Genomic DNA, 48,784 nt, shown 5'->3' on the forward strand with positions numbered 1-48,784 from the left:
CTTCCTTCCCGACTTTCTAAGAACTTTCGCTCCCTTTAGAAGCGGCTGCAAAGATGAACATCTTTTCTGAAATCTCAAAATGTTTTTTTAACATTTTTTTAACCCCTTTTTAACCCCCTCTCTGCACCTTCAATGAACATCCCGCTATCTCGTTTGCGGGCTGCAAAGGTACGCAAGCATTTCATTTTTGCAAGTGATTGCCTGCTTTTTTAACATCAATTGTTTATAACCACCTGCTTATCAAGCGAAAAATTTTCAAAAGCCGATGCGTTCTTAACACAATTACCCTCCTTGTCCACATTTAACCCGTTAAAAATCTGTTTTCGAACCTAAACCCTCTCTTTAACATTATATAATATATAGGCTCATAAAATACAATCAACTCCCTTGCGTTATTCGGGAGTACTACTATAATAAGTAGTGCGCATACATATAGTATATATATATATACATGTCTTCGGAAACGCACATTATGACCAATAGTTAAAAGATGTTAAATACGCTATGTTTATCAATTGCCATAAAATAGCATACCTATATTAGTACCCAAATAAATAATTGACTCATTTACAATAATCAACTATCTTTGCAGGATGTTTAAACAACAACGCTCACTTATATCAGGCTTATTTATATGCAGTTTACTTGCATTGGGCAGTTGCAAAAGCAAATTTGAGAAACTTAAGGCCAGTAACGATAACGCCAAGAAGTATCAGGAGGCCATGAAGTATTACAATAAAAAGGAATACTCTAAAGCGCTCGACCTGTTTGACGGCTTAACGCAACGCTACCGTGGACAGACGGAAGCAGAGGACCTTTTTTACTACAACGCTTATACCAACTACAAATTAAAGGACTATACATCGGCCAGGTACCATTTTAAAACATTTGCCGATACCTACCCAAACAGCGCACGTGCAGAAGAATGTAGGTTTATGTCTGCTTATTGCTATTACCTGGATTCGCCGATATTTTCGCTGGATCAGGAGAATACCTTAAAAGCTATTGAGACCCTGCAGCTGTTTATTAACCTTTATCCAAAAAGCGAGCGTGTGGCAGAGGCCAGCAAGCTAATCCAGAATCTGCGCGATAAACTGGAGCAAAAGGCTTACACCAATGCCAAACTTTATTTAACCATTGGCGATTATCAATCGGCAGTGATTGCGTTTGGTAACGTGTTGCGCGATTATCCGGATACTAAGTATGCCGAAGAAATGGAATTTTTGAGCATCAGGGCACAGTACAAGTACTCTAAAAACAGTACAGACTTCCGTCAGGAAGAACGTTTTGGACAAGTACTGAGCATGTACGACCAATATGCCGAGAAATATCCTCAAAGCAAATACCTGCACGAAGCGTTAGGCATTAAGCAAGATGCAGAATATGGTATTAAACATGCTAAAGCGCAAATTGCAGAGGCTACAACAAACCCTAAACTGGCTAAGAAATTAGCTAGTAAGGATACAACAAAAACACAACCGCCTTCAGAAAAAGGCCAGGGCAACCAAAAAATGCCTTAATAAATAGTAAAGTAGAATTAAAAGAATATGAGCAATACCAGCAATACTACACCAAAACATACTGTGGCAAGCAGTACTGTAACCCGCGATTTACGCGAACTGGACAGAACTACCGACAACCTTTACGAGTCGATCGTAATTATGTCTAAACGTGCTAACCAGATCTCTAACAACATCAAGGAAGAGTTGCATCAGAAATTATCTGAGTTTGCTTCATCAAACGATAACCTGGAAGAGGTTTTCGAAAACCGCGAGCAAATTGAAATCTCTAAGCATTACGAAAAAATGCCAAAACCTACTTTGGTTGCTATCAACGAGTTTTTAGAGGAGAAGGTATATTACCGTAACCCTCAAAAAGAGGCTCAGAAAGAAGCCCTGAAAGAACTATTGTAAGCTAAGCTTTCGATATTACAGCCCCATTGTGCAAACAGTGGGGCTTGTTTTGTTTATGGATATTTAGGTAGGTGATAGGGGTGTATTAATTAGAAGTGTGTTTTCTGCGTAAGTCATAAACTCATAAATCAATCGTGCGTTAATTTGGTTTTGGGCATTCCCCTCCGGGTCGGGCTATCCACTACAAGTCCTCATTCCGCTGCGCTGCTTTCCGGGCTTTCCGCTTCTATCCCTAACGCAAAAATATTAGGCATTGATAAAGCAAAAGAGACAAGGTATTGTGCCTCTACGGGAATACTTTTCATTGGTCAGACCTCCGGTCTGACCCTCTAATCCAACCTCTGTCTTAAAACTGCTCAATAATGGCCTTTGCTTGTATCATACATCTTAGGTATATTTAAACCGCGCTTTGTTAAAGCGCTTTCTTCTGTAATGAAATATACGAACAGCGATATGCTCGAGGGCAAAAAGATAGTTTTGGGTGTATGCGGTAGCATAGCAGCGTACAAATCGGCCTATCTGGTGCGTGCCCTTATTAAGGCCGGCGCAGAGGTGCAAGTTGTACTTACCAAAAGCGCCACCGACTTTATTACCCCGCTTACCTTATCTACCTTATCTAAAAAACCGGCATTGGTTAACTATTTCGCCCCCGAAACCGGCGAATGGAATAACCATGTGGCCTTTGGCCTTTGGGCCGATATGATGATCATTGCTCCTGCCAGCGCCGATACTCTGGCCAAAATGGCAAACGGACAATGTGATAATCTTTTAACGGCTATTTATTTATCGGCCAAATGCCCGGTGTATTTTGCCCCTGCTATGGATCTGGATATGTGGATTCACCCAGCAACCCAAAGCAATATTGCTAAACTATTAAGCTTCGGCAATATTATGATACCGCCCGAAAGCGGCGAACTAGCGAGTGGCCTGCATGGTGAAGGCCGCATGGCCGAGCCCGATAATATTGTCGATTTTTTAGCGGCATCACTTAATAAAAAACAACTTCTGGTAAACCAGCATATATTGGTAACAGCCGGACCGACTTACGAGGCCATAGATCCGGTACGGTTTATCGGCAACCATTCATCGGGCAAAATGGGCTTTGCCATAGCTAATGAGTTGGCCGAAATGGGCGCCACAGTGACGTTGGTAGCCGGCCCGACATCAGAGATTACTCAGGCTAAAAACATCAAGCGTTATAATGTGACCTCGGCAGCAGAAATGCTGCAGGCTTGCGAGCTGCATTTTAAAACGGCAAAGGCTTGCGTAATGAGTGCGGCGGTTGCTGATTATACACCTATCGATCCGGCAAAACAAAAGATCAAAAAGCAGGACAGCAACCTTCAGATAGAACTTAAAAAGACCGTTGATATACTAAAGGTGCTGGGCGAGCAAAAACGCGCAGACCAGGTACTGGCAGGTTTTGCATTGGAGACTGACCACGAAGAGGAAAACGCCATAGCCAAGCTGCAAAAGAAAAACCTCGACTTTATTGTGCTCAACTCGTTGAACGATAGTGGCGCCGGTTTTAAAACAGATACCAATAAAATTACTATTATTGATAAGCAGTTCCACAAAACCACCTACAGCCTGAAAAGCAAAACACAGGTGGCTCAGGATATTTGCGCTAAACTAACCGAACTGATATTGGCATGAAAAAGCTATTTGCACTCCTCGTTATAATTTGCATGGCAGGTAGTTTATCTGCCCAGGATTTAAATGCGCGTGTGCAGGTACTTTCGCCCAAAATTGCGACTACCAATAAACGGATCTTTCAGGCATTGGAAACAGCTATGAAAGATTTTCTGAACGGCCGCAAATGGAGTGTAGATCAGATTGGGCCCAATGAAAAGATAGACTGCAACTTTTTGCTCAATGTTACGCAATGGGATGGCAATAGCTCTTTCAGCGGCGAACTACAGGTGCAATCTATACGCCCGATATTTAATTCTACCTACACCAGTACGGTGTTTAGCATTAATGATAAAGATGTAGACTTTACCTACACAGAGGGGCAGACACTCGATTACAACAACACCAACTTCATCAACAACCTCACTTCTATCATGGCCTATTACGCCTATATAATTTTAGGTTTTGATTATGATAGTTTTTCGAGATATGGAGGCACGGCCTATTTTGCCAATGCGCAGAACGTTGTGGTGAACGCACAAACTTCGGGCTTTAAAGGCTGGAAAGCTTTTGACAGTAATAACTTTAACCGCTACTGGTTATCAGAGAACCTGAGCAACAAAACCTACATCCCGCTGCGCGGCTTTATTTACGACTATCACCGCAAAGGGCTCGACCTGATGGTGGATAATGCAGACATGGCCCGCAAAAACATAGATGGCATTTTACCCATACTAACCCAGTTAGACCGTACCCGTGTTGGTGCTACCTTGCCTACGTTATTCTTTACCGCTAAGGAAGATGAATTAGTTGGTATTTACAGCGGCGCACCGCAAGCCGAAAAACAGGCCGCATTTAATATATTAATGCAAGCCGACCCATCAAACGGGCCTAAATACCAGGCTCTTCAAAAAAATTAACAAAATTTAACAGATTTATTTGTCGTCACTATTGCATATACGAAAACTATCGTAGATATTTGTACGAAGAAATTCGTATTATGATGAGCGAGATAAAACCGACCGAGGGAGAACTGGAGATTTTACAAGTATTATGGGACAAAGGCCTTTGTACCGTACGCGAAGTACATGAGGAGATAGCTAAGAACAAAGACTCGGGCTATACCACCACTTTAAAGTTAATGCAGATAATGCACGAAAAAGGTTTGGTAGAGCGTAACACTTCTACCAAGACACACGTCTATAAAGCATTGGTTTCCCGTAAAGAAGCTCAGAAAAACGCGCTCGATAAAATACTTAATACCGTGTTCACCGGTTCAACGGCCGATCTGGTGATACAGGCATTGGGTACGCACCGGGCGTCGCAAAGCGAGATCGAAGCTATTAAGAACTACCTTAACCAATTTGAAAACCCTGAAAAGTAATTTTTATGGAAACGTTGTTGCATAATTTAAGTGAAGTGTTTGCGGTAAGCATTATCCATTCGTTGTGGCAATGCCTTATCATTTACCTGGTACTGCGTATTTTCCTGGCAGATATCGTCAGGCTATCATCAGCAACCAAATACAACATTACGGTAACTGCCCTTGTTGCAGCTACAGGCTGGTTTATTTATACACTGTTTGATCAGGCCGCTCATTACAGCTGGCAAATAACCACTGCCCATGCCGCAGCAGGCGCACCGCAACACCTGCCGCTGATTGCCTCGCTTAAAGAAATAACCCATGCCGATGAGCGTTACGAAGTTACTATAGAACATTACCTGCCCTACATTTCTACTATATATATAGCAGGTTTACTGTTCCATTCGCTTCGCCTGCTTTCTGCCTGGATGCAAATGCAGCAACTAAAGCAAAACACAGTAACCGATCAACGTTTGCAAAAGCGATTGAACGAGCTTTCTGCTTTGCTTAAAAACAAACGCGCAGTAATAGTAAGCTACGCCGAGCGTATAGATGTGCCTTGTGTTACCGGTTATTTAAAACCGATAATACTGTTGCCTCTTTCGCTAAGCACGTACCTTTCGGCCAAAGAGGTAGAAGCCATTTTATTGCACGAACTCGCCCACGTAAAACGGAATGATTACCTGGTAAATCTGCTGCAGCAGGTAATGTCGGTAGTCTTGTTCTTCAACCCTTTTGTTTTATTAATGAACCGCATCATCAACCAGGAACGCGAAAATAGCTGCGACGATGTAGTTGTAGATATAACCGGCGAACCATTGGTTTATGCACAGGCGCTTTTAAAAATAGAGCAAAACAATGTGAGATACCTGCCCCTGGCTATGGCCGCAACAGGTAAAAAGTACCATTTACTTAACCGAATTGAACGTATCATGAAAACTAAAAAACCGATGGCCAACATCCGTCACGTAGTGTTGGCATTCACCATACTTATTGGAAGCGTATCGAGCATTGCATGGTTAAACCCTGCAATTGGCAGCGGCAAGCTGTCTGTAAAAACAATTAAGTTTTCGGGCATTATCAACAGCTTTGCTGATAACGACACCACCGCAGCAAAAAAGGCAACAAAAAAATCTAAATCAAATCTGCCTCCTCCCCCTAAGCCGCCTAAACCAACTAAGGTTTATACCAAAAATGGCAAAACTTACTATATCACTCCAGGCATGGACGATCCTAAGTTGGAAGCTATGGGTAAACAAATGGAAGAGTACGGTAAGCAATTAGACAAGTATTATAACAGCGCCGACTTTAAAAAGCTGAGCGACGACATGGCGGCTAAAGGCAAAGACATGGAAGCTTACTATAACAACCCAGATGTTAAACGGGTACAGGCCGAAATGGAAAAAGCGGGCCACGATTTTGAGGCAGCTTATGGCGACGACAGCAACGCTAAAAAAATAGGCCAGCAAATGGAAGCGGTGGGCAAAAAAATGGAGACCTATTACAACAGCCCTGAGTTTAAAGAAATGAACGCCAAGCTGGAAAAGAAATACAGCATTGTACATAACCAACCCTATCCTCGCGAAGAAAGTGAGCGCAGCGATAACTATAAACAATACCAGGCCGAACTGAAGAAAAATATCCCAGCCGATGTACTCGCCTACAACGACCAAATGAAAGAGTTAGGCAAGCAAATGAAAGATCAGTTTAATAATCCTGAACGTAAGGCTGCACAAGACAGGATGCGTGCATTGGGCGATAGCATGCGTATTGCATTTAACAATCCACAAATAAAAGCGCAGCAAGAGCAAATGCGCAAAATGGGCGAGCAAATGCGCAACTATAATAACAACCCGGATATGAAACGCATCCAGAAACAAATGAAAGATCTGGGTAAGCAAATGAAAGAATATACCAACAGCCCTGAGTTTAAAAAACGCACCGAGGAGTGGAAAAAGAGCATGAAAGCCATGAACTTTGACTACAACTACAATTTTAACTATAACACTGATGTGGCGCCAGACGTGGTTGTTGAACCAGCCCCGGTTGTTGCCCCTGTAACTGTTACCGTACCATCGGTACCCGCAGTAAAGGCAACACCTGCACCAGTGCCGCCGGTTGCGCCAGAGAAACCATAATTAAGTTTACTAAAAGTAATAGTAAAGTTAATCCCTTTCCTTCGTATTGATTTTGTAATTTAGTATCCTCACAACGAGGATACTTTTTTTATGCTCAAACAGCTCAGTATAAACAATTACGCTTTAATTGATAACCTGCAGATAGGCTTTGATGGTGGCTTAAATATCTTAACCGGCGAAACCGGCGCAGGTAAGTCTATCATTTTAGGGGCACTGTCATTGATATTAGGTCAGCGGGCCGAAAGCCGATATTTTTTTAACCAGCAAAAAAAATGTGTGATAGAAGGCCAGTTCAGTATTGCGGGCTTTTTACACTTGAAAAGTTTTTTTGAAGAGAACGACCTTGATTATGACGACGAAACTATCCTCCGCCGCGAAATTTCAGCGGATGGTAAATCGAGGGCATTTATAAATGATTCGCCGGTAAACCTTGCGCTGCTAAAACAGGTTGGCGAACGATTGATCGACATTCACTCGCAGCATGCTACCGCAGAGATCAACGATCCGGTGTTTCAACTACTAGTTGTTGATTCCGTTGCGAAACAAGAGCCGTTACTGAGCGATTACCAAACAAAATACCGCCAATACAAAAAAGCAAACACACAGCTGCAGCAACTTATTGCCGAAAGCGACAAAGCCAAAGCAGATCTGGATTATTACCAGTTTCAGTTTGACGAGTTAGAAAAAGTTGGTTTGGATGCCGACGAACAAGAGCCATTGGAGCAGGAGCTAAACACCCTTAACAACGCCGAAGAAATTAAACGCAACCTTTTAGGCGCTAATTATCTGATGCAGGATGGCGAATCGGCGGTGTTATTACAACTGAAAGAAGCTGTTCAGCAATTAGGAACGATAGAAAAATACAACTCTGCAATAGGCGATTTGAGAGAACGCCTAAGCAGCGTGATTATCGAACTAAAAGACGTTGCTGCCGAAACTGATTTATTGGAACAGCATACGCAAACCAATGAAGCCCGTGCCGAAGAGGTAAATATCCGCCTTAGTCTGATTTATAACCTTCAAAAGAAACACCGCGTAAATACCAACGCAGAATTACTGCAATTGCAGGATGAACTTTCTGAAAAAATTCAGCAGGCGCTATTTAGTGATGATGCCATTGAAAAGCTACAGAAAGAAATAGCCCAACAGAAATCGGAGTTGGATGAACTGGCAGCACAGCTGTCGGCCAACAGGATTTCAGCCATTCCTAATATTGAAACGCAGGTTATACAAACCCTTGCCGAAATGGGTATGGGCAATGCTGTGTTGAGCATCGAGCATAAAACACTGACCGAACTTACAAGCACAGGTACCGATCAGATCCGCTTTATGTTTACAGCCAATAAAGGTCATGCCCTGTCGGAGATGAGTAAAGTGGCTTCGGGTGGTGAGTTATCGAGGTTGATGTTAAGCATTAAGTCACTTATCGCACGTTACACCGCCTTGCCAACTATTATTTTCGATGAGATAGACACGGGGGTATCCGGCGAAGTTGCCAACAAAGTTGGACAAATTATGGAACAGCTGGCCCAAAACCTGCAGGTAATTACCATTACCCACCTGCCCCAAATTGCCAGCAAAGGCAACAGCCATTACTTTGTTTACAAAGACGACGAAGCCGATATAACCAAAACCCGCATCAAACAACTCACCGAGCAAGAGCGCATTACCGAAATTGCCAAAATGCTAAGCGGCGATAAGCCAGGCGAAAGTGCATTGCAAAATGCGAGGGAGTTGTTGAACAGCTAGGATGATATGAAAACTATCTTGGTTTTAATTTTACTGCTTTTTGTCATATCTGCATGTCATGCCCAATTTATCCCTGCCTATAAACCTAAGTATAGAACTGTAAAGCAGGACACTATTAATATTAGGGGCATTGTATTAGATATACTAAATAATCCTGTTACTGATTTGCAAATCAGATCAAGGAATAAGCACTATGTTTATGAAGGCCTTAGTCCATATACTTATACAGACAAACAAGGCAGATTTGAATTGCGTGGTGCGCTGGTTAATGACACACTCGATTGCTTTCGGCTTAAGAAGATGCGTATTATCAATAACGGCAGTCGCTATTTAGAAATCCATCTCCCTTTACTAACAACTGATACCAGTAAAAAACCGTCGGCGGATGTAACTGCCAAAAGAATAAAAAAACGAGCAATCCCGACATTCAATGTGATCACCAACGCGGATATAGCTGACTACTATGGAGTAGGGGGAGATATGATCCGGAATTCAGATCAACTTGTAGATTATCCTAAATATCTTGACAGCATTAAATTAATAGTTCGCTATCCGGAGAAAGCCATTAAAAACAACATCGAAGGCACCGTAACCATTGGATTTGATATATCAAAAGATGAGCAATTCGATAATTTCAGAATCATACGTGGAATAGGATATGATTGCGATGAAGCGGTAATCACCGCCATTAAAAACGGCCCTAAACGACACCCCGGGATCAATAATGGACGCCCCGTCAAATCCCAATCTTCAGTAACTATCAATTTTAAACTAACTGATAAATAAGCTACTTGCGCGTGTTTGCAACGCGTGCTTATCTAAACTGAGCATTCTGAAATTCCCCAATTCAATAAACTCTTGTTCAAGACTAATAGCAAACTGCAGAAGATTCTTCACTATCGTTCAGAATGACAAGCAGGGCTTGGAGTTATAACCCGGACCAGCCTTCATCAGTCCGAATACCCTAATAACCCAATAACCAAAAACTACCCACAAATAATTTCTAACTTTGCCATCCTACTAAAACTCTGACAATTATGGCTTATAACTTATTAAAGGGCAAAAAAGGGATCGTCTTTGGTGCGCTTAACGAACAATCAATTGCATGGAAAGTGGCGCAGCGCGCTGTGGAAGAAGGTGCAGAAATTGTGCTTACCAATGCACCTATAGCCCTACGCATGGGCGAACTGAATAAACTGGCCGAGCAGTGCAACGCACCAGTTATTGCCGCCGATGTTACCAGTAATGATGATGTGCAAAACCTGTTTACCAAAACTATGGAGCACTTTAATGGTGGTATCGACTTTATTTTGCATGCCCCTGCTATGAGTATTAATGTACGCAAAGGCATTCCCTACCCCGAAAATAATTACGAGTTTACCCACAAGGGTTTAGATATTTCGGCATTGAGCCTGCACCGCGTGCTGCAATATGCCATGAAAGCTAAAGCCATTAATGAATGGGGATCTGTAGTAGCGTTAACTTACATTGCTGCCCAACGTACCTTCCCCGATTACAATGATATGGCCGATAACAAAGCTATGCTGGAAAGCATTGCCCGCAACTTCGGCTTTTACTACGGTACCGAAAATAAGGTACGCGTAAACACGGTGTCGCAATCGCCAACCCGCACTACGGCTGGTTCGGGAGTAAAGGGCTTTGATGGCTTTATTAATTATGCCGAAAAAATGAGTCCGCTGGGTAATGCATCTGCCGATCAGTGTGCCGACTACGTGATTACCCTATTCTCTGATCTTACCCGCATGGTTACCATGCAAAACCTTTTCCACGATGGTGGCTTCTCTTTCACAGGTGTAACTAAGGCGGTGATTGAGCAAATGGAGAAAGAATAGAGCCAAGAATCGAGAATCAGGAATCAAGACAAAAAAGCTAATCTCAAGCGTTATTTGGAATACAAAACTGTGTCAGGCACTCGAAGCCCGTATCGACAGGGCCGCTCCGCTTATCTGGGATTGCTTCGCTATCGCTCGCAATGACGGATAGAAATAATGTCTTGATTCCTGATTCTCGATTCTTGATTCTCTTTTAAAATACAATCTTCATACTAAGTACATAATATTGCAGTTATTTAGCAGTATGTTTAAGTATACCCTCTTATTACTTATCCTTTTGCCCTTTTCAATATTTGCGCAGGTAAGCATAACCGGCCGGGTATCTGATATTATCACACACAAGCCTATTGGGTTTGCCAGTGTAATTTTAAGTAATTCGAGCGTGGGTAACCGCACCGATACTACAGGTGTATTTGTACTTCGCAACGTTAAACCCGGCCAGTACGAATTAGTGGCATCTATTGTTGGATACGAAGCTTATCACGTAACCTTAATGGTAGGCAATGCCAACCTAACCCTCCCTCCTATAGAATTACTGCCCAAAAGTGTAACCCTTAACGAGGTGGTTATTAAGCCCGATGCCGAGTGGTTCCGTAACCTCGAGATCTTTAAAACCGAACTTTTGGGTGAAGGACCCGCATCTAAACAATGCCGCATATTAAACCCGGATATTGTTCACCTTAGGTTTGATGAGAGTAAAAATCAACTGATCGGCTCCAGCGATGATTTTATTGAGATCGAAAACAAGGCGCTGGGCTATCGCATTAAATACCTGCTCAACACGTTTAATAAAGACTACAACAAAAACATGATCTTTTACGAAGGTTCTGTTTTGTTTGAAGATTTACCCACCTCATCGCCTGAGCAGGCCGAACGTTATAAGCAAGCCCGCGATAAAGCTTATTATGGTTCTATGCAGCATTTTTTAAAGGCTGCCCTGCACAATCACGCTGAGGAAGATGGCTTTAAGGTTTTAAAAATGGTAAAAATACCAAACCCTAAACGGCCGACGGACGAACAGATTAAAGCCAAAATTGCCTATTTTAATACTATAGGCAGTTACACAAGGGCATCCGAAGATTCGATATATAACCAGGAGCGTTTAAAACGCTTGCCCAAAACTATTTTTTCGGTTGTGCCCGATCCGCCGGTGTACCCATCTATCTACGTAAAGCATACCACTCAGCGTGGTGTTTATGTTTTGAGTTACACCGACTACATGTATGTGATGTATACCCGGAACCTGGATAACAGTTCGAACGAGTTGGTGTACCGCCCGCCTAATACCCCTAATTACGAAACAAGTATTCTTACTTTTTCGGAGCCGAACGTGTTCTTCGACGACAATGGCCATGTGATGAACCCTTTAGCCCTGATAACAGAAGGTGCCTGGGGTAAAGATCGCGTATCTGCCATGTTGCCGATAGATTACGAACCTGCCGACGCAAAAAAATAATACCTCTTAGATTAAGTTGTTTCAAATTTATATGCACTATGCACTAAATAACTAATTTTTTAGTTATTTAGTGTTATGATAAAGTATTTGATTTTTTTGCTTTTCATTATACCACTTAGCCTGTGCGCACAGATAAGTATTAGCGGCAAAGTAACCGACCTGAGTAGCAATAAACCTATTGAAAACGCAAGCGTTATCTTAAGTAATTCAACAGTCGGTAATAAAACTACGGCCGATGGCAGCTTTATATTAAAAAATGTTAAACCCGGGCAATATGACCTCGTTGCATCCATAGTGGGTTATGAAACTTATCATCTTACTTTAACTGTAAACAACGCCAACCTAATCGTTCCTCCTATACAACTGCTGCCCAAAAGCGTAACCTTAAATGAGGTTGTTATTAAACCAGATGCCAATTGGGCTCGCAATTTCGATATATTTAAGCGGGAACTTCTGGGCGTAAATACAGAAGGACAGCAATGCAAAATATTGAATCCCGATGTAGTACAACTTAACTACGAAGCGAAATCCCGTAAATTAACTGCAAGTAGTTACGATTTTATGGAGATTGAGAACCGGGCTTTAGGCTACAAAATAAAATATCTGCTCACTAACTTTGTTGACGACTTTGCCGGAAACATGATTTATTTCGAAGGATCGTTGCTGTTTGAAGATATGAAAACGACATCGGCCCGGCAACAAAAGCAATGGAATAAAGCCCGGGAAAAAGCCTATTACGGTTCCCTCCCCCATTTCCTACGGTCGGCCTTGCAAAACCAATGCGAAGCTGCTGGTTTTAAAACGCTCCAATTAGTTAGGAAATCTAATCCCGACCGTCAGCCCGAAGACCTGATCAAATCTAAGCTTGCCTATTTCCGCACGATTAATACCCCTGCCGCAAAGGATTCGCTAAATAAATGGATAAACGAAAAATGGAAACCCACTAATGTATCCTACTTGGTTAAAACACCAACCGTGGATGTATACCGCCTTATTAACCGCACGGATGAAAAAGGAATTTATGCATTAAGCTACGCCGACCTGCTTTATGTTATGTATACCAAAAAACACGATAGTAACTCTAACAACCTGAGCACCCGTTCGCTCGATATTCCTAATTATCCCACTACCATTATCAGGTTTGACCAACCCTATGCTTTTTTTGATGCCAATGGATCAGTCACTAATCCAACATCTATGACATTTGAAGGCGCCTGGGGCAAAAGCCGATTGGCAGGTATGCTTCCGGTTGATTATGAACCGGAGCAGTAGACTCGATAATTTATTATTCTCACCTCCTCTTCGGACGAGAGGATGTGAAAACAAGCAACGTGAATTACCCACTGCGCACTTGGCACGTGCGATCCCGAAACAAGTTCGGGACGACGGATTGATAAACATTTATGCATAAAAAAGGCCCGTTACTCGTGTAACGGGCCTTAACATTTTTAAACCCTCGGTTTAACGGAGGCTATTTATTTTTGCTCTTCTTCCTTCGGCTTATCGCTGTCGGTTGTTTTGGCAACAATCTTAATGCTTTCGGTTTCCTTATCGAAATCGATTTCCATAATGTCACCCTCGGCCAATTCGCCTTTCAGAATTTCTTCAGCAATTGGATCTTCCAGATATTTCTGGATGGCACGTTTTAGCGGGCGTGCACCAAATTGCGAATCGTATCCTTTTTCGGCAATCGCCTCTTTGGCATTAAGCGTAAGCTCAATTTTGTAACCTAAGCTGCTGATACGGCCAAATAAACCGGCAAGCTCGATATCGATAATTTTGAAGATGTCTTCTTTGCTTAAAGAGTTAAACACAATCACATCATCAACACGGTTCAAAAACTCTGGTGCAAAAGCACGGCGTAAAGCGTTTTCGATAACACCTCTTGAGTGTGCATCTGCCTGGGTAGTTTTTGCAGAAGTGCTGAAACCAACACCCTGACCAAAATCCTTAAGCTGACGTGCACCGATATTCGATGTCATGATGATGATCGTGTTACGGAAATCAACCTTACGGCCTAATGAATCCGTTAACTGGCCTTCGTCTAAAACCTGTAACAAAATATTGAATACATCCGGGTGAGCTTTTTCGATCTCATCCAACAATACAACCGCATATGGTTTACGACGTACCTTTTCGGTTAACTGTCCGCCTTCTTCGTAACCTACATAGCCCGGAGGCGCACCAACTAAACGAGATACAGCGAATTTCTCCATGTACTCGCTCATGTCAATCTGGATCAAGGCATCCTCTGTGTCGAACATAAAACGGGCAAGCTCTTTGGCAAGCTCTGTTTTACCAACACCGGTTGGGCCTAAGAATATAAACGAACCGATTGGCTTTTTAGGATCTTTTAATCCGGCGCGGGTACGTTGTATAGCTTTAGTTAATTTCTTAACCGCATCATCCTGACCGATAATTTTTGCCTGGATGCTTTCGCCCATTTGCAATAATTTCTGGCTATCGCCCTGTCCAACTTTCTGAACCGGAATACCTGTCATCATGGCTACAACTTCGGCAACATTCTCTTCGTTAACGGTGTAACGTTTAGATTTTGTTTCGGCTTCCCAAACACCTTTGGCTTGTTCTAACTCTTCTAACAAGTGCTTTTCGGTGTCGCGAAGTTTTGCTGCCTCTTCGTATTTTTGGCTACGAACCACACGGTTTTTCTCAACCTTAATTTGCTCTATTTTAGCCTCAATATCCAAAATATTTTGTGGCACATGGATATTGGTTAAGTGCACACGTGAACCCGACTCATCCAAAGCATCAATTGCTTTGTCTGGTAAAAAGCGATCTGTAATATAACGTGCGGTTAAAGCAACGCAAGCTCTGATAGCTTCATCGGTGTAAGTTACACCGTGGTGTTCTTCGTATTTCTCTTTAATGCGGGTTAAGATCTCGATAGTCTCGTCTGGTGTGGCTGGTTCTACCATAACCTTTTGGAAACGACGGTCTAACGCGCCATCTTTCTCGATGTACTGGCGATACTCATCTAATGTAGTTGCGCCAATGCACTGGATTTCGCCCCTTGCCAAGGCAGGTTTAAACATGTTCGAAGCATCTAAAGAGCCCGAAGCGCCACCTGCACCAACAATGGTGTGAATTTCGTCGATAAACAAAATAACATCAGGAGATTTCTCCAACTCGTTCATTACGGCTTTCATTCGTTCTTCAAACTGGCCACGGTATTTAGTACCTGCCACTAATGAAGCCAGATCGAGCGTAACAACGCGTTTGTTAAACAACACCCTTGATACCTTGCGCTGAACAATGCGTAATGCCAATCCTTCTGCTATGGCAGATTTACCAACGCCCGGCTCACCGATCAGGATTGGGTTGTTCTTTTTACGGCGTGATAAGATTTGCGACACGCGTTCAATTTCTTTCTCGCGGCCAACAATTGGGTCCAGCTTACCTTCTTCGGCAGCTTTGGTTAAATCGCGTCCAAAATTATCAAGCACTGGGGTTTTTGATTTAATGTCAGAAACCTTCTTAGGTTGGCTAAATGATTCTTCGTCTTTAAAGTCATCATCGCCACCGGTAGAAGAACCTGGCATCTCATCGGTGATATTATTTTTGTGAGATTCTACCTCACTCTTAAAAATCTCGTAGTTAACGTGAAATTGCATTAACAGCTGTGATGCTATGTTATCTTCATCGCGCAGGATAGACAGCAGCAAATGCTCTGTACCAATCACATCGCTTTTAAATATTTTAGCTTCCAGATAAGTGATCTTTAATACTTTTTCTGCCTGCTTGGTTAAAGGAATGCTGCCAATGTGCACATTAGTTCCCGATGTGCCTTTTACTGCATCCTCAACGGCACGGCGCAACCTGGATGTATCAACGTTTAAGCCTTTCAGCAATTTGATAGCTATCCCGTCTCCGTCGCGGATAAGCCCGAGCAAAAGATGTTCTGTTCCTATATAGTCATGGCCTAAGCGTAAAGCCTCCTCCCTGCTATACGAAATAACGTCTTTTACACGCGGCGAAAATTTAGCTTCCATAAAATACCTTTCAATTAATTGTTAAACGCCCTGTTGCCGTAGTTTGTTCTACACAGGCGCGGATAAATAGTGATTACAACAATATTGCCAACTTTTTAACCGCTTCCCGGTACATCGCCCTAACTGCAGGCAATCTATTAAATATTGCTTTAAAACGATAAAACTTATTTTTAAAAAGGTAGATTTTTTATCGTTTTACCCCTTGTTTGAGTTTCTTTCTGTTAAATGGTTTAGTTATGTATGCCATAATTAGTACTACCATCTACGCTATAAGCAATTTCGGCATTTTATATGACATTAAGGCATGCGAGTTTTATACATTTTAAACATTCCCACATAAAAATACCCTCTCACATCCTTTATTAATAATGTACGTTGTGAATAACTATACGGTTGTTTGCGGGGATTTTTAAGTTTATTATGTGTAAACAGTTCTACACCGCCTATGTATTATATTGACGGACCTGTATAACAAAATGTTACAGATGAACCTTAAATTAGTGAAGAGAATAATCTATAATAAGTGAATCAGTATTTGCGCCTGCCGAATAGCCTTAGCCGTCCATAAATTATTTAAAGCCAAAACGCTCACAACTCATGCGTTTAATCACCTGGTTGCAGATTAAAAACCACATTTTACTTCTGTTCAAACGCGGTTCAAATTAAAATGTGAAACACATCGGTACCTGTTGAACCAAGCATCGAAGTCAAATTTCCATAATTTTATTTCAAGCGCATATGCCTGGCAAAGCGCCTCCTCTAATTTAACCGTTCCTAACGGACAAGCTATCGACTCTGCGAACCCCTGCTATTTTATTACGTGAATACCTTAAATCAATTATAAAATGGAAACAAACAATTATTCGAAATTGGTAGCCGAGTTTTTAGGAACTATGGTGTTAGTGCTAATGGGTTGCGGCAGCGCCGTTATCAGCGGTGCAAACGGAACTTTTTCTGGGGTCGGCCTATTAGGGATTTCTTTTGCGTTTGGCCTTTCTGTAGTAGCAATGGCATATGCTATAGGGCACGTATCGGGCTGCCATATTAATCCGGCTATTAGTATTGGTATGGTTGCCGTTGGCCGCATGAGTGCATCCGAATGTATAGGCTATATAATTGCACAAATTTTAGGGGCAATTGCCGGCGCAGGCATACTTTATTTAATAGCCAGCGGCAAGGCCGATTGGAGTATAGCCACATCGCCAGCCGGGCTGGGACAAAACGGCTATGGCGAAGGCTCACCCCGGGGTTACGACCTTGTATCAGGTTTTGTGGCCGAATTTGTTTTCACTGCTATATTTCTATTGGTTATATTTGGTTCAACCTCATCAAAAAACATCCACGGTGGGTTTGCCGGGCTGGCCATTGGCCTTAGCCTGGTGCTGATACACATTGTGGGCATACCGGTTACCGGCGTTTCGGTAAACCCTGCCCGCAGCATAGGCCCTGCCGTTTTTGTAGGCGGTAGAGCCTTAGGCCAGTTATGGCTGTTTATTGTAGCCCCTATTTTAGGTGCACTGGTTGCAGCCGGAATATGGCGTTACTTCGTAGAGAAAACCGACAACCTTAAGGTTTAATTTTCAACTCTTATAACATCTATCTATGGTTAAGAAACTTATCCGACTATTTACAACGGCTTTATTACCTGTAAGCTTTTGCGCTACGGTTTATGCACAAAACCCAACGGCTCCGCCACCTCCACCCAAGCCCAACACGGTTGACACCACTAATAAGGTTTGGAAAATACATGGCCAAAACACTTTGCTCATTAATCAAAGTTCGTTCTCTAACTGGGCCGCGGGTGGCATCAATTCATTGGCCGCTAACGCGATATTGGATTACGACTTTAATTACAAACGCGATAAATGGAGCTGGGACAATAAGGTTATCCTTGCCTACGGGCTAAGCCGCCAACCCGATATTGGCTGGCGTAAAAACGACGACCGTATTATCCTGAACAGCTTATTGGGTTATCAGGCAGCCAAATACTGGCTCTATACTTTCTACGGCAACTTCCAAACCCAGTTTGCCAAGGGCTATAATTACGATAATGATGTACGTACATTAATATCGGCTCCATTTGCTCCGGCATACCTTACATTCGGCCCCGGTTTTGCCTATAAACGGTCGGATAGTTTGAGGATCAACTTTTCGCCATTAGCTTCGAGGTTTACGTTTGTGACCAACGACTATCTTTCTGCCCTTGGTTCATACGGGGTAGACCCGGGTAAAAAGAATTTGTACCAGTTGGGCGCTTCGGTAGATGCTTATTATAAAGTAGGGATAGCCAAAAACATCACCCTTGAAAATATCCTGAAACTATACTCCAACTACCTTAAACGCCCACAGGACGTTTATGCAGATTACGCGGCCAACCTTTATATGAAGGTTAATAAAGTAGTAACCGTAAATCTGGGCGTCGAACTGATTAACGACCCATTGGCCCGCATAGCGCAGGAGAACAATGGCGTAATAGAATACCATTCGCTTTTACAAGTAAAGCAGATATTTGGCGCAGGGGTAACGTATAAATTTTAAGGAATTTAATTCGCTCTCTAGAGGGGTTAGGGGTGTGTTCTTTATATCTAATGGATAATAAAAGAACACACCCCTTCCATTACACAGTCTATCGCTCCCTTCTCTCAAGAGAGGATTCTACGCGCGCGTGACTTGAAGCCCCCCCTTTGAGCCGGACGTTGGTTGGGTTAATATTTTATCCCCAATTTCAGCAGTATAAAATGCATCAGCCATATTGGCCCGATGAGCAGGAATTTAATATCATCAAAAAACGACGGCTTTTTACCCTCAATTTTATGGCCTATAAACTGCCCAACCCACGAAAGCACAAATATAATCAGGCAGCTTTGCCATAGCGCCGGCCCACCCGAGTGCTGCCAATTTAACAAGGCCAAAATGGCATAAATAAAAATCAATATCAGCAACAACATAAAACCCGCCAACACGGGCGAAAGCTTAAAATAATAATAAACGGCAAACGCGATCAGCAACCAGGCCCAGCTTACATAGCCATTTAGCCTTCCCAAAAATGGCAGATACGGAAACGGAATAGCCCATACCAAACCTACCAGACTAAATACAATCAATGGCACGCATATCCAATGGATCAGTTCGTTCTTAGGGTTTTGGTGGCTCTCGGCATATTTGTCGAAATAGACATCAACCAGCTTGGGCTGCGCAATTGAGTTCATGATGTTTTATAATTGGTAATATAAATTTATAGAAAAATTAAATATTACCGCCCCTCTCTTATGAAGAGAACCGGAGAGAGGCCATTATTTATTAACTTGTAATAACCTATTATAACCACCATGATTTACATCACCCAGCTTATTTACATTAGAGAAGGGCAAGAGCATATTTTTGATCAATTCGAAGAGGTCGCAATCCCCATTATCGCCAGATACAATGGTCAGTTACTATTTCGAATTCGCCCCGAAGAAACAGCGTTTATTGAATCTACCGTAGAAAAGCCCTACGAAATCCACCTGGTACAATTTGATGAGGAAGAAAATTTTAATGCATTTATGCGTGATGAAGAGCGCAAAAAGTTTTTGCACCTAAAAGAACAATCGATAAAGACGGTGACCTTAATTAAAGGGGTAAAGATTTGATATATTTTACGAGAGCATGCAGGCCAGAATATTTGCCCGGCGCCTGCATCACTAAAGCCCGTTCTTCTGCAAGAGCGGGCTTGGGCATTGCCAATAGAATCCGGCATAACAATCCCATCCCCGGCTGCCGTAATGCCAGCGGGAAATGCATACCTGATATTGTGGATACCCTAGAGTGTTTCTACACCCCAAATGCTAAACCGGCTAACTGGGAGGTAGCAGACTTTTACACCGGGGTTTCGAAACATATGCGGTTTTTGGTTGAAAGAAAGCTTTTTGTGTTTTAAGGCACTAAGATGGTACTGTTCCATACCTCGCCAACATTTTTACGTACGGTGTTATTGAATATTTGCTTCTCTTCGCGGCTAAATACATTCAATGTCATCGTTTGCGTTACATCCAGTGGTGTAATGTTAATGTCGATGTCGTACTTGGTTTGGTAACGGAAATAATAAGTTGCCTTGGTTGCCTGCACATCAAACTCATTCATCTTTCCCGGGGTTCCGAAAGATACATGGCATTTGCTTTCGCAGTCAACAGTTAATTTGCCATAGCCGTAGTAAGAAGCAGGGTCCTCTTCACTGGTGGCCTGTGTTTTTTTACAACCTGCCATTAAAACGGGCGCTATGGCTAAGATTGCAAGTACCCGCATTTTCTTTAGCTGGTACGCATAAGCGCTAAACTTTACGCTTGCTTGTGTTAGAAATTTTTTCATTTTCTTAAAATTTAGTTACGGCAATAAATTTTGATTGACTCTAATGTAATTGCTTAGCTAAATGGAGAATGTATCACGCAAACAAGTGTATAACGAAGCGGGAAAGAACGATTACCGATCTGTCGACTCACTTAAAACTGTGTAACTTTAACGAAAACCAACTTCTGCAAATAGCTTCTCCACCGTCGTCCTGAACTTGTTTCAGGATCTAACAGGAGAGGTTTAAATATTGATAATTATAAATGTGTCATTGCGAGCGATAGCGAAGCAACCTCGTCGCAATTTATTCGACCTGTATAGCTACGAGATTGCTTTCCCGATGAGTATCGGGACAAGCTGTTCCTCGCAAGGACACGGTGGAATAGCTGTGAGGTTAAATTAGCCCGAATGCATTAACCCTTTGCTGGCGCACGCGTGCCGCGTGTATCTAATTGTCTGCTTCAATCCTCAATCAGCGTCCCTCCACCTTCCTACAGTGGTATGCGAAATACCCAAACTTGCGCCAATCTGCCTATTAGATAAACCTTGCTGTTGCAGGGCAAGTACTTCTGCGCGGAGCGCATGGTCAATGTAGTTTTTGGGTTGCAGGTGTGCTTGTTCCCTATCGTGGCCTAAGGGGTAAAAGTGTAACCGGTTATCTTCGGAAAGCAGTTTAAACAAACATACATGGTCTTCGCCATATAGCTGGGCAGCGTTACGTTGCTTTATCTGCTTAAGGTAGCGCAGTTGTGGATCTTGCCGGCTGCGGCCAATGGCAAAGGCACTATCGCAAAAATTAATCAGCATTTTACTGCCCTGCATATCGTTATTGGTAATCGGCCTGCTGGGGTTACGCCTGGGTGTATGCGCCAGGGCCAGTATGCTGAGTTTGTATTTACTCTTCAGCATTTTTAAAAATTTCATGGTAGCCAGGGCATCTAATGCACGGCCTCCGGCTTCTTTTCCCAAAAAGGTAAGGTTATCAATAATGAGCACCCGGGCGCTGGTTCGCTTAACGGTTTCTTCGATGGTATAATGGATACGGTCGAAATAATTACGCACGTTGCCCGCCGCAGCATTAAGTTCGGCACGAAAAAAATTAGGGCTGAATTTAAAAGCCTGGTTTCCACTTGTATATCGCGACTCGAACTGTTGCGCACTCTGCTCAAAATCAAAGTAAACTACCGGGCAGGGCGGCAACTCCAGCTTGTAATTACCAATAGGTTGCCCAATGCTAAGGCTATGCCCTAACTGCACAGCCAATACCGATTTGCCAACGTTGGTATCGGCAAACAGAATACACAACTCATTTTCGAACCAAAAACTATCGAACAACATTTTAGGGCGTTCCGGCTTATCACCGGTACTCATCCACTCGCTTGCCCGCCGAACCTCAAACAAATCGTCCGAACAATCGAACTCCGATTCGGTAAACTTTGGCTTCGGCGCAGGTTTACGGTTGGTGGCTAAGCTCTCGCGTGCCGTCTGGAAAATCAGTTGTACATCTTTAGGTTGATCGTAAAAGCTCATATTGTTGGTTCATAGTTGATGGTTCATAGATCATAGCCGGAAGCAGTGATCTGTATACAGAAAAGTCTCCCCTACCGGGAAAGATTTAGAGGGGTTGCATTGCCTCCAAAGTAACGTACTAAAAAAACAAAATCCGCTGGCGGTGTTTTGACAGCGAAAAAGACTTAAAAGTAGGCGAAAGTGGTGCATGGTTTAATTTTCACAGCCAACACAACACTATCAACTAATTAATAATAAGTCTATTACATAAAATAAATTACCAAAATGACTTTTAAGTAGGAACACAGTGGTGCATGTGGAACTTTGCACCATGCACCACTTTACTGCGTAAAACGAGGTATAAAGCAAAACGCCGTGCTACTTGTAATCCAAACTTATAAAGCGGATATTTGAGGCTCTCTACATAAATCTAAACATGGCAGACGAAAAAATAATATTCTCGATGGCCGGTGTAAATAAAATTTACCCGCCTCAAAAACAAGTGCTTAAAAATATATATCTGTCGTTTTTCTATGGTGCCAAAATTGGTGTTATCGGTTTAAACGGTTCGGGTAAATCATCGGTATTAAAAATCATCGCCGGTTTGGATAAGGCCTACCAGGGCGAAGTGGTATTCTCTCCGGGTTATACCGTGGGCTACCTGGCCCAGGAGCCTCAATTAGATCCCGAAAAAACTGTACGCGAGGTGGTTGAAGAAGGCGTTGCCGAAATTACTGCCATACTGCAGGAGTATGAAGAGATCAACGAAAAATTTGGCCTGCCCGAAGTTTACGAAGATGCCGACGCTATGGATAAGCTGATGGCGCGCCAGGGCGTGCTGCAGGATAAAATTGATGCGGTAAACGCCTGGGAACTGGATACCAAATTGGAGCGCGCCATGGATGCCCTCCGTTGCCCCGACCCTGATACTAAAATTACCGTACTATCTGGTGGTGAGCGCCGCCGCGTGGCCCTGTGCCGCCTGCTGCTGCAAGAACCGGATGTGCTTTTATTGGATGAGCCTACCAACCACCTTGATGCTGAATCTATCGACTGGTTGGAGCAGCACCTGAAACAATACAAAGGAACCGTAATTGCCGTAACCCACGACCGTTATTTCCTTGATAATGTGGCCGGTTGGATTCTTGAGTTAGATCGTGGCGAAGGCATTCCGTGGAAAGGCAATTACTCATCGTGGTTAGAGCAAAAATCAAAACGCCTTGCCCAGGAAGAAAAAACCGAAAGCAAGCGTCAAAAAACTTTGGAGCGTGAATTGGAGTGGGTACGTATGGCCCCTAAAGCCCGCCACGCCAAAGGCAAGGCCCGTTTATCTAACTATGAAAAACTGGCTTCGGAAGAAACTAAGGAACGCGAAGAAAAGCTGGAGCTCTTCATTCCGCCGGGCCCTCGCTTGGGTAACGTGGTGATTGAGGCTAACGGCGTAACTAAGGCTTACGGTGATAAGATTCTGTTCGACAACTTAACTTTCTCGTTGCCGCCAAACGGCATTGTAGGTATCATAGGTCCTAACGGTGCGGGTAAAACTACGCTATTCCGTTTAATCACCGGTCAGGAAGAACCTGACGCAGGTACATTCCGTGTAGGCGAAACGGTTGCTTTAGGTTATGTCGATCAAAACCACGATGACCTTGACCCCGAGAAATCTGTATGGGAAAACGTTACTGATGGCTTGGATAATATGATGCTGGGCAACAAAAGCACTAACTCTCGTGCCTACGTTTCGAAGTTCAACTTCAACGGAGCCGATCAGCAGAAAAAAGTTGGGGTACTATCAGGTGGTGAACGTAACCGCGTACACTTAGCCATTACCTTAAAGAAAAGCTCTAACGTGCTACTACTGGATGAGCCTACTAACGATATCGACGTTAACACCCTACGTGCATTGGAAGAAGCCTTAGAAAACTTCGCAGGTTGCGCCGTAGTCATCAGCCACGACCGTTGGTTCCTGGATCGTATCTGTACCCACATCCTGGCATTTGAAGGCGATTCGCAGGTTTACTTCTTCGAGGGTAACTACTCTGATTACGAAGAGAACCGCAAGAAACGCTTAGGCGACATTGCGCCGAAAAGAATCAGGTATAAAAAACTGGTTGGATAGTATTTTAGAATCAAGGGACAAGAATCAAGATTAAGCTTGGTAGTCCATTAAACAAAAGAAGCCGCTCAATTGAGCGGCTTCTTTTGTTTAATATAACTTATTACCAGATTTTTATTCTCGCATTTTCGGGCTTATAAAGTTTATCACCCGGTTTAATGTCAAATGCTTTGTACCATGCATCGGTATTTGAGATTGGTCCGTTTACGCGATACATTGGTGGCGAGTGCGGATCATTATTAATACGCATCCGTACAGATTCGTCCCTTAGTTTACTGCGCCATATTTGGGCCAGGGATAAAAAGAATCGTTGATCGGGTGTAAAGCCGTCTATCTTTTTGTCGCTCTTACCTTCGGGCGTTCTCTTGAACGCCTCATAGGCTAATGCAACTCCGCCATTATCGGCTATGTTTTCACCAAGCGTGAGATTACCGTTTACATGCATGTTATTCAGTACGGTATATTGATCATATTGCTTGGCAACTGCCTGTGTTTTAGCTTTAAATTTGGCGTTGTCCTCTTTTGTCCACCAAACGTTAAGGTTACCATCTTTGTCATACTGGCTTCCCTGGTCATCAAAACCGTGTGTCATTTCGTGGCCTATTACCATGCCTATACCACCATAGTTAATGGCATCGTCGGCATCTTTATCAAAAAACGGATATTGTAATATCCCTGCCGGGAATACGATCTCGTTAAAGCTTGGATTGTAGTAAGCGTTCAGCGTAGGTGGTGTCATCCCCCATTTAGTTTTATCAACCGGTTTGTTTACTCTGTCAATCATCTCCTTGTAATTGTGTTTAGAGATGGATTGCATATTGGCGTAAAACGTTCCTTTATCAATGGTCACGTCATCATAATTTTTCCATTTATCCGGGTAGCCAATTTTTTTGGTAAAGGCATTTAATTTAACAATCGCTTTTTGCTTTGTTTCGGGGCTCATCCAATCCAGCTTCTCGATACGTTCTTTGTATACGGCTTGCAGATTGTTTACAAGGTCGGTAATACGTTTTTTAGCATCCGGGGTAAAATATTTCTTAACGTAAATCTGGCCAAGTAACTCGCCTAAACCGCCATCCACGGTGGCAACCATTGTCTTCCAACGCTCTTTAGGTTGCTTTTGACCGTTAAGTGTCTTATCGTTAAACTCAAAACTTGCCGCCCTGAAATCTTTGCTCAAATAATTGGCGCTATTACTAAGGGCCATAAACTTCAGCTTAGTTTTCCAGATGCTTATCGGTTCAGACTTTAAAAGCTTTAGTAAAGCTATATCATATTTGGGCTGCCCCACTAAAATGCTGTCGGTTTTAAAACCCATGTGCTTAAACACATCAGCTAAATCAACGTCGGGTGTTTGTTTCTGGATATCTGACACCGCAAATTTGTGGTAGTTTTTAATCGGGTCGCGCAGCTCCACGGGTGTAGAATGTGATTTTGCCAGCTCGGTCTCGAGCTTTAAAATATCCTGTGCATTTTTTGCGGCGGTAGCAGCATCAACACCTGTTAAAGTAAATAACTTGGTAATATAAATCACGTAAGCGTCACGGATCTTTTTAGTATCTGCATCAGTGTTAAAATAATAATCGCGGTTAGGTAATCCCAAGCCATCCTGATAAAACTGTGGCACATCCTGCTTACTGTTCCGATCATCGGGCGCTACATAAAATCCGAACAAATAACCGTCGCCATCTTTATAACTTTCTGCCGAGTAAGTGATCAGCTCTTTATAATCCTTTAATGCATCAATTTTGTCGAGCGTCGGTTTAACCGGTGTGTAGCCCAATTTATCGATGGTTACGGTATCCATGCCGCTGCTGTAGAGGTCGCCCACTTTTTGTTCGGCGCTACCTTTCGATGCATTTTGCTTAACGGCGTCTTGTAAAATCTCGTTCAGCCTTTTTTGGGTATTGTTAAATAAAACCTTACTTAAACCCCAGCCAGTTTCCGATGCCGGGATCTCGGTTTTCTTTAGCCAGGCACCATTGGCATATTCAAAAAAATTGTCGCCGGGTTTAACTGTCGTATCCATACCTGCTTTATCAAAAAACACGGTACGCCTATTAGTAGTGTCTTCGGTGGACTGAGATGTATTGCTATTACAAGCTGTACTTAACACAGCCGGCAAAGCAAGCCACAATAATGGTTTGATTTTCATATAAATAGATTTTATCAAATATGCATAACCCTGTACAAATATCAAACACCGTAAATCTGTCAAAAATTCGCGCCTAAACTGTTGATAATTAGCTTCCTGTTAACAAATAAATAACATAAGCATCGTAGTAATCTGAAAACTAATTACTTACTTTTATAAACCACTGGCAAGGTTTCTGAAAATTTATACTAAATACAATTTTTATGACCTGGAGAAAATTTAGCGGTGAAATACTGCAAACCCCCATTATTGAAGAAGTAGAGAAAACGATTGAGCGTGAAACCCTGCTGGGAAACAAGCTTAAAGTTTGCATTGGTACAGATTCGCAGGTAAAGGGTTCGGTTACCGACTTTGCAACTGTTATCGTTTTCTTACGCGAGCAACGCGGCGGCTTTATGTACATCCATCAGGAGCGCACTTCGCAAAAAATGAGCATTAAAGAAAGAATGCTTAGCGAAGTGCAAAAATCAATTGATATCGCTTACAAACTTTGCGACCTGCTCGATTTGTACGAGGTTGACCTGGAAGTACATGCCGACATTAACACCAACCCAATGTTTAAATCAAACCAGGCTTTGCACGAAGCTATGGGGTACATTTTAAGCATGGGCTTTGTGTTTAAGGCCAAGCCCGAAGCGTTTGCAAGTTCTTATTGTGCTAATAAAATGGTGCAATAGTACTTAACGCCTTCGTTCACTTCAAACACTTTAACAGCTCGCCGTGTTAGCTGTAAGTGAAAACCTACCAATTAACATGGCAACAGTCTATGCCTATAACTTTAGAAACGGCGTGGGACTTTTTTTCGTCTCCGTTTAACCTGGCCAAGATTACACCGTCCGACATGGCGTTTAAGGTAACATCAGACAGTAATCAAACTGTGATGTACCCCGGCATGCTCATCACCTATAAAGTGTCACCACTATTTGGCATTAAGTTGGATTGGGTGACGGAGATTACCCACGTAAAAGAGAAAGTATATTTTATAGACGAGCAACGCTTTGGCCCCTACGCACTGTGGCACCACGAACATCATTTTCAAGAAATTAAAGGCGGGGTCCATATGACCGACCGGCTTACCTACGCTATTGGATACGGCCCTATTGGCAAATTAGCCAACGATGCCGTAGTAAGCAAAAAAGTAAATGATATTTTTCAATATCGCGAGAAAGCGATCATCAAGCTTTTTGGGCCTTACTATCATCAGATTGATTAGAACCTGAAAAGAGCTTGCAAACTGCCTCCGTAACCCCGGCCGGTGTTAATAGCTGTTAATGTATAAAAGCCCGATGCCGAAATTACAACACGTCGCGAAAAAGTATGTCCGTAGGTTAATGATGTTTTGGTATAGCTATAATTACGAGCCGCACCTGCTAAAATAACGGTCGAGTTTGCTGTTGAATCAGTACTATGTGAGTAAACTCCCGATACATCCACTGTAAACTGGTTAGTTCTATCAATTGCCAAACCAATGGCTCCTAAATAAGTAAATTGAGACGGACCGCCTGAGCCTACAAATTGACGATAACCAGCCTCGAGGTTATAAAAAGACCTCTTATCGGTAACTTTAAAGGCGCCAGTGTTCATCAATTTTATCTCTGAGCCAAACATACCTAAGCCCAAAGTTTGCTCATCATATTTTGCATACAGAGGCGCTATTCCGCCTACATATATTGATGTATAGTTTTTGTATTTATAGTTAATAAGGTTGTAGCTGAAGCCCAACTGCAAATCTCCTAAACCGTTATGGTATTTGTCGGTAGTACTCTGCTCGGCTACCTGGCGCGAAAATGGAACACTAAACATAAAATCCCAACGGCGCGATAAGCCGTATGCACCAAATAAGCCTAAGCTATATGAGGTAAAAGCTGCTTTACTGTTGGTATAATATTTTCCGTGTATATCCCAATAATCTTTAGCGGCGTAAATAGATGCAGTTGTACCTAATACAAACCGTTGTTTACCCATTGGCCAGCCTGCGTAGGCATGTTGCAGGTTTAACAGGCAGATTAACGTAACAAGCAGGGTAGAAAATTTCTTCATATTTATTTGTGGCGAACGGCTATGGTAAAACAAAAGTTTCTTTTATCCAATAATACTGAAACTGGTAATAAGACTCATCAACCTCATGCGTAAGATCGGGGCTAACCCAGGTTTCTTTCTTTTTGCTTCCTAACTGGTTGTACATGGCATAACTACATCTCGGCGGGCAAAGTTCGTCGAGCAAACTCACGGCAAGCAGCACGGGGCATTTTACTTGTGGCGCAAAGTTGATTGGATCGTAGTAATCCCAGAGAGCAAATAATTTCTTTTCGGTAAAGTAATGGTTCTTCTGCACGTAGTTATTCAGCATCCAAATCGGCGATTTCTTTTCGGGATACAAAGTTGGGCCAATTTTAATGGCGTCGCGCAGATCAGAATATAGAGGTAATTCGGCAGTTACTAATTTCACCCGGTTATCCAATCCGGCAAGCACAATAGCCAAACAGGCGCCCTGGCTACCACCAACAACCGCCACTTTATCCATATCCAGTCCAAAAAAATCAGAATAGGCACTAATAAAATCCATACCTCGAACACAATCCATGTAAACTGCTCGGTAAATGTATTCATCGCGCGAATCGATGTGATTGAGATTGTATTCGCCGTGGTATTTGAGTGCGTCTTTACTGTTGCCGTTACCCCTTACATTAAGGTTAAATACAGCAAACTCGTCATCGTCCATAGTGGGCTGCATGGTAACAATATAACCCGGTAAGCGATATTTAACCGGTATGTGTCGCGGACGTTTAACCGGCAGGGTTAACCAGCCCCGTATCAAAGCATTATCCCAAGATCGCATTTCTATCAGATAAACATCCTTCTCTTTGGTCGATTGCTGTATGTCTTTAGTAACCTTAAACTGCGGCGCAATTTTGCTTAATGTTTGCTTACTGCCATCCCAAAAATCATCAAAGTTATTGGGCTTGCTTATGGTAGTTGCTTTTATTTTCTCAGGGTCTACACCAAAAATCCGTTTTACGGTATCGTCGTAGTCTGTGAGGTTAAGCATAAACTTAATCTGGTAAAAGCCTGCCTGCTGCGGAGGTATGCTGATATCCATACTCTCGCTGCCATTTTTACCCACCTTAAAATTGTAAGCTTTTTCATAAACCTTATCGCCGAGGTCGGTATTGATTAGCACCGATAACTTGCCTTCCTGCTTGGTTTTATAAGTGCTTTTAACGTCGAAAGAATATTTAATCTTGTCGTCCTTTTTATAAAGCGATTTTTTGGGGGAAGCATTTACCTTGATGATCATGTCTCCATCCTCGTCGCCGCTTGGCTGCTCTTCAGCAGATTTTGCGCTTGCCTCTTTTGTGGTTTGCTTTAAGGGTAAACTTGGGATAGGCAAGCTTGGAATAGCATCATTAGACGACTTACTTTGCCCGAACAATAGCGCTGGTGCGAGTAAGATTGCTATAAATAAACTATAGGTACTTTTTTTCATTTTGAGTTCGCAGTAGCGGATGCAGCATCTTTATGAGATACCTTGTCAGCGCTTTTATTCTTAATTAAAAAGTCCGACTTGCGGATGTAATGATTCAACGGTTCTTCTATCGTTTTGAACAGCAGTATAGAAATGCCATTTAAAATGATAAAAATAAAAATCAGGTTCAACCAATCATATTCGAACGGCGAATGCCAATCCACTCCCCATTTATCGTACCATTCAAACACTTTATCGTTAAGCCACTCTACCCCATCATGAATATATTTATACATGTAGCCCAAGTGGATAAGATAAAAAATGTACGAGCTTTTGCCCAGCAATTCTACAAATTTATTTGATAGTACTTTCTTTAAAACGGTGCCTTCGGTTAATAAACCATAAAAGAAAATTGCGATTGAAACAGCCAGCAGATAATTATTAACCACAATACCAAGCGGGTTGTGCAAACCAGCCGTCCACCCTGCCGGGATAGGTAATAGTGACATCAGATACGGGCAAATGAAAACCAGGATGATGCCAATATAGGTATACAATAATTTATTACTGCGTTGGATACCTTTTTTATGGATCATTAAGGCTAATTGGATTCCCACAAAGAATTCGAAACAACGGCCGAGGAAGGTATACACCATCATAAAGGTGAAATTTCCGAAGAAACCATACCAATCGAAATTGCGGAATATGAGCACTAACAGCGCACCGAATCCGGTAACAATAAGTGGTTGGATATAGAATTTATTATACTTTTTAGCTACCAGGAATATAAAGGGGGCCGAGAAGTAAAAGCACTCTTCTACCGTTAATGACCATCCCTGTGCAATACCCGTAAACTTTAAATCATTAAAAAAACCGCGTAAAAAAGTGACGTTCATTAGCAACAATCCAAACGGATGTGCAAAGCCGGCAGTGACCTGAGCGTCGCCTGTAAAATAGAAGTAAGTGAAAGCACCCAATGTGAGCAAGAGGTACATTGGGTAAATGCGAGCCACCCGGTTTTTAAGATATTGCTTAAACCAATCGGTAGTTAAATAAAAATTATTGTAATAACGATAAGCGATTAAGAAACCCGATAGCACAAAGAATATGGTTACCCCAAAATGGAACTCTTGGAGAAATCTTTTCACACTTTGGGGAAAAGATTCATCAAAAGCATACTCATAATGCGATATAAAAACCAAATATGCAGCTAAGGCACGCACGCCAGTTAATGCCGGTACATAATTTTGTAGCGTTTTTTGTGACAAAGTTGTAAATATTATATATAAACAGGTGGTACTCTTGCAGTAACCTTAAGTGCAATTCAAATACCAAAACCGATTTAATCAGTTACAACAATGCCGAACCTTGGATAATACCGTTATCAGCAATCTTTTTATCGATATAGTGTTGTATTTCAGATTTCTTAAGTTGCCAGTTCGGTGCTATCAACAATTCGCGATCGGACAGGCCGAATAAACGTTGCACCACAACGTCGGGCCTTACCAGTGGCAATAGTTCGCACAAGAAGTTGGCATACTCATCAAGCGTAAAAAGTTTAAACGGTTCGCGCTTATATTTAACGCCCATAACAGAACCTTCTACAATATGCAGGTGATGAAATTTCACAAACTTAATCTGCTCATGGCGGTTGATCTCATCAGCATATTTCAGCATCATCTCCTTGGTTTCCCAAGGGAAACCAAATATGGTATGCACGCAAATATCCAGCTTACTGTTTTTAACCAGTTCAAGTGCCTTTAACAAATCTTCATGACTGCAACCCCGATTAATCTGGTTAAGCGTATCATTATAGATAGACTCCATACCCATTTCCAGATCCACATCAAAGCGGTTGGTATAACTTTCTAGCAGGGCTATTTTTTCGGCGTCGATACAATCCGGACGGGTGCCCACAGAAAGACCGACGATGTTTTCGGGTTCAATGCTTAATGCTTCGTCATAAAGCATTTTCAGATAATGGGTTGGCGCGTAGGTGTTGGTATTAGGCTGAAAGTAAATAATAAACTTATCGGCCTTGTTACCCTTGCGGGCACGCTCCATACCTTGTATCACCTGCTCCCGTAATGTTGGCGCCTGGCGAGATACAGATGGAGTGAAAGAATCTACGTTACAATAAGTGCAACCGCCATAGCCTTTGGAACCATCGCGATTTGGGCAGGTAAACCCGCCATCAACAATAACCTTAAATACGCGCTGGCCATCATACTTTTCGCGTAGCCATGCACCATAATTATTGTAACCTTTAAACCCTTGCGCAACTGCAGCCTCTTTAACTTCCATCGGCGCAAAGATACAAATTATAACAGCTAATAAATGGGTAATCAGTCCCGTAATACCCTTAGTTATTCATTGGTTTATCGGCATTGACTACTATTGCGTTTAATAAAATTCCCCTCTTGAGAGGGGGCGCTATGAAACTGCGGGCTGGCAGGGGTGTGTTTCTAGGTTTACCTAAGTCCTTTAGCCAAACAAGACACACCCTAACCCCTCTCAAGAGGGTAATTCTTTGTGATATCCACTAACTCACCAATATATTATGCACGCATAGTATTAATGACTAGATTTGCTCTGTACCAATTATTCCTTTCTGAATGGAAAATGTTCCTGTATATAAACCAACGTACAAAATCCGCTTTGTTACGGCTGCTTCATTATTCGATGGTCACGATGCTACGATCAATATTATGCGTCGTATCCTGCAATCGAGCGGGGCAGAGGTAATCCATCTTGGCCACAACCGCTCTGTTGATGAAGTGGTTAACTGCGCCATACAGGAAGATGTACAGGGTATAGCGCTTACCTCATACCAGGGCGGGCACATCGAATACTTTAAGTACATGTACGATTTGCTTAAAGAACGTGGAGCCGGCCACATTAAAATATTTGGTGGCGGGGGCGGCGTAATCCTACCCCAAGAAATTGAGGAATTACAGGCATATGGAATCAGCAAAATCTATTCGCCCGATGATGGCCGCAGGATGGGATTGCAAGGTATGATTAACGATATGCTGCAGCAGTGCGACTTCGAAACTAAAACCAAACTCAACGGCGAACTTAAGCGTCTGCCCGAAAAAGATAACAAGGCAATTGCTCAATTAATAACATTAGCTGAGAACCATTCCGAACAATTTCCCAAAAAAACATTAGCTCCCTCTCCCTCGGAGAGGGCGGGCGGTGATGCTGCGATGATTCCCGTGCTCGGCATTACCGGCACCGGAGGTGCGGGTAAATCATCATTAGTTGATGAGTTTGTCCGTCGTTTTTTGGCCGAAACCGATAGAACGCTCGCTATTATCTCTGTCGATCCATCCAAGCGTAAAACCGGCGGTGCCTTATTGGGCGACCGTATACGGATGAATGCCATTAACAACCCGCGTATATACATGCGATCATTGGCTACACGACAAGCTAATCTGGCTTTGTCGGGCTATGTGCAGGAGTCTATTGATATTTGCAAATCTGCCGGCTACGATCTCATTATTGTAGAAACATCTGGCATTGGCCAAAGCGATACGATGATCACCGATTATTGTGATGTATCGCTTTATGTTATGACACCCGAGTTTGGCGCAGCAACCCAACTCGAAAAAATAGACATGCTGGATTTTGCAGACCTAGTGGCTATTAACAAATTCGATAAGCGCGGCGCGTTGGATGCCATTCGCGATGTGCGCCGTCAGTATAAACGCAACCATCAACTATTTGATGTTAGCGACGACAGCATGCCGGTGTTTGGCACAATGGCGTCCCAATTTAACGACCCGGGAATGAACCAGTTGTTTTCGGCCTTGATGAAAACCATCACAGCTAAAACGGGTGTCGACTTTCATCCTACCTTAATAGAAGAAGCTAATGACCCGGATAAAACATATATCATTCCGCCAGATCGTACCCGCTACCTCGCCGAAATTGCAGAGAGCAGCGCCGCTTACATGGTTTGGGTGAACGAGCAGTGTAAGATTGCACAGCAGCTGTTTATGGTTAACGGGACGATGAACCTCAGCCCAACCTTCTCCAAAGGAGAGGGAGTAAAAGAAGGTCTCGAAGAAATTTATAAGCATTTAGAAAGCCACCTGCACCCGGATTGCAAACGTTTATTAAACGAGTGGCCGGAGACAGTACAGAAATATAAAGCCGATAATTTTATCTATAAGGTGCGCGATAAGGAAATCAAACAGCCTTTATTCACCACTTCACTATCACAATTGCGCATACCTAAAATATCATTGCCCCGTTACGAGGCTTGGGGTGATATCTTGCGTTGGTTGCTAACCGAAAACCTACCGGGCGAATTTCCTTATGCAGCCGGTGTGTTTCCTTTAAAGCGTGAAGGCGAAGATCCCACACGTATGTTTGCCGGCGAAGGCGGCCCCGAACGTACTAATAAACGTTTTCATTATGTGTCGCTAGGTCAGCCCGCACATAGGCTGTCTACAGCTTTCGATTCAGTTACCTTATACGGCGAAGACCCACACGTCCGCCCCGACATTTATGGTAAGATTGGTAATTCGGGCGTTAGCATCGCTACATTGGATGACGCCAAGAAACTATATTCGGGTTTTGACTTGTGCAGTCCATCAACCTCTGTGTCTATGACCATTAACGGCCCCGCGCCTATGCTGCTAGGATTCTTTATGAATGCAGCAATTGATCAGCAGTGTGAAAAATATATTATTGAACATGGTTTGGAGCACTTGGTTGAGGCCAGGTTTAAGGAAGTTTATGATGATAAGGGATTGGAGAGGCCGAAGTATAATTCTTCTTCAAGTGCAGCAGCCTCACCCCAGCCCTCTCCGGGGGAGAGGGAGCAAAATAATGATCGTGGTTACAAAACTGCTGATACCAGGATTTGGGAAATATTGAAATCTAATTCGAGGGACAATAGAAAGAATCAAACTGAAGCTGAAAATATCTTATGGCAACAGCTTCGTAATAGCAAAACAGGTTATAAGATCCGTAGACAACATGCTGTCGATGGCTATATTGCAGATTTCATATGTTTATCAAAAGGACTAATTATTGAGGTTGACGGTGGTTACCACGATTTAACAATTGAGCAAGACGAAATTAGAACCGCGATTCTAAAACAAGAATGTTTTGAGATCATTAGATTTATCAATGATGAAGTGATAAATGATACAGAAAACGTTGTCAAACAAATTACTGAGACTCTCAATCTAAAACAGAACAAAAACTCCCTCTCCTCTGGAGAGGGCTGGGGTGAGGCTTCTTCACTCCCCCAAGGCAACAACGGCCTTGGACTCATGCTTCTTGGCCTAACCGGCGATCAAATTCTTCCGCCAGACGTTTACGCCAAAATCAAAGCATACGCGATTGCCAATGTGCGAGGTACGGTGCAAGCTGATATTTTAAAGGAAGATCAAGCGCAGAACACTTGCATCTTCTCTACCGAATTTGCCCTGAGGTTGATGGGCGACATTCAACAGTATTTTATTGATGAAAAGGTGCGTAACTTTTACTCCGTATCCATTTCCGGCTACCATATTGCAGAAGCCGGGGCTAATCCGGTTACGCAGCTGGCCTTTACTTTGGCAAATGGTTTTACTTACGTGGAATACTATCTGAGCCGGGGCATGCATATCGATGATTTTGCGCCTAACCTCTCATTCTTCTTCTCTAACGGTATAGATCCGGAGTATTCGGTTATCGGGCGCGTGGCGAGGAGGATCTGGGCTAAGGCTATCAAAAATAAATACAAGGGGAATGATCGTTCTCAAAAGCTCAAATATCATATCCAAACCAGCGGGCGATCTTTGCACGCACAAGAGATAGACTTTAACGATATCCGCACCACGCTGCAAGCGCTATACGCCATTTACGATAACTGCAACTCATTACATACCAATGCTTATGACGAAGCTATAACTACTCCTACAGAAGAATCCGTTCGCCGGGCGATGGCTATCCAGCTTATTATAAACAGGGAGTTGGGTTTGGCCAAAAATGAAAACCCGATACAAGGTTCATTTATTATTGAAGAATTGACCGACCTTGTTGAAGAAGCCGTGCTTACAGAATTTAAACGCATAAACGATCGCGGTGGCGTGTTGGGTGCTATGGAAACCATGTATCAGCGCAGCAAAATCCAGGAAGAGTCGCTTTATTATGAAACATTAAAACACACAGGCGAATTCCCGATTATCGGTGTTAATACTTTCTTAAATAAAAAAGGCTCGCCAACCCTAGTCCCGGCTGAGGTTATCCGTGCTACAGAAGAAGAAAAACACCTACAAATCTCGGCACTTGAAGAATTTAAGTATCGCAATGAGGATAAAGCCTCGTCATTGCTAGAAGCTTTACAACAATCGGCAGTACATAGCCAAAATACCTTTGAGCAACTAATGGAGGTTTGCAAATACTGCTCATTAGGGCAAATTTCGCACGCACTTTATGAGGTTGGAGGGCAGTATAGAAGGAATATGTAATTGAACGTCATTGCGAGGTACGAAGCAATCCCGAACTATACAGAGCGGACCTGCCTATCAGGGATTGCTTCGTAACTCGCAATAACGAGTTTTAAATTTTAAATATCCTATTTCCTCTTTTCTACCTTATCATAAAAGCCACCAAATACACTCAGCTTCACGCCGTCTTCTTTAAAGAAGTCGCCAGGAAATCCTAGTTTGATAGCACTTGCTTCATCAAGTCGTTTCATGTGATCTTCTGTTAAGGTTACATCTATGGTTTTGAGGTTATCCTTTAATTGATCGACCTTAGTTGCACCCACAATAGGTGTGCATGAGAAACCTTGCTGCATGGTCCATTTAAGGGCAACGTGGGCTGGTGACACACTGAGCTCATCTGCAATGGCCATTACGACACGCGTAATACGCTCACTATTTTCATCGAGGCGGTTACTTTGAGGTTTAATACGGCCTTGTTCGCCGCGCAGGTATTTACCGGTTAATGCTCCACCGGCAAGAGGCGCCCAGGGAGTAACGGTCATCCCGAAGTGTTTGGCCATAGGTATCAATTCCCGTTCGGGGGTGCGTTGCAATAGGCTGTATTCGACCTGCAAGGCCACAAACTGGCTCCATCCCATTAGTTCGGCCAAGGTATTTCCTTTAGATACTACCCAAGCCGGGGTATCGCTAATAGCTATGTAGTTGATCTTGCCCTGACGAACCAGATCGTCTAATCCTCGAAGCACCTCATCAATGGGGGTTATATCATCCCAAATATGCAAATAAAACACATCCAGAAATTCGGTATTGAGGCGTTTGAGACTTTGTTCAACGCTACGCATCATGTTTTTGCGGCTGTTACCGGCTGCGTTAGGGTTGGTGAATTGCTCTCCGTCGCGAAGAGTATATTTGCTGGCCAGCACAAAATAATCACGGTCGTGATTGTTGATGTATTCGCCTATAATTTTTTCACTGGTGCCGAATTTATAGATGTTAGCAGTATCTATAAAATTACCTCCCGCGTTGGCAAACTCATCCATAATAGCCATGCTGGTTTCTTTGTCAGCTCCCCAGCCGCCTTCGGTACCAAAACCCATTGTGCCCAGGCACAGTTCGGAAACTTTAAGGCCCGAGCGGCCTAATAATTTGTATTGCATAGTGATAGAACGTTTAGTCAATTATATCTGTTTTAAACTTTAAAACCTAAATAAAAGCAGCAAAACAATATCTGCGAGCAACTTGTAATTATAAGTACTATGAAAATCATAAACACAACCCGGCCTGTATCAGCCAGCGAACTGGAAAACTTTCTGAGCGAAAAGCTAAACCCATTGTTTCATGAGCAGCGCCAGATCGACCTGAGTTTTGATATCCGGAAAGAGGGCGATGCGATAGAAATATGTAACGATGAACTGTATGACGGCTTTCTATTTCGCATAGAAACGCACGGCAATGAAATGCACGTTATTAAATCCGAGCACTACACCGATGATGTTAATTCGCTGACCATCGAAGAACTCCTTAACGGATTGTTCCTCGAGTTTCCAGGTCGCGACGAAATTAAATATATAGGCGAAGAGTCTTAACCCGCTATCCAGGTAAATTTGTATTCGAGGTGCGGATTTTTCATACGCTCGGCTACACGTACCAAACGATCCGGAAGTCTCATGATATAATCACGCGCTTTTTCGCCGGCCTCGTTCAAATCGGGCATGCTTTCAATATGCCACTCCTCGATAAGGGTTTTCATAATGTCTACATAATCCAACGCAGTATAAACTCCCAGGCGCTGTGCAGCATCAGTAAAATGACCAAAGGTTTGACCTATTTTCAAACCAACTTCACGTAGAAAGTGTGCCGGCATAACAATCTTCTGGCGCATCATATCTTCAAAGGCAACCATAGCTTCGTTAGGGTCTACCTCAAATATTTTGGTCATAAAGTGCTTGTAAGCTTTGGCGTGGCGGGCTTCATCAGAAGCAATAACACCACACATCTTAGCCAACAAGCCGTCGCCGTCTTTTTTAGCCAATGCAGCTACACGCCTGTGCGAAACATTAGTAGCCATCTCCTGAAAAGAAGTGTATATAAAGTTACGGTATGGATCTGTACCTGTGCCGATATCAAAACCATCAGCAATTAAAAATTGAGTTGATACTTCCATGGCGCGCATATCTACACGGCCAGATAAGTACAAGTATTTGTTAAGCAAATCGCCGTGACGGTTTTCTTCAGCGGTCCAGTGGCGGGTCCATTTCATCCAACCATTGTCTTCGCTCATGTCCACCCCTTCTACCATGGTTAACCACGATTCGTAAGTCGGCAAGGCCTCCTCGGTAATGGTATCGCCAATTAAAACGGCAACAAGATCATAAGATAAACCACGAGCGCTTTCTTGAAGCTCTTTGATCTCGGTAAAGAATGAATCGCGGGTAGAGTCAGGAAGGAGATCAGACGGCTGCCAGTTCTCTTCTATGGGCTTCAAAAAATCCCACATTTTTTCGAGCATATACTTTTCAATATGCATCATCACTTCTCTACGCTGTTCGGCAAAAAACTTCATATATTTCAATAACAGATGGTAAAGTTAGCGGTTTTACCCAAACTATCTTATTTTTAATGGTTTTAAATTACAAACCCAGAGCATCCTTAAAACAGGGGGGCAAATGCGCTATGGAAGGCTTGCCGGCAAAAATAGAAAAGTTTGTATTATAATCCCATAACATTCCGGGAATACCCAATGCCGATAGCGATTTTCTAACTGTTTTAATATATCTGCAACGGCTATCTACATCTGCATATTTGTTATAAACACCATACTCGCTGCATAAAACAGGCACCCCGTATTTATCGCTCCAGTTTTTTACAATTTGCAATTTGTCTTTAACAGACTGCTCGTTGCCGTCGTGCCGATATTGATTATAGTTGGTTTCGCCCCAGGTGCCTTTTGCTTTTGGATTCAACTGAGGAAATTTTTCCCCGTCGTAAGGAAAAGCTACCCCGGTTGTCGCAACCTGATCGCCAACCCAAACAGCTCCCTGATGAGTAAAGAAAAAAGGTTCGTAAAAATGAAAAGTATAAATAATACGCTCGTCAGCCAGTCTCACAAAACGACTTAATTCATATATGCTGTTGTAATTGGAGGCGCCAACAAGCAAAATACGCTGTGCATCAACCTTGCGAATGGCTGTTACCAGATTGTAAGCGGCATCCTTCCACTTTTGTGGATCCATTGGCGGCGGCTCGTTATAAATATCAAAATATACCTGGCTAGCGCTTTCGTTTTTATAGTGCCTGGTTAAGGTTAACCAAATGCTAATTGCTTCATTAGTAGCATTATTGTAATTATTATCATTAATCTTACCATCATGATAGTCGATCACTAATTTAAACCCATAACGTTTACATTGTTTAAGCACGCCGTCTATTTGCGCCAGCACCTGTTGCAGCGATACACCCTTATCCCGGTAATATTCAAATGCAACCGGTAGCCTGATACTCTTAAATCCCAGCTGTTTAAGCAACGCGAAATCAGCATCGGCAATGGGTTTGTGTTGTAATGCCCCGGTATTCCAGGTTTGCTCTAACCATGAGATATTTACGCCGTTATTAAGTGCTTTTGCGCTGTTAAAAAGATCAGTTCTACTATTGACGATAATTGGTTTAGTTTTTGCATCCTGACACTGCGCATTTAATTGAGACATTAATAGTGCAAAAATTGTATAAATGTGTAACACCGGACTAAATAAACCACGACTTTGTTCAAGAAATTTATTTTTTACGTTTAACTTCACACCGAAACTGATTGCTTTTGATTAATTTACGATATTAGATAATGTTTGTTCAGATTAGTAAAGAAGAATTCGCTAAGGAAAGTAACAAGAAAGCCTGGTACCAAACAAACAATATAATTTGGACGATTATATTTTTATACCCTCTGCTCATCATTGTCGACTATATCTATGCGGCAGATGTCTGGGAGCAATTCGCAATAGTCCGCTTCATCGTGGTTGTTATCATACTCGGGGTTTATACCATTTTTCAAAACCGTAAATACGATTATCGCATACTGCTCCACATCGCTTTTTTTTTGTTATCCCTCCCTTCTGCCATATTATGTAATGTGGTAAACATACAGCAGCTAACTGTATTCTTCCTTATTTATTCTGCCATTATATTATTTTTCAACCTGCAGGTTTTTTGGGAACCTATTAACTCTGTTGTACAGGTTATCATCGCCCTGGCACTGCTAACTATATTCTTTAACACACTTAACCAATATTCGTTAGACTTGTTTATCAGTAATGGTGGGCAATACTTCTTTATCATCAGTGTTATTTCATGCCTTATTGTAAGTGCCCGCTATAAAGTGACCGAACGCGATGTTAAATCGCAGATCATGATCGAAAAATCTAACGAGCAGTTAAAACAGCAAAACAAGGATATTGTTGAGAAAAACAACATTATCGATATGCAGTACGAAAGGCTGCGCAAGCTCGACGAGCAAAAAAACAGCTTCATTAACATTGCAGGGCACGATCTCAAAAACCTTATCGGTTCGGTTATTATGAGTAACAGCATGATCCGCGACGAGGAATACCGCCTGAGTACAGACCAGAAAGAGTTTTTGCAATACATTCAGGATTCGGCTGAGAAAATGCAGTATATGCTTAACAAGTTGATGGATGTTAAAGAGATCGAGTCGCCGGAAATGAAATTCAACCCGGAGATATTCGATATTAATTCGGAAGTTCAATACGTTTTTAAAGGCTTGCAAGAAACCGCGCAGATGAAAAACATTACGCTGGTTGATAATATATTAAAACTGCCCCTAAACGTAAGGCTCGATAAGGTATTTACCGGGCAGGTGTTTCAGAACCTTCTTTCAAACGCAATTAAATTTTCACAAACAAATAACAACATTAAGATAGCCACAAGCTTGCAGCGTCAGAAATTTGTATTTGAAATTATTGACGAAGGTATAGCCATCGGCCAGGAAGAACTGGACACCATGTTTAACAAGCTTAAAACACTTAATGATGCCAGCAACAGCACTGCAACCGGCAGTCGTTTAGGCCTTGGCTTATCTATAGCCAAATTAATGACGCAGGAAATGGGCGGCCAAATATCATACCGCAGCGACTATAATGGTAACTATTTCAGAGTAGAATTTAACGTGATCAACTAAATTATATACAAGCAAACCGATGAATAAATTTTTATCACTACTGTTTTTTATTGTTCTATTTGGCAAGGCTGCATCAGCCCAGCAGAGCATTATTACCTTCAGATCGCTTGGCCGCGATGATGATGCTATAACCGGGATGAGTGGTTCGAGCTCCTATTACATTAAAATTGATCCGTTTATGGAAATAAACGGCAGTAAGCTGGTCCTATTTTTCGAGCCTTCACAGGCATTGGTAAAAGACAAGTCGTATATCAACCTGTTGATCAACGATAAGCCTGTATACAGCGCACGCTTAACACCGGATTCTATCCAAAAAGTGTCGGTAAACTTAAGCCGTGCAGACCTGTCGCCCGACAAACGATATGTTAAGATACAGGTCCGCACGCTATTATCCATTACAGATGATAAATGCCGCGACCTTGATAACCCCGCGATGTGGTTAAAGGTTAAAGGAAGTTCTTATATAGCGCTGAACAGAAGTAATACCAACTTCTTTAACAACGTAAACATTTCTAACTCGTTTGATTCTAAAACGGCAATCGTTTACCCGGTTAACCCTACCCTGCACGACTTAAAGGCTGTAGCATGGTCATACGCACGTTTAAAGAAGTCGGATGTTAAAAACATTCAGGTGATACAGGCAGATCAGTTGCCAGATTCTATCCACAACTATATTATGGTAGGTACCATGGGGCAATTGCCTGAAGGTAAACGCAATTTTGTAAAAGTAAACCCAGGCAGTAATCAAGGGTTACTTTACTTACATAAAGCCGTAATATCTGCTACCGATACGGTTACCAACCTCATTAATATGAATGGGCAACTAGTGCCGGCACGTTCGGTACAAACACACCAAATTCCGGAAGAGATATTGTTTGTTACTGGTGGAGATGAGGCTGGTTACGAGAAAACGATTACCGCCATGGGTAACGCAAACATTTTGAATTCGACATTTGGCGACTATTTATTGATCAATAAAGCGGCTAATAACTTCTTCAAAACCATCGACGAAAACCGCTCTAAATTAACTTTAAGACAGTTAGGCGGCCTAACCAACTTTACATCGGGTGTTGGTTCATTAAAAACTGTATATAACTTCAAAAACAGCGATTTTAGTTTTACGCCAAAAGAAGTTGAGATTCGTTTTGTGGCTAACTACAGTGCGCTTAACCTTAACGACCGTGGTTATTTTAACATTTACCTTAACGGTATGCTTATTAGCAGCGAGAAACTGGATGCATCTGGCAAGTTAAACACCTCTGTAACCATTAACCGTTATCAGCACCATAAATACAATACGCTGGTGGCCGAATTTAGGTTCCACCCAACAACCGGTAATTGCAGCAACAGCTTTACCAATTTCTTTGCCGAAATCGATGTTGACAAATCATACCTCGAATCAAAAAATCCATTTATTTCTAACGACCTGAGCTTCTACCAATATCCGGAAGCATTTAACTCGGGCACTACCCGCATAGTAGTAAGTAGAGACTACGCAAAATATGCAGCGGGAGCAATGGGTGAAATTATTTATGAGTTAAATAACAACATTAACGCCAATAACTTCCCGGAGTTTGTTTACTCTGATGATATGGCCAACAACAAAGGCGATCTTAAGAAATATAATGTGGTAGCGTTGCTGTCGCGAAACGATGCCTTGATCAAAGAGTTTCCGGACGCCCCTATTCAGTTCGATCACGATTTCAGGCTTTATAATAATAACAATAACGAAGTAGTTTACACCGTTTCCGATTCCGTATCCAACGGTTTGGCACAAATATTTTACGGGCGAAGCAACAATGCCTGCCTTGTACTTACAGCAACCGGTAAAAACCTCAGCAATGCATTCCTGGCAGCGTCGAAGTCTATTACCGAGCAGCTATCTACACTATCAAGTAACGTATGTATCGCCGATGTTAACAATAACAAATACTTGTTTAACATCAGCAAATCGAGCGAAAATTTAGAATATGTTGATACCAAGAGTGCGTTATCACGCTTCTGGGAAAATTATAACCTGTTTATTTTGTTAGGTATCCTGATATTGATCCTTATTTCATTCCTTTATGTAAGGTTTAAGGTTCAGAAATCGCAGGAAATTATTAACGAATAATACAGGCCATAACGTTTTAACATTTTTGTAATACTACATTCATGCCCGAAGAGATAAGCGAGTTTAGTGCCCCGTATTCTGGTAACACCGGAGTATCGACGGATTATAAAAACATGCCTATACCAGAGCTACTGGTAAAGGATGGCTTTATGTCTGTAGCTGATTTGATTAAGATTAAAGCGTTCTCAGAACGCTCTGGCCTGTCAATGATCAAGATCATCCTAAACTTTGGCTATGTTTCGCGCAAAAACTACGAGCGTTCTTTAACAAACGCGGGCTATGTATTTGAGCAGATAAGAGAGCAACCTTACGAAATGGAAGTGCTCGATCAGATAGATATAAAGTTTGCTGATGAGCATGTTGCGTTGCCGCTTCGCAAAGAGAATGGCAAAATTGTAGTAATTATGGCCGATCCGAGCGATCAGCTGTTTATCGACTTTATTAAACTTACTTATAATTGTGAGCCCGAAATTATTCTGGCCCCCGACCTGGACATTACCTGGCTAAGCCACAAGCTTATCGGGATACCGTATGTAAAGTCGGCCGTTTTTGAGTTGCTGAATCACGATCCAAAAAGTTCGGCATTAATTACGTTTACCAATCCACAGCTTATTGCCATGTTCTCTACCATCGCAATAATCTGCATCTTTCTGGTATTAAATTTTACGATAACCTCTATCGTTATCAACGTATTTATTAGTGTGGTATTCCTGGTTGCAATTACCTTTAAATTGTTTTTGGCTTTGGTTGGATCGCGGTTTGAGCTCCACCAGGCGGTTACAAAAGAAGAGGTAAAGCAGGTAGTGAATGACGAGTTACCAATTTACACTATTTTATTGCCGGTATACAAGGAAGACAAATTGATTAAAAAATTGGTTTGGAACCTGCAAAGCTTAGACTATCCGCGCGAGCAACTGGATATTAAGCTCTTAATTGAAGAAGATGATGATAAAACCTTAAATGCCGTTCGTAACCTCGATTTCCCTGCGGTGTTTGAAGTTATTGTGATACCATATCACATGCCCAAAACCAAGCCTAAGGCTTGTAACTATGGTTTGCACTTTTCTCGCGGTAAATACCTTACTATTTATGATGCGGAGGATGTACCGGATACAGATCAGCTTAAAAAAGTTGTTAAACTGTTCAGTAAACTTCCTGAGCACTTTATCTGCATACAATGTGCTTTGAATTATTTCAACCGTAACGAGAACTTCCTTACCCGTATGTTTACACTGGAGTATTCGTACTGGTTCGATTATATGTTGCCGGGACTCGATACGCTGGATATTCCTATCCCGCTTGGTGGCACCAGTAATCACTTTAAACTTGATACCCTGGTTGAGTTAGGGGCCTGGGATCCGTTTAACGTTACCGAAGATGCAGACTTAGGTGTAAGGGCTTACGCCAAAGGCTATAAAATAGCCATCGTAAACTCAACCACTTACGAAGAGGCAAATAACGAACCGTTTAACTGGATTCGTCAACGTTCGAGATGGATAAAAGGCTACATGCAAAGTTACTTGGTACACATGCGTAACCCAGTTGCATTATGGCGAAAAATTGGTTGGAGAGGCTTCTTAGGTTTTAACTTCTTCATAGGCGCAACGCCTATAACATTCTTGCTTTACCCCTTTTTGTTGAGCGTATTTATAGCTTACCTGGTATTCGACCTGCGATCTATTCGCTTGTTATTTCCAGACTGGGTTCTTTTTATTTCGATATTTAACCTGCTTGTGGGTAACATCCTCATGATATATGTAAACATGATGGCGGTATTTAAAAGGCGTTATTACGAACTTATTCTGTTCGCTATTGCTAATCCGGTTTACTGGCTAATGCATTCTATAGCCGCTTATAAAGGCTTATATCAGTTAATTATCAAACCATTTTACTGGGAAAAAACCAACCACGGTTTAAGTAAGGTGAACAATGCAGTTAACGTAGTTAAATGAAACAGCGGTCTAAAACCTTATACATTGTTATTTTGGCCGCAATACTGGCCGCGTATTATCTTATTTGGGGAATTTATTTAGCCAAGCTTGGATATTTTAACAAGGAGGAACTCTTTTTAATAGAGAAAGCTAAGATCGTTTTCGAAGGCGTTGGTAATCGACTAAAGGTAATGGGATTAACATCACCATTATTACCTTTTTACGGCTCCTTTATATTCACTGGCGTAAGTTATACCCTGGCTCCAATAATGGCTTCAGCATTCGGTACTGGGATACTATTCTATCTGGTATGCAGTACTTTAATAAAACGTACCAGTGACGAGTTTTATGTAATTGTTATTCTTCTGCTTTTCCTTTTTCACCCTGGTTTATTATATGTAGGGGCTTCGGGTAAGTCAACCTATATGGTGCTTATCTTCTTTTATCTGTTCTTTCTCAATATCTTCAAATTCTACGGTTCAAATACTACATTTCACGTGTCGGTATCAAGCATATGTTTGGTGATATTGATATTTTGCGATTATAAGTTCGTTTGGCTCACGCTGTTCTTTATCCCGCTGGTATTATCTATATCCATACATACCTTAAACCTGGGCGAAAAGGAATCTATTTTCAGGCTGTTTTTAAGCTTTAATAATCCATCGTTAAGGCGCAAGCTTATTAACAAATCGATGGCTATTTTCATCATCCTGTTTGTTTTGCCATTGGCATCTATACTCATTTATAAGATGCTTAACCTAACCCATGCCAATGACCTTAACTATTTTATCGACAGCCCTTATTCCAACTGGAGTGTGTTGGCCGAAAAGATAGACTACAGCACGCTGCAAGACACGGTGAACCATCGGCTACCCGAAATTTCTATACTTATCTCCGCACGGGTAATTATTTTTTTCCCGCTCATTTTACTGGCGTTTTATCTTTTCAGAGATAACACCTATCAAATCTTAACCCTGTTGACACCTTTTTTCTTTATCGAATTTCTGAAGATAAAATATGCCAAGGTATTTATAGCGCAACAGTACTACATTATATTTCTGATACTCGCATTACTGTGCATTGTTACGAAGATTCGCACGGTACGTAATGAAGGGACATTTAAACTAGTACTGATCTTAATGATCTCGCTTTCGATATACACTGGTTACGTCATGCTGGATACCTCCGCCATTGTAGAAGAACGCAATTTTGTATCGAGCCTGCTGCATAAAAAAGTGATAGATAGCCAGGAAGAGGTTAAAAACGTGGCGAATTATATCAATAGTTTACCTTCAACCTCGCATGTGTTATTAGACGATGCCATTGCCTACCCAATAGCCAGTTTTGCAAAGGATGTGCGCTCCTTAACCTTACCATATCAAGACGACTATTTGAGTGCCATAGAAGCACCACAAAAGTACGATAGATATGTATTGATAGCGAACAATAAGAATGCGGCTAACAGCTACACGGAGCTTAATTTAAAGTATGTGGCACTTTACAAAGCGGCCAACAGTAACGTAAGCTTACGAAAGGTATTTGAAAGCGATAACTGGATCTTATATCAAATATTATAAGCAGATCTACAACTGAAGTCAAACTTATTTTGACTGAAACAACTTGAACTTGCATTTATTTTTTGGGCTGATATAACTGATTCATAAATATGGTTAATCCATACTTCGCGGCCTTCCACTTATCATCTAACTGCTTTGGTACCTGGCCGGGGCTCTGCGCAAAATTGCCTGTAATAATGTCCATGTCGCCGTCTCCATCTATATCTGCCTTTTCTAACGCCAGTGTCTTAATTGGTACATCCCGCTTTAAGGTGTACGATTTAAAAGTAAACTTATCCTGATCTACATTTTCAAGATAAACAAAGGATTCATCAACTAACTTATTAAAATCGGGGAAGAAAGCAGTAGCTACCAAATCTATATCGCCATCCTTATCAAAATCTTCCGCCAACACTTTCGTAACGCCGTACAGTGGATAGAAGTATTTCTCTTTAAATGTGCCATTGCCGGCATTGATGTTAATTCTAATACCATGATATGGTTTCAGTATAGGTGAAAAATCTGCATTGTCGCCGTGAACAGTAATTATATCTGTTAATCCATCATGATTATAATCTGTAAGCACCATATCTGTAGTGCCATAATTAGGTGGAAAGCGTAATACCCGGCGAGCCCGGAATTTTAAATTATCTTTTTGATAAAATATATAAACACTTTCATCTCCCTGCGCAAACATCGCTACTATGTCTTTCTTGCCATCTCCGTCCATATCCTTTATATAAATTTTAATAGCACCAGGCATGAGTAACAGTATATCCTCCTCATATTTAGCATCCGACCTATTCTTTTTAAACAAGGAGAATGATCCTGTTTTATTGCCAAAATTACATACAACTATTTCGGGTATGCCGTCTTTATTAAGATCCTCTACCAGCGAGCTAACCGGGCGGTGTAGTTCGGGCAGTACTGTAGTCTGGTTCCCTTTAGCAAATTGGACAAACGAGCCGGTGCTTAATTCGGTAGGATAGAGCTTACCAATTTCCGTGAAGTAAGTTGTATCATTCCGAAAGTTGAAATCAACTACTGGACTTTTGGTTTCCATTTTAGCGGTAACAACATCTGGATATTTCCAATTAAAAACCCGATTGTAAAAATCGCCTATCCAAAGTGTATGGGTCGATTCATTATATTTTAGACTTGTGAACAGTGACGGTGTTTGCTTATCTAATTCGATGTCTTGGGGAATAAAGTTTTTTAGAGGTAGATTGCGATTTAGTCTCCTTTCATCTAATGGAATACTATCTGGTGCGTTATTGATTACATATTTAGTAAGCTTTTTCCAATCCTCATCAGTCATTACCGCTTCATTTGGAATAATATGATGTTGAGCAACAATTTTTCTTTCTTCTTCAGACAAGCCCTTCAATGGATCGAAACCGGGATAAATAATCCCCATTCTGCTGGCCATTACGGGTAAAACATGAGTTTCCCATACAACTTTAGTTAAACTCGTAGGCTCGGCCAGCATATGGCAAACGCTACAATGTCTAATAAAAAGTTCGTGACCGGTGTCATCGGCAGGTTTAATCTTTTTTATTGTAAAGGAATTAAGGCTCAACAAAAAAACAGACAGAAATAGTACAACAAAAAGTAATAATTTAATATTCATTTAAGACGGTAACGTCTGTCCGCCTCTTAAGTTGTTAAAAATCATCAAAGAGCACTTATAATAGTAAATATGTTACAGAGAGCCCATAAAACAAGCAAGCCCTGCACCGGATGATGCAAGGCTTGTGATCTTGATAAGATTTGGCGCCGACCTACTCTCCCACGTATTACCGCAGTACCATCGGCTCTGGCGGGCTTGACTTCTCTGTTCGGAATGGGAAGAGGTAGACAC

The 48,784-nt window shown here is 42.1% G+C and carries 36 protein-coding genes and 1 rRNA gene; 23 read left to right on the forward strand and 14 right to left on the reverse strand.

The features are described 5' to 3' along the window. The first annotated feature begins 593 nt into the window (after positions 1-593). The 11 genes from GSY63_RS01090 (at position 594) to GSY63_RS01140 (ending at position 13,376) form a co-directional block, all read left to right on the forward strand. Positions 594-1,520: an outer membrane protein assembly factor BamD gene (locus GSY63_RS01090; RefSeq protein ID WP_166583971.1), complete on the forward strand. Its 927-nt coding sequence runs from the start codon at positions 594-596 to the stop codon at positions 1,518-1,520. Positions 1,521-1,547: 27 nt separating this feature from the next. After that, positions 1,548-1,913, forward strand: coding sequence for a DNA-directed RNA polymerase subunit omega (locus GSY63_RS01095; RefSeq protein WP_166583972.1), 366 nt, complete (start codon positions 1,548-1,550; stop codon positions 1,911-1,913). Positions 1,914-2,366: 453 nt separating this feature from the next. After that, the gene (coaBC, locus tag GSY63_RS01100) at positions 2,367-3,569 is read left to right on the forward strand and encodes a bifunctional phosphopantothenoylcysteine decarboxylase/phosphopantothenate--cysteine ligase CoaBC (protein ID WP_166584003.1); all 1,203 of its coding nucleotides are present in this window, start codon (positions 2,367-2,369) and stop codon (positions 3,567-3,569) included. Then, positions 3,566-4,465, forward strand: a complete 900-nt coding sequence (gene porD / locus GSY63_RS01105; RefSeq protein ID WP_166583973.1) for a type IX secretion system protein PorD — start codon at positions 3,566-3,568, stop codon at positions 4,463-4,465. The genes coaBC and porD overlap by 4 nt, the downstream gene beginning before the upstream one ends. An 80-nt stretch (positions 4,466-4,545) precedes the next feature. Further along, on the forward strand, positions 4,546-4,929 hold the full coding sequence (locus GSY63_RS01110) for a BlaI/MecI/CopY family transcriptional regulator (protein WP_243749120.1): 384 nt from the start codon (positions 4,546-4,548) through the stop codon (positions 4,927-4,929). Positions 4,930-4,934: 5 nt separating this feature from the next. Next, the gene (locus tag GSY63_RS01115) at positions 4,935-7,046 is read left to right on the forward strand and encodes a M56 family metallopeptidase (protein ID WP_166583974.1); all 2,112 of its coding nucleotides are present in this window, start codon (positions 4,935-4,937) and stop codon (positions 7,044-7,046) included. Positions 7,047-7,136: 90 nt separating this feature from the next. Then, entirely contained in the window at positions 7,137-8,795 is a 1,659-nt protein-coding gene (gene recN, locus GSY63_RS01120; protein WP_166583975.1) for a DNA repair protein RecN, read from the forward strand. Between the two features lie 6 nt (positions 8,796-8,801). Then, on the forward strand, positions 8,802-9,581 hold the full coding sequence (locus tag GSY63_RS01125; protein WP_166583976.1) for an energy transducer TonB: 780 nt from the start codon (positions 8,802-8,804) through the stop codon (positions 9,579-9,581). 251 nt (positions 9,582-9,832) lie between these two features. After that, positions 9,833-10,648 (forward strand): enoyl-ACP reductase FabI, encoded by an 816-nt coding sequence (locus GSY63_RS01130; RefSeq protein WP_166583977.1) that lies wholly within the window; start codon positions 9,833-9,835, stop codon positions 10,646-10,648. A gap of 244 nt (positions 10,649-10,892) precedes the next feature. After that, on the forward strand, positions 10,893-12,104 hold the full coding sequence (locus tag GSY63_RS01135; protein ID WP_208094413.1) for a carboxypeptidase-like regulatory domain-containing protein: 1,212 nt from the start codon (positions 10,893-10,895) through the stop codon (positions 12,102-12,104). A gap of 75 nt (positions 12,105-12,179) precedes the next feature. After that, a complete protein-coding gene (locus GSY63_RS01140) occupies positions 12,180-13,376 on the forward strand; it encodes a carboxypeptidase-like regulatory domain-containing protein (RefSeq protein ID WP_166583979.1) in 1,197 nt (398 codons plus the stop codon). 203 nt (positions 13,377-13,579) lie between these two features. Here GSY63_RS01140 and GSY63_RS01145 read toward each other — a convergent pair whose 3' ends face one another. Further along, positions 13,580-16,114 carry an ATP-dependent Clp protease ATP-binding subunit gene (locus GSY63_RS01145; protein WP_166583980.1) on the reverse strand — a complete coding sequence of 845 codons (2,535 nt, stop codon included), beginning with the start codon at positions 16,112-16,114 and terminating at the stop codon, positions 13,580-13,582. An 845-nt stretch (positions 16,115-16,959) separates the two neighbouring features. Between GSY63_RS01145 and aqpZ the strand changes: the two genes are divergently transcribed. Further along, positions 16,960-17,691, forward strand: coding sequence for an aquaporin Z (gene aqpZ / locus GSY63_RS01150; RefSeq protein WP_166583981.1), 732 nt, complete (start codon positions 16,960-16,962; stop codon positions 17,689-17,691). A 25-nt stretch (positions 17,692-17,716) separates the two neighbouring features. Then, a complete protein-coding gene (locus GSY63_RS01155; RefSeq protein WP_166583982.1) occupies positions 17,717-18,652 on the forward strand; it encodes a DUF3078 domain-containing protein in 936 nt (311 codons plus the stop codon). 167 nt (positions 18,653-18,819) lie between these two features. Here the strand turns inward: GSY63_RS01155 and GSY63_RS01160 are convergent, their stop codons facing one another. Continuing rightward, positions 18,820-19,323: an Mpo1 family 2-hydroxy fatty acid dioxygenase gene (locus GSY63_RS01160; protein ID WP_166583983.1), complete on the reverse strand. Its 504-nt coding sequence runs from the start codon at positions 19,321-19,323 to the stop codon at positions 18,820-18,822. A 120-nt stretch (positions 19,324-19,443) separates the two neighbouring features. Here GSY63_RS01160 and GSY63_RS01165 point away from each other — a divergent pair, with 120 nt between their 5' ends. Continuing rightward, on the forward strand, positions 19,444-19,746 hold the full coding sequence (locus tag GSY63_RS01165; protein WP_166583984.1) for a DUF1330 domain-containing protein: 303 nt from the start codon (positions 19,444-19,446) through the stop codon (positions 19,744-19,746). A gap of 283 nt (positions 19,747-20,029) precedes the next feature. Here the strand turns inward: GSY63_RS01165 and GSY63_RS01170 are convergent, their stop codons facing one another. Together GSY63_RS01170 and GSY63_RS01175 are read right to left on the reverse strand one after the other, a co-directional pair. Beyond that, positions 20,030-20,461: a hypothetical protein gene (locus tag GSY63_RS01170; RefSeq protein ID WP_166583985.1), complete on the reverse strand. Its 432-nt coding sequence runs from the start codon at positions 20,459-20,461 to the stop codon at positions 20,030-20,032. A 447-nt stretch (positions 20,462-20,908) separates the two neighbouring features. After that, on the reverse strand, positions 20,909-21,970 hold the full coding sequence (locus tag GSY63_RS01175; RefSeq protein ID WP_166584005.1) for an AAA family ATPase: 1,062 nt from the start codon (positions 21,968-21,970) through the stop codon (positions 20,909-20,911). 415 nt (positions 21,971-22,385) lie between these two features. Between GSY63_RS01175 and ettA the strand changes: the two genes are divergently transcribed. After that, entirely contained in the window at positions 22,386-24,068 is a 1,683-nt protein-coding gene (ettA, locus tag GSY63_RS01180; protein ID WP_166583986.1) for an energy-dependent translational throttle protein EttA, read from the forward strand. 100 nt (positions 24,069-24,168) lie between these two features. On the opposite strand, the gene GSY63_RS01185 is transcribed toward ettA, so the two are convergent. Further along, a complete protein-coding gene (locus GSY63_RS01185; RefSeq protein WP_166583987.1) occupies positions 24,169-26,220 on the reverse strand; it encodes a M13 family metallopeptidase in 2,052 nt (683 codons plus the stop codon). Between the two features lie 203 nt (positions 26,221-26,423). Between GSY63_RS01185 and GSY63_RS01190 the strand changes: the two genes are divergently transcribed. Further along, a complete protein-coding gene (locus GSY63_RS01190; RefSeq protein ID WP_166583988.1) occupies positions 26,424-26,897 on the forward strand; it encodes a ribonuclease H-like YkuK family protein in 474 nt (157 codons plus the stop codon). 89 nt (positions 26,898-26,986) lie between these two features. After that, on the forward strand, positions 26,987-27,433 hold the full coding sequence (locus tag GSY63_RS01195) for an SRPBCC family protein (RefSeq protein WP_208094414.1): 447 nt from the start codon (positions 26,987-26,989) through the stop codon (positions 27,431-27,433). Here the strand turns inward: GSY63_RS01195 and GSY63_RS01200 are convergent. The 4 genes from GSY63_RS01200 to GSY63_RS01215 all read right to left on the reverse strand — a co-directional run bounded on the left by GSY63_RS01200 (position 27,430) and on the right by GSY63_RS01215 (position 31,990). Then, on the reverse strand, positions 27,430-28,260 hold the full coding sequence (locus tag GSY63_RS01200) for a hypothetical protein (RefSeq protein ID WP_166583990.1): 831 nt from the start codon (positions 28,258-28,260) through the stop codon (positions 27,430-27,432). The genes GSY63_RS01195 and GSY63_RS01200 overlap by 4 nt on opposite strands. 19 nt (positions 28,261-28,279) lie before the next feature. Further along, entirely contained in the window at positions 28,280-29,707 is a 1,428-nt protein-coding gene (locus GSY63_RS01205) for an acetylxylan esterase (protein WP_166583991.1), read from the reverse strand. Further along, positions 29,704-30,909 (reverse strand): acyltransferase family protein, encoded by a 1,206-nt coding sequence (locus GSY63_RS01210; protein ID WP_317168525.1) that lies wholly within the window; start codon positions 30,907-30,909, stop codon positions 29,704-29,706. Before GSY63_RS01210 ends, GSY63_RS01205 begins: the two co-directional genes overlap by 4 nt. A 127-nt stretch (positions 30,910-31,036) precedes the next feature. Further along, positions 31,037-31,990 carry a TIGR01212 family radical SAM protein gene (locus GSY63_RS01215; RefSeq protein ID WP_166583993.1) on the reverse strand — a complete coding sequence of 318 codons (954 nt, stop codon included), beginning with the start codon at positions 31,988-31,990 and terminating at the stop codon, positions 31,037-31,039. Between the two features lie 311 nt (positions 31,991-32,301). On the opposite strand from GSY63_RS01215, the gene GSY63_RS24750 reads away from it, so the two are divergent. Next, the gene (locus tag GSY63_RS24750) at positions 32,302-36,156 is read left to right on the forward strand and encodes a methylmalonyl-CoA mutase family protein (RefSeq protein ID WP_166583994.1); all 3,855 of its coding nucleotides are present in this window, start codon (positions 32,302-32,304) and stop codon (positions 36,154-36,156) included. A 107-nt stretch (positions 36,157-36,263) separates the two neighbouring features. Here GSY63_RS24750 and GSY63_RS01225 read toward each other — a convergent pair whose 3' ends face one another. Further along, the gene (locus GSY63_RS01225; RefSeq protein WP_166583995.1) at positions 36,264-37,292 is read right to left on the reverse strand and encodes an aldo/keto reductase; all 1,029 of its coding nucleotides are present in this window, start codon (positions 37,290-37,292) and stop codon (positions 36,264-36,266) included. Between the two features lie 99 nt (positions 37,293-37,391). Between GSY63_RS01225 and GSY63_RS01230 the strand changes: the two genes are divergently transcribed. Further along, positions 37,392-37,721, forward strand: coding sequence for a hypothetical protein (locus GSY63_RS01230; RefSeq protein ID WP_166583996.1), 330 nt, complete (start codon positions 37,392-37,394; stop codon positions 37,719-37,721). On the opposite strand, the gene GSY63_RS01235 is transcribed toward GSY63_RS01230, so the two are convergent. Both GSY63_RS01235 and GSY63_RS01240 read right to left on the reverse strand, forming a co-directional pair. Then, positions 37,718-38,698, reverse strand: a complete 981-nt coding sequence (locus tag GSY63_RS01235) for an acyl-ACP desaturase (protein WP_166583997.1) — start codon at positions 38,696-38,698, stop codon at positions 37,718-37,720. The genes GSY63_RS01230 and GSY63_RS01235 overlap by 4 nt on opposite strands. Positions 38,699-38,765: 67 nt before the next feature. Then, on the reverse strand, positions 38,766-39,839 hold the full coding sequence (locus GSY63_RS01240) for a glycoside hydrolase family 5 protein (RefSeq protein ID WP_166583998.1): 1,074 nt from the start codon (positions 39,837-39,839) through the stop codon (positions 38,766-38,768). A 131-nt stretch (positions 39,840-39,970) separates the two neighbouring features. Here GSY63_RS01240 and GSY63_RS01245 point away from each other — a divergent pair, with 131 nt between their 5' ends. The 4 genes from GSY63_RS01245 to GSY63_RS01260 are packed head-to-tail and all read left to right on the forward strand — an operon-like array spanning position 39,971 to position 46,944. Beyond that, entirely contained in the window at positions 39,971-41,323 is a 1,353-nt protein-coding gene (locus tag GSY63_RS01245; RefSeq protein ID WP_166583999.1) for a sensor histidine kinase, read from the forward strand. A 19-nt stretch (positions 41,324-41,342) separates the two neighbouring features. Continuing rightward, complete coding sequence (locus tag GSY63_RS01250; RefSeq protein ID WP_166584000.1) at positions 41,343-43,436, forward strand: cellulose biosynthesis cyclic di-GMP-binding regulatory protein BcsB; 2,094 nt, start codon at positions 41,343-41,345, stop codon at positions 43,434-43,436. A gap of 41 nt (positions 43,437-43,477) precedes the next feature. Further along, positions 43,478-45,388, forward strand: a complete 1,911-nt coding sequence (locus GSY63_RS01255) for a glycosyltransferase family 2 protein (RefSeq protein WP_243749121.1) — start codon at positions 43,478-43,480, stop codon at positions 45,386-45,388. After that, a complete protein-coding gene (locus GSY63_RS01260) occupies positions 45,385-46,944 on the forward strand; it encodes a hypothetical protein (RefSeq protein WP_166584001.1) in 1,560 nt (519 codons plus the stop codon). The genes GSY63_RS01255 and GSY63_RS01260 overlap by 4 nt, the downstream gene beginning before the upstream one ends. 55 nt (positions 46,945-46,999) lie before the next feature. Here GSY63_RS01260 and GSY63_RS01265 read toward each other — a convergent pair whose 3' ends face one another. Together GSY63_RS01265 and rrf are read right to left on the reverse strand one after the other, a co-directional pair. Then, a complete protein-coding gene (locus GSY63_RS01265; protein ID WP_166584002.1) occupies positions 47,000-48,553 on the reverse strand; it encodes an FG-GAP repeat domain-containing protein in 1,554 nt (517 codons plus the stop codon). Positions 48,554-48,691: 138 nt separating this feature from the next. After that, positions 48,692-48,784, reverse strand: a 5S ribosomal RNA gene (gene rrf, locus GSY63_RS01270); the annotation flags it as partial.

It is taken from the genome of Mucilaginibacter agri (assembly GCF_009928685.1).
Taxonomy (GTDB): Bacteria; Bacteroidota; Bacteroidia; order Sphingobacteriales; family Sphingobacteriaceae; genus Mucilaginibacter; species Mucilaginibacter agri.

Coding starts and splice junctions, on each gene's coding strand:
- GSY63_RS01090 (WP_166583971.1), top strand. CDS start 594: ATGTTTAAACAACAACGCTCACTTATATCAGGCTTATTTATATGCAGT.
- GSY63_RS01095 (WP_166583972.1), top strand. CDS start 1,548: ATGAGCAATACCAGCAATACTACACCAAAACATACTGTGGCAAGCAGT.
- coaBC (WP_166584003.1), top strand. CDS start 2,367: ATGCTCGAGGGCAAAAAGATAGTTTTGGGTGTATGCGGTAGCATAGCA.
- porD (WP_166583973.1), top strand. CDS start 3,566: ATGAAAAAGCTATTTGCACTCCTCGTTATAATTTGCATGGCAGGTAGT.
- GSY63_RS01110 (WP_243749120.1), top strand. CDS start 4,546: ATGATGAGCGAGATAAAACCGACCGAGGGAGAACTGGAGATTTTACAA.
- GSY63_RS01115 (WP_166583974.1), top strand. CDS start 4,935: ATGGAAACGTTGTTGCATAATTTAAGTGAAGTGTTTGCGGTAAGCATT.
- recN (WP_166583975.1), top strand. CDS start 7,137: ATGCTCAAACAGCTCAGTATAAACAATTACGCTTTAATTGATAACCTG.
- GSY63_RS01125 (WP_166583976.1), top strand. CDS start 8,802: ATGAAAACTATCTTGGTTTTAATTTTACTGCTTTTTGTCATATCTGCA.
- GSY63_RS01130 (WP_166583977.1), top strand. CDS start 9,833: ATGGCTTATAACTTATTAAAGGGCAAAAAAGGGATCGTCTTTGGTGCG.
- GSY63_RS01135 (WP_208094413.1), top strand. CDS start 10,893: ATGTTTAAGTATACCCTCTTATTACTTATCCTTTTGCCCTTTTCAATA.
- GSY63_RS01140 (WP_166583979.1), top strand. CDS start 12,180: ATGATAAAGTATTTGATTTTTTTGCTTTTCATTATACCACTTAGCCTG.
- GSY63_RS01145 (WP_166583980.1), bottom strand. CDS start 16,114: ATGGAAGCTAAATTTTCGCCGCGTGTAAAAGACGTTATTTCGTATAGC.
- aqpZ (WP_166583981.1), top strand. CDS start 16,960: ATGGAAACAAACAATTATTCGAAATTGGTAGCCGAGTTTTTAGGAACT.
- GSY63_RS01155 (WP_166583982.1), top strand. CDS start 17,717: ATGGTTAAGAAACTTATCCGACTATTTACAACGGCTTTATTACCTGTA.
- GSY63_RS01160 (WP_166583983.1), bottom strand. CDS start 19,323: ATGAACTCAATTGCGCAGCCCAAGCTGGTTGATGTCTATTTCGACAAA.
- GSY63_RS01165 (WP_166583984.1), top strand. CDS start 19,444: ATGATTTACATCACCCAGCTTATTTACATTAGAGAAGGGCAAGAGCAT.
- GSY63_RS01170 (WP_166583985.1), bottom strand. CDS start 20,461: ATGAAAAAATTTCTAACACAAGCAAGCGTAAAGTTTAGCGCTTATGCG.
- GSY63_RS01175 (WP_166584005.1), bottom strand. CDS start 21,970: ATGAGCTTTTACGATCAACCTAAAGATGTACAACTGATTTTCCAGACG.
- ettA (WP_166583986.1), top strand. CDS start 22,386: ATGGCAGACGAAAAAATAATATTCTCGATGGCCGGTGTAAATAAAATT.
- GSY63_RS01185 (WP_166583987.1), bottom strand. CDS start 26,220: ATGAAAATCAAACCATTATTGTGGCTTGCTTTGCCGGCTGTGTTAAGT.
- GSY63_RS01190 (WP_166583988.1), top strand. CDS start 26,424: ATGACCTGGAGAAAATTTAGCGGTGAAATACTGCAAACCCCCATTATT.
- GSY63_RS01195 (WP_208094414.1), top strand. CDS start 26,987: ATGCCTATAACTTTAGAAACGGCGTGGGACTTTTTTTCGTCTCCGTTT.
- GSY63_RS01200 (WP_166583990.1), bottom strand. CDS start 28,260: ATGAAGAAATTTTCTACCCTGCTTGTTACGTTAATCTGCCTGTTAAAC.
- GSY63_RS01205 (WP_166583991.1), bottom strand. CDS start 29,707: ATGAAAAAAAGTACCTATAGTTTATTTATAGCAATCTTACTCGCACCA.
- GSY63_RS01215 (WP_166583993.1), bottom strand. CDS start 31,990: ATGGAAGTTAAAGAGGCTGCAGTTGCGCAAGGGTTTAAAGGTTACAAT.
- GSY63_RS24750 (WP_166583994.1), top strand. CDS start 32,302: ATGGAAAATGTTCCTGTATATAAACCAACGTACAAAATCCGCTTTGTT.
- GSY63_RS01225 (WP_166583995.1), bottom strand. CDS start 37,292: ATGCAATACAAATTATTAGGCCGCTCGGGCCTTAAAGTTTCCGAACTG.
- GSY63_RS01230 (WP_166583996.1), top strand. CDS start 37,392: ATGAAAATCATAAACACAACCCGGCCTGTATCAGCCAGCGAACTGGAA.
- GSY63_RS01235 (WP_166583997.1), bottom strand. CDS start 38,698: ATGAAGTTTTTTGCCGAACAGCGTAGAGAAGTGATGATGCATATTGAA.
- GSY63_RS01240 (WP_166583998.1), bottom strand. CDS start 39,839: ATGTCTCAATTAAATGCGCAGTGTCAGGATGCAAAAACTAAACCAATT.
- GSY63_RS01245 (WP_166583999.1), top strand. CDS start 39,971: ATGTTTGTTCAGATTAGTAAAGAAGAATTCGCTAAGGAAAGTAACAAG.
- GSY63_RS01250 (WP_166584000.1), top strand. CDS start 41,343: ATGAATAAATTTTTATCACTACTGTTTTTTATTGTTCTATTTGGCAAG.
- GSY63_RS01255 (WP_243749121.1), top strand. CDS start 43,478: ATGCCCGAAGAGATAAGCGAGTTTAGTGCCCCGTATTCTGGTAACACC.
- GSY63_RS01260 (WP_166584001.1), top strand. CDS start 45,385: ATGAAACAGCGGTCTAAAACCTTATACATTGTTATTTTGGCCGCAATA.
- GSY63_RS01265 (WP_166584002.1), bottom strand. CDS start 48,553: ATGAATATTAAATTATTACTTTTTGTTGTACTATTTCTGTCTGTTTTT.